General features: G+C 66.9%; 52 protein-coding genes, 4 tRNA genes and 1 riboswitch (1 of these 57 running past the window's edge). Of the genes, 17 read left to right on the top strand and 39 right to left on the bottom strand.

The features are described 5' to 3' along the window. The 3 genes from ACAM55_RS10070 to ACAM55_RS10060 all read right to left on the bottom strand — a co-directional run. Positions 1-1,830: the 5' portion of an efflux RND transporter permease subunit gene (locus ACAM55_RS10070; RefSeq protein WP_369655877.1), read on the bottom strand. Its footprint begins 1,446 nt before the window's first position; the window shows 1,830 of its 3,276 coding nt (coding positions 1-1,830); it begins with the start codon at positions 1,828-1,830; its stop codon lies off the left edge, out of view. Between the two features lie 39 nt (positions 1,831-1,869). Then, positions 1,870-3,120: an efflux RND transporter periplasmic adaptor subunit gene (locus tag ACAM55_RS10065; RefSeq protein ID WP_369655876.1), complete on the bottom strand. Its 1,251-nt coding sequence runs from the start codon at positions 3,118-3,120 to the stop codon at positions 1,870-1,872. A 150-nt stretch (positions 3,121-3,270) separates the two neighbouring features. Then, positions 3,271-4,152 carry an alpha/beta hydrolase gene (locus tag ACAM55_RS10060; protein WP_369655875.1) on the bottom strand — a complete coding sequence of 294 codons (882 nt, stop codon included), beginning with the start codon at positions 4,150-4,152 and terminating at the stop codon, positions 3,271-3,273. Between the two features lie 184 nt (positions 4,153-4,336). Between ACAM55_RS10060 and ACAM55_RS10055 the strand changes: the two genes are divergently transcribed. Then, the gene (locus ACAM55_RS10055) at positions 4,337-5,251 is read left to right on the top strand and encodes a LysR family transcriptional regulator (RefSeq protein WP_369655874.1); all 915 of its coding nucleotides are present in this window, start codon (positions 4,337-4,339) and stop codon (positions 5,249-5,251) included. A 21-nt stretch (positions 5,252-5,272) separates the two neighbouring features. Here ACAM55_RS10055 and ACAM55_RS10050 read toward each other — a convergent pair whose 3' ends face one another. The 12 genes from ACAM55_RS10050 to ACAM55_RS09995 all read right to left on the bottom strand — a co-directional run bounded on the left by ACAM55_RS10050 (position 5,273) and on the right by ACAM55_RS09995 (position 16,121). Beyond that, entirely contained in the window at positions 5,273-5,749 is a 477-nt protein-coding gene (locus ACAM55_RS10050; protein ID WP_369655873.1) for an OsmC family protein, read from the bottom strand. A 66-nt stretch (positions 5,750-5,815) separates the two neighbouring features. Further along, positions 5,816-6,544: an LrgB family protein gene (locus tag ACAM55_RS10045; RefSeq protein WP_369655872.1), complete on the bottom strand. Its 729-nt coding sequence runs from the start codon at positions 6,542-6,544 to the stop codon at positions 5,816-5,818. Continuing rightward, complete coding sequence (locus ACAM55_RS10040) at positions 6,541-6,894, bottom strand: CidA/LrgA family protein (RefSeq protein WP_369655871.1); 354 nt, start codon at positions 6,892-6,894, stop codon at positions 6,541-6,543. Before ACAM55_RS10040 ends, ACAM55_RS10045 begins: the two co-directional genes overlap by 4 nt. 28 nt (positions 6,895-6,922) lie before the next feature. Continuing rightward, a complete protein-coding gene (locus ACAM55_RS10035) occupies positions 6,923-7,951 on the bottom strand; it encodes an aminotransferase class I/II-fold pyridoxal phosphate-dependent enzyme (RefSeq protein WP_369655870.1) in 1,029 nt (342 codons plus the stop codon). After that, the gene (cbiB, locus tag ACAM55_RS10030) at positions 7,948-8,916 is read right to left on the bottom strand and encodes an adenosylcobinamide-phosphate synthase CbiB (protein ID WP_369655869.1); all 969 of its coding nucleotides are present in this window, start codon (positions 8,914-8,916) and stop codon (positions 7,948-7,950) included. Before cbiB ends, ACAM55_RS10035 begins: the two co-directional genes overlap by 4 nt. A 15-nt stretch (positions 8,917-8,931) precedes the next feature. Beyond that, positions 8,932-9,501 (bottom strand): cob(I)yrinic acid a,c-diamide adenosyltransferase, encoded by a 570-nt coding sequence (gene cobO, locus ACAM55_RS10025; RefSeq protein WP_369655868.1) that lies wholly within the window; start codon positions 9,499-9,501, stop codon positions 8,932-8,934. Positions 9,502-9,530: 29 nt separating this feature from the next. Continuing rightward, entirely contained in the window at positions 9,531-10,313 is a 783-nt protein-coding gene (locus ACAM55_RS10020; RefSeq protein WP_369655867.1) for an ABC transporter ATP-binding protein, read from the bottom strand. Continuing rightward, positions 10,310-11,320, bottom strand: a complete 1,011-nt coding sequence (locus ACAM55_RS10015) for a FecCD family ABC transporter permease (RefSeq protein ID WP_369655866.1) — start codon at positions 11,318-11,320, stop codon at positions 10,310-10,312. The genes ACAM55_RS10020 and ACAM55_RS10015 overlap by 4 nt, the downstream gene beginning before the upstream one ends. Before the next feature lie 14 nt (positions 11,321-11,334). Beyond that, a complete protein-coding gene (locus ACAM55_RS10010) occupies positions 11,335-12,204 on the bottom strand; it encodes an ABC transporter substrate-binding protein (protein ID WP_369655865.1) in 870 nt (289 codons plus the stop codon). After that, positions 12,201-12,782, bottom strand: coding sequence for a bifunctional adenosylcobinamide kinase/adenosylcobinamide-phosphate guanylyltransferase (locus ACAM55_RS10005; protein WP_369655864.1), 582 nt, complete (start codon positions 12,780-12,782; stop codon positions 12,201-12,203). Before ACAM55_RS10005 ends, ACAM55_RS10010 begins: the two co-directional genes overlap by 4 nt. After that, positions 12,769-14,187, bottom strand: a complete 1,419-nt coding sequence (locus ACAM55_RS10000; protein ID WP_369655863.1) for a cobyrinate a,c-diamide synthase — start codon at positions 14,185-14,187, stop codon at positions 12,769-12,771. Before ACAM55_RS10000 ends, ACAM55_RS10005 begins: the two co-directional genes overlap by 14 nt. Continuing rightward, positions 14,172-16,121: a TonB-dependent receptor gene (locus ACAM55_RS09995; RefSeq protein ID WP_369655862.1), complete on the bottom strand. Its 1,950-nt coding sequence runs from the start codon at positions 16,119-16,121 to the stop codon at positions 14,172-14,174. Before ACAM55_RS09995 ends, ACAM55_RS10000 begins: the two co-directional genes overlap by 16 nt. 92 nt (positions 16,122-16,213) lie before the next feature. Then, positions 16,214-16,462: riboswitch (cobalamin riboswitch) on the bottom strand. A 69-nt stretch (positions 16,463-16,531) separates the two neighbouring features. Between ACAM55_RS09995 and ACAM55_RS09990 the strand changes: the two genes are divergently transcribed. The 4 genes from ACAM55_RS09990 (at position 16,532) to ACAM55_RS09975 (ending at position 18,691) form a co-directional block, all read left to right on the top strand. Further along, on the top strand, positions 16,532-16,756 hold the full coding sequence (locus ACAM55_RS09990; protein ID WP_093023459.1) for a DUF904 domain-containing protein: 225 nt from the start codon (positions 16,532-16,534) through the stop codon (positions 16,754-16,756). Then, positions 16,753-17,091, top strand: a complete 339-nt coding sequence (locus ACAM55_RS09985) for a cell division protein ZapA (RefSeq protein WP_369655861.1) — start codon at positions 16,753-16,755, stop codon at positions 17,089-17,091. The genes ACAM55_RS09990 and ACAM55_RS09985 overlap by 4 nt, the downstream gene beginning before the upstream one ends. A 282-nt stretch (positions 17,092-17,373) precedes the next feature. Beyond that, positions 17,374-18,195 carry a sulfite exporter TauE/SafE family protein gene (locus ACAM55_RS09980; RefSeq protein ID WP_369655860.1) on the top strand — a complete coding sequence of 274 codons (822 nt, stop codon included), beginning with the start codon at positions 17,374-17,376 and terminating at the stop codon, positions 18,193-18,195. A gap of 70 nt (positions 18,196-18,265) precedes the next feature. Further along, positions 18,266-18,691, top strand: coding sequence for a universal stress protein (locus tag ACAM55_RS09975; RefSeq protein ID WP_369655859.1), 426 nt, complete (start codon positions 18,266-18,268; stop codon positions 18,689-18,691). Positions 18,692-18,716: 25 nt separating this feature from the next. Here ACAM55_RS09975 and ACAM55_RS09970 read toward each other — a convergent pair whose 3' ends face one another. After that, positions 18,717-19,679, bottom strand: a complete 963-nt coding sequence (locus ACAM55_RS09970; protein WP_369655858.1) for a helix-turn-helix domain-containing protein — start codon at positions 19,677-19,679, stop codon at positions 18,717-18,719. A 170-nt stretch (positions 19,680-19,849) separates the two neighbouring features. Between ACAM55_RS09970 and ACAM55_RS09965 the strand changes: the two genes are divergently transcribed. Beyond that, entirely contained in the window at positions 19,850-20,899 is a 1,050-nt protein-coding gene (locus ACAM55_RS09965) for a carbon-nitrogen hydrolase family protein (RefSeq protein WP_369655857.1), read from the top strand. A 17-nt stretch (positions 20,900-20,916) separates the two neighbouring features. Next, positions 20,917-21,972: a phenylacetaldoxime dehydratase family protein gene (locus ACAM55_RS09960; RefSeq protein WP_369655856.1), complete on the top strand. Its 1,056-nt coding sequence runs from the start codon at positions 20,917-20,919 to the stop codon at positions 21,970-21,972. A 54-nt stretch (positions 21,973-22,026) separates the two neighbouring features. Here the strand turns inward: ACAM55_RS09960 and ACAM55_RS09955 are convergent, their stop codons facing one another. The 7 genes from ACAM55_RS09955 to ACAM55_RS09925 all read right to left on the bottom strand — a co-directional run bounded on the left by ACAM55_RS09955 (position 22,027) and on the right by ACAM55_RS09925 (position 29,570). Continuing rightward, positions 22,027-23,562: a malonyl-CoA synthase gene (locus ACAM55_RS09955; protein WP_369655855.1), complete on the bottom strand. Its 1,536-nt coding sequence runs from the start codon at positions 23,560-23,562 to the stop codon at positions 22,027-22,029. An 11-nt stretch (positions 23,563-23,573) separates the two neighbouring features. Next, entirely contained in the window at positions 23,574-24,353 is a 780-nt protein-coding gene (locus ACAM55_RS09950; protein WP_369655854.1) for an enoyl-CoA hydratase/isomerase family protein, read from the bottom strand. Beyond that, positions 24,353-25,345 carry a Bug family tripartite tricarboxylate transporter substrate binding protein gene (locus ACAM55_RS09945; RefSeq protein ID WP_369655853.1) on the bottom strand — a complete coding sequence of 331 codons (993 nt, stop codon included), beginning with the start codon at positions 25,343-25,345 and terminating at the stop codon, positions 24,353-24,355. Before ACAM55_RS09945 ends, ACAM55_RS09950 begins: the two co-directional genes overlap by 1 nt. A 79-nt stretch (positions 25,346-25,424) precedes the next feature. Next, positions 25,425-26,897, bottom strand: coding sequence for a malonyl-CoA decarboxylase (locus ACAM55_RS09940; RefSeq protein WP_369655852.1), 1,473 nt, complete (start codon positions 26,895-26,897; stop codon positions 25,425-25,427). Positions 26,898-26,946: 49 nt separating this feature from the next. Next, positions 26,947-27,615, bottom strand: a complete 669-nt coding sequence (locus ACAM55_RS09935; protein ID WP_369655851.1) for a GntR family transcriptional regulator — start codon at positions 27,613-27,615, stop codon at positions 26,947-26,949. Between the two features lie 125 nt (positions 27,616-27,740). Continuing rightward, positions 27,741-28,562, bottom strand: a complete 822-nt coding sequence (lgt, locus tag ACAM55_RS09930) for a prolipoprotein diacylglyceryl transferase (RefSeq protein WP_369655850.1) — start codon at positions 28,560-28,562, stop codon at positions 27,741-27,743. Positions 28,563-28,631: 69 nt separating this feature from the next. Next, positions 28,632-29,570 carry a LysR family transcriptional regulator gene (locus tag ACAM55_RS09925; protein WP_369655849.1) on the bottom strand — a complete coding sequence of 313 codons (939 nt, stop codon included), beginning with the start codon at positions 29,568-29,570 and terminating at the stop codon, positions 28,632-28,634. Positions 29,571-29,673: 103 nt separating this feature from the next. Here ACAM55_RS09925 and ilvD point away from each other — a divergent pair, with 103 nt between their 5' ends. Continuing rightward, entirely contained in the window at positions 29,674-31,368 is a 1,695-nt protein-coding gene (gene ilvD, locus ACAM55_RS09920; protein WP_369655848.1) for a dihydroxy-acid dehydratase, read from the top strand. 7 nt (positions 31,369-31,375) lie between these two features. Here the strand turns inward: ilvD and ACAM55_RS09915 are convergent, their stop codons facing one another. Beyond that, a complete protein-coding gene (locus tag ACAM55_RS09915) occupies positions 31,376-32,197 on the bottom strand; it encodes a DUF3592 domain-containing protein (RefSeq protein ID WP_369655847.1) in 822 nt (273 codons plus the stop codon). Positions 32,198-32,234: 37 nt separating this feature from the next. After that, positions 32,235-32,489 (bottom strand): TIGR04438 family Trp-rich protein, encoded by a 255-nt coding sequence (locus ACAM55_RS09910; protein ID WP_369655846.1) that lies wholly within the window; start codon positions 32,487-32,489, stop codon positions 32,235-32,237. A gap of 106 nt (positions 32,490-32,595) precedes the next feature. Between ACAM55_RS09910 and ACAM55_RS09905 the strand changes: the two genes are divergently transcribed. Continuing rightward, on the top strand, positions 32,596-32,901 hold the full coding sequence (locus ACAM55_RS09905; protein ID WP_369655845.1) for a c-type cytochrome: 306 nt from the start codon (positions 32,596-32,598) through the stop codon (positions 32,899-32,901). Positions 32,902-32,937: 36 nt separating this feature from the next. On the opposite strand, the gene ACAM55_RS09900 is transcribed toward ACAM55_RS09905, so the two are convergent. Both ACAM55_RS09900 and acs read right to left on the bottom strand, forming a co-directional pair. Next, entirely contained in the window at positions 32,938-33,438 is a 501-nt protein-coding gene (locus tag ACAM55_RS09900) for a LapA family protein (RefSeq protein ID WP_369655844.1), read from the bottom strand. A 139-nt stretch (positions 33,439-33,577) separates the two neighbouring features. Then, complete coding sequence (acs, locus tag ACAM55_RS09895; protein ID WP_369655843.1) at positions 33,578-35,578, bottom strand: acetate--CoA ligase; 2,001 nt, start codon at positions 35,576-35,578, stop codon at positions 33,578-33,580. 157 nt (positions 35,579-35,735) lie between these two features. Here acs and ACAM55_RS09890 point away from each other — a divergent pair, with 157 nt between their 5' ends. Further along, positions 35,736-36,374 (top strand): YqhA family protein, encoded by a 639-nt coding sequence (locus ACAM55_RS09890; RefSeq protein WP_369655842.1) that lies wholly within the window; start codon positions 35,736-35,738, stop codon positions 36,372-36,374. A 21-nt stretch (positions 36,375-36,395) separates the two neighbouring features. Here ACAM55_RS09890 and ACAM55_RS09885 read toward each other — a convergent pair whose 3' ends face one another. After that, positions 36,396-37,313 (bottom strand): LysR family transcriptional regulator, encoded by a 918-nt coding sequence (locus tag ACAM55_RS09885; RefSeq protein WP_369655841.1) that lies wholly within the window; start codon positions 37,311-37,313, stop codon positions 36,396-36,398. Positions 37,314-37,414: 101 nt separating this feature from the next. Between ACAM55_RS09885 and ACAM55_RS09880 the strand changes: the two genes are divergently transcribed. Then, on the top strand, positions 37,415-38,032 hold the full coding sequence (locus ACAM55_RS09880) for an NAD(P)-dependent oxidoreductase (RefSeq protein ID WP_369655840.1): 618 nt from the start codon (positions 37,415-37,417) through the stop codon (positions 38,030-38,032). 46 nt (positions 38,033-38,078) lie between these two features. Here the strand turns inward: ACAM55_RS09880 and fumC are convergent, their stop codons facing one another. Further along, positions 38,079-39,476 carry a class II fumarate hydratase gene (gene fumC, locus ACAM55_RS09875; RefSeq protein ID WP_369655839.1) on the bottom strand — a complete coding sequence of 466 codons (1,398 nt, stop codon included), beginning with the start codon at positions 39,474-39,476 and terminating at the stop codon, positions 38,079-38,081. A 549-nt stretch (positions 39,477-40,025) separates the two neighbouring features. On the opposite strand from fumC, the gene proV reads away from it, so the two are divergent. The 6 genes from proV to ACAM55_RS09845 all read left to right on the top strand — a co-directional run bounded on the left by proV (position 40,026) and on the right by ACAM55_RS09845 (position 46,735). After that, complete coding sequence (gene proV / locus ACAM55_RS09870) at positions 40,026-41,285, top strand: glycine betaine/L-proline ABC transporter ATP-binding protein ProV (protein ID WP_369655838.1); 1,260 nt, start codon at positions 40,026-40,028, stop codon at positions 41,283-41,285. 21 nt (positions 41,286-41,306) lie between these two features. Then, entirely contained in the window at positions 41,307-42,479 is a 1,173-nt protein-coding gene (gene proW / locus ACAM55_RS09865; RefSeq protein WP_369655837.1) for a glycine betaine/L-proline ABC transporter permease ProW, read from the top strand. Between the two features lie 22 nt (positions 42,480-42,501). Then, positions 42,502-43,512, top strand: coding sequence for a glycine betaine/L-proline ABC transporter substrate-binding protein ProX (gene proX / locus ACAM55_RS09860; protein ID WP_369655836.1), 1,011 nt, complete (start codon positions 42,502-42,504; stop codon positions 43,510-43,512). A gap of 71 nt (positions 43,513-43,583) precedes the next feature. Beyond that, on the top strand, positions 43,584-45,137 hold the full coding sequence (locus tag ACAM55_RS09855) for a fumarate hydratase (protein ID WP_369655835.1): 1,554 nt from the start codon (positions 43,584-43,586) through the stop codon (positions 45,135-45,137). Next, positions 45,134-45,943: a glutamate racemase gene (gene murI / locus ACAM55_RS09850; RefSeq protein ID WP_369655834.1), complete on the top strand. Its 810-nt coding sequence runs from the start codon at positions 45,134-45,136 to the stop codon at positions 45,941-45,943. Before ACAM55_RS09855 ends, murI begins: the two co-directional genes overlap by 4 nt. A 12-nt stretch (positions 45,944-45,955) precedes the next feature. Beyond that, positions 45,956-46,735, top strand: coding sequence for a hypothetical protein (locus ACAM55_RS09845; protein ID WP_369655833.1), 780 nt, complete (start codon positions 45,956-45,958; stop codon positions 46,733-46,735). A gap of 21 nt (positions 46,736-46,756) precedes the next feature. On the opposite strand, the gene ACAM55_RS09840 is transcribed toward ACAM55_RS09845, so the two are convergent. The 10 genes from ACAM55_RS09840 to ACAM55_RS09795 all read right to left on the bottom strand — a co-directional run bounded on the left by ACAM55_RS09840 (position 46,757) and on the right by ACAM55_RS09795 (position 55,381). Beyond that, on the bottom strand, positions 46,757-48,058 hold the full coding sequence (locus ACAM55_RS09840; RefSeq protein WP_369656367.1) for an MFS transporter: 1,302 nt from the start codon (positions 48,056-48,058) through the stop codon (positions 46,757-46,759). A gap of 40 nt (positions 48,059-48,098) precedes the next feature. Then, positions 48,099-48,731 carry a DUF6806 family protein gene (locus ACAM55_RS09835; protein WP_055806239.1) on the bottom strand — a complete coding sequence of 211 codons (633 nt, stop codon included), beginning with the start codon at positions 48,729-48,731 and terminating at the stop codon, positions 48,099-48,101. A gap of 22 nt (positions 48,732-48,753) precedes the next feature. Then, a tRNA-Leu gene (locus ACAM55_RS09830) sits at positions 48,754-48,845 on the bottom strand. 103 nt (positions 48,846-48,948) lie between these two features. Next, a tRNA-Cys gene (locus ACAM55_RS09825) sits at positions 48,949-49,022 on the bottom strand. Between the two features lie 65 nt (positions 49,023-49,087). Beyond that, positions 49,088-49,163, bottom strand: a tRNA-Gly gene (locus ACAM55_RS09820). A gap of 54 nt (positions 49,164-49,217) precedes the next feature. After that, positions 49,218-51,656 carry an endopeptidase La gene (lon, locus tag ACAM55_RS09815; protein WP_369655832.1) on the bottom strand — a complete coding sequence of 813 codons (2,439 nt, stop codon included), beginning with the start codon at positions 51,654-51,656 and terminating at the stop codon, positions 49,218-49,220. A 119-nt stretch (positions 51,657-51,775) separates the two neighbouring features. Beyond that, positions 51,776-53,041, bottom strand: a complete 1,266-nt coding sequence (gene clpX, locus ACAM55_RS09810; RefSeq protein WP_369655831.1) for an ATP-dependent Clp protease ATP-binding subunit ClpX — start codon at positions 53,039-53,041, stop codon at positions 51,776-51,778. A 123-nt stretch (positions 53,042-53,164) separates the two neighbouring features. Further along, positions 53,165-53,773, bottom strand: a complete 609-nt coding sequence (gene clpP / locus ACAM55_RS09805; protein WP_369655830.1) for an ATP-dependent Clp endopeptidase proteolytic subunit ClpP — start codon at positions 53,771-53,773, stop codon at positions 53,165-53,167. 178 nt (positions 53,774-53,951) lie between these two features. Then, positions 53,952-55,268 (bottom strand): trigger factor, encoded by a 1,317-nt coding sequence (gene tig, locus ACAM55_RS09800; protein WP_369655829.1) that lies wholly within the window; start codon positions 55,266-55,268, stop codon positions 53,952-53,954. Positions 55,269-55,294: 26 nt separating this feature from the next. Further along, a tRNA-Leu gene (locus ACAM55_RS09795) sits at positions 55,295-55,381 on the bottom strand. Positions 55,382-55,400 lie beyond the last annotated feature (19 nt).

Raw genomic sequence — 55,400 nt, 5'->3', positions numbered from 1 at the left:
CGGGTTCTTCTTCATGATCTCGCCCATGCGCTGGATCACCTCGTCGGTGCGGTCGAGCGTGGCGCCGTCGGGCAGCTGGGCAAAACCGATCAGGTATTGCTTGTCCTGCGCCGGCACGAAGCCGCTGGGCACCGCCTTGAAGAGACCGAAGGTCACGCCGATCAGCGCGAGGTAGATCACCAGCATCAGCGTCTTGCGCGAGATCACGCTCTTGACGCCGCCGCTGTACGCTTCCGAACCACGGCTGAAGAGCTTGTTGAAGCCGCGGAACAGCCAGCCGAAGGCCTTGTCCATGCCGCGCGTCAGCGCGTCCTTGGGAGCATCGTGGCTGCGCAGAAGCAAGGCGGCGAGCGCGGGCGACAGCGTGAGCGAGTTGATGGCCGAGATCACCGTCGAGATCGCGATCGTCACCGCGAACTGGCGGTAGAACTGACCCGTGAGGCCGCTGATGAAGGCGAGCGGCACGAACACGGCCACCAGCACCAGCGCGATCGCGATGATGGGGCCCGACACTTCGCGCATCGCACGGTAAGTGGCTTCACGCGGCGTGAGCCCCGCCTCGATGTTGCGCTCGACGTTTTCCACCACCACGATGGCGTCGTCCACCACGATGCCGATGGCCAGCACCAGCCCGAACAGGCTCAGCGCATTGATCGAGAAACCGAGGACGTGCAGCACCGCGAAGGTGCCGATCACCGACACCGGTACGGCCAGCAGGGGAATGATCGACGCGCGCCAGGTCTGCAGGAACAGGATCACGACCAGCACCACCAGCATGATGGCTTCGAGCAGCGTGTGGATCACCGATTCGATCGATGCACGCACGAACTGCGTCGGGTCGTAGGCGATGCGGTATTCCAGCCCTTCCGGCATGTTCTTGTTGAGCTCGGCCATCGTCTTGCGCACGTTCGACGAGATGTCGAGCGCATTGGAGCCCGGCGCCTGGAACACGCCCATGCCCACGGCCGGGTCGTTGTTCAGGAGCGAACGCAGCGAGTAGTCGGCGGCGCCCATCTCGAGGCGGCCGATGTCGCGCAGGCGGGTCACGGCGCCGTCGGTGCCGCTCTTGACGATGATGTCGCCGAACTCTTCCTCGCTCTGCAGGCGCCCTTGCGCATTGATCGAGAGCTGCATGTCCACGCCCGAGAGGCCCGGCGATGCGCCGACCACGCCGGCCGCGGCCTGCACGTTCTGGCCGCGGATCGCAGCCACCACGTCGCTGGCCGAGAGGCCGCGCTGCGCAACCTTCTGCGGGTCGAGCCAGACGCGCATCGAGTAGTCGCCGCCGCCGAAGATCTGCACCTGGCCCACGCCTTCGATGCGCGCGAGCGGGTCCTTGACGTTCAGCACCGCGTAGTTGCGCAGGTAGTTGATGTCGTAGCGGTTGTTCGGCGAGACGAGGTGGACCACCATCGTCAGGTCGGGCGCGCTCTTGACGGTCGTGATGCCGAGGCGGCGCACTTCCTCCGGCAGGCGCGGCTCGGCTTGCGAGACGCGGTTCTGCACGAGCTGCTGTGCCTTGTCGGGATCGGTGCCGAGGCGGAAGGTCACCGTCAGCGTCAACACGCCGTCGGTGGTCGCCTGGCTGCCCATGTAGAGCATGCCTTCGACGCCGTTGATCTGCTCTTCGAGCGGCGTTGCAACGGTTTCGGCAATCACCTTCGGGTTGGCGCCCGGATACTGGGCTCGCACCACCACGGAGGGCGGCGCGACTTCCGGGTACTCCGAAATCGGCAGCCCCCGCAGCGCGATCAGGCCGGCTATCAGTATCAATAGCGACAGCACGCCGGCAAAGATCGGCCGGTCGATGAAGAATTTAGAGAGATTCATGTTGTTTCTCCGGCGAGCGCCAGGGCGCTCCCTCCGTGATCAGGACTTTGCGGCCTCGGCCACGCGTTCCGGTTGTTGTTGCTTCGTATCGGCCTTGGCGTCCATCGTCACGGTCTGCGGCACCACCAGCGCGCCGGGGCGGATGTGCTGCAGGCCGTTGACCACCACGCGATCGCCGGCCTTCAGGCCCTTGCTCACGACACGCAGCCCGTTGATCGACGCGCCGAGCGTCACTTCGCGATACATCGCCTTGTTGTCGTCGCCAACGACCAGCACGAACTTCTTGTTCTGGTCGGTGCCGATGGCGCGTTCGCTCACCAGCAGCGCGGAGTCGCTGCGTGCCTGGCCCATGCGGATGCGGGCGAACTGGCCGGGGATGAGCGCGCCGTCCTTGTTGTCGAAGGAGGCACGCACGCGCACCGTGCCGCTGCGGGCATCGACCTGGTTGTCGATCAGCTGCAGCTTGCCCAGGAAAGGCGTGCCGTCGACGCCGGCGGTGCCCATCTGCACGGGAATGCTCTCGATCTGGCCGCGGGCGCTGGAGCCGCTCGGCAAGTCCTTCAGGGCCCGCGTGATCACCTGCTCGTCGGCATCGAAGCTCGCGTAGATCGGGCTCACCGACACCAGCGTGGTCAGCACCGGCGCGCCGGGGCCGGCGGCCACCAGGTTGCCCACGGTCACCTCGAGCTTGCCGATGCGGCCCGACACCGGCGCACGCACCTGCGTGTAGCCCAGGTTCAGGCGCGCCGACTGCAGCGACGCTTGCGAGGCGCGCAGGTTGGCGTCGGCCTCGCGGCTGGCGTTCACGCGCTCGTCATATTCGCGTTGGGCGATGGCTTGCTGGTCCCACAGGCGCTTGGCACGCTCCTGCTCGCTGCGGCTGAACGCCTGGCGGGCCTGTGCCGATGCCACCTGCGCTTCGGCACGCTCCACTTCGGCGGCATACGGTGCGGGATCGATGGTGATCAGCAGGTCGCCCTGCTTCACCAGCGCGCCTTCGCGAAAGTGCACCGCCTGCACGGCGCCCGCCACGCGGGAACGCACGTCCACCCGCTGCACCGCCTCGAGCCGGCCCGAGAACTCGTCCCAGGCGTTGATCTCGCTCGACGCCACGGCCGCCACCGACACCGGCGTGCCCTGCTGCGCCGCGGCGGGCGCCGTGGCCTCGGCCTTGAAGCTGTGCATGCCCAGCACCCCGGCGGCCACGGCCAGCACTGCGGTGAGGCCGGTCACGGCGGGCCACAGGCCCTTGCGGGCGACGGAAGACAGTTTTTGATTGTTGTTCGACATGATGATTCGTCCTTCTCGATGACTTTTTGGGATGCAACAGGCCATCCCGGTGCTTGTGGCACCAGGAGGCGGAATTCGAAAACGACCGGGGTTACCGGTGGGCCGAGGGGCGGCGTCGCGTCGTCAGCCAGGCTGCCGCGACCGGCCCGCCTAGCTGGGCTTGGGTGCTACCGGAGGCGGCGTGGTGGCACTGAAAAACTCGCGGAAATGCTGCTGGATGCTGGCCTCGCAGGCTGCACAACCCGAGGGCTCGGGGTCGTACAGGGCTTTGGGCCAATTCGCGGCGCCGGGCAGCACGCTGCTCGTGACGTCGATGCCGGCCGCGCGCAGGCGTCCGGCAAAAGTCATGGCCTCGTCGCGCATCGCATCGTCCTGCCCCACCAGCACCAGGGCAGGCGCCAGGGACGACAGCCGGAGCGATCCGCTCGGCACCGCGTACGGGTGCATCGCATTCGACGGGCAGCTCAGGTATTTTTCCCAGCCCTTGGCCCAGCGGCATTCGGCCTCGTCGTTGGTGGCCTTGCGCAGCGAAGCCGTGCCCGCGCACGGATCGAGCATGGGCGACAGCAGGATCTGCCCGGCCAGCGGCGGATGCGCCCGGTCGCGGGCGATCAGCGCCACACCGGCCGCCAGGTTGCCGCCGGCTTCTTCACCGGCCAGGTACACCTGGGCGCCCTTGCCGCCGAGCTTCACGCGCTGCTTGTAGAGCCACTCGAGCGCGGCATAGCCCACTTCGATGGGCTCGGGGAACGGCGATTCGGGCGCCAGCGGATAAGCCACCGACACCACCACCGCGCCCGCGCCGGCCAAAAGCCGGGCCACGTTGCGCCCGTTGTCCAGGTTGCCGCAAATGAAGGTGCCGCCATGGAAATGCAGCACCAGCGGTACGGTTTCGCCCCGGGGACGTTGTCCGTATACCCGGGCACCCACGGGCTCGCGGCCGGGCAGCTCGATCGAAAGATCGGCTTCCACGCCTTCTGCCGCGGCGAGAGCAGCGGCTTCGGCAGAGCGGGACGATGGGCGGGGTGACATGGAAGCAACCTCAGGAGGATTGGCGATAGTCGAAATATAAGGCGGCCAGTGTGGCGTTAAACGGGCAACATGCCCCTACTCTGTTTCCAAACCGCTAACAATCCGGGAAACGCTGTGGGATTGTCACCTTGTGTGAGAATCCGCGTCCTCCCGGCAATGGCCGGGTTCCCAGGAACAGTCATCAATGGATCAAATCCAGGCAATGCGGATCTTTGTCCGCGTGGTGGAAGCAGGCACGTTCACCCGGGCGGCGGACTCGCTCGCCCTGCCCAAGGGTACGGTCACCAAGCAGATCCAGGCGCTGGAATCTCGCCTGCGGGTGAAGCTGCTCAACCGCACCACGCGGCGCGTGACCGTGACGCCGGATGGTGCGGCCTACTACGAGCGCGCGGCGCGCCTGCTGAACGACTTCGACGACATCGAAGCGAGCATGACCAACGCACAGGCCAACCCCACGGGCCGGCTGCGCATCGACGTCGGCACCTCGGTGGCGCGGCTCATCATCCTGCCCGCCCTGGCCACCTTCTGCGACCGCTACCCCGAGATCCAGGTCGACCTGGGCGTGAGCGACCGCACGGTCGACCTCATCACCGACAACGTCGACTGCGTGATCCGGGCCGGCGAACTCAGCGACCAGTCCCTGGTGGCCCGGCGCATCGGCACCCTGCACTTCGTGACCGTGGCGTCGCCGGCCTACGTCAAGCGCTACGGCATTCCGCAGCATCCCAACGACATCGAAAAGCGCCACCACGTGGTGAGCTATTTTTCGGGCAGCACGCGGCGCATCTACCCCCACGAGTTCAAGAAGGGCGACGAGTCCATCGAGCTCAACGGGCCCTACCGCGTGTCGGTCAACGAGAGCAACGCCCACATGGCGGCCGTGCTCGGCGGCTTCGGCATTTCGCAGTGCATCACCTTCATGGCCGAGCCGCTGCTGGAAAGCGGCGAACTGATCGAGGTGCTGCCCGAGTGGCGCCGCGACCCGCTGCCGATTCACGTGGTGTACCCGCCCAACCGCCATCTGAGCGCGAAGGTGCGGGCGTTCGTGGACTGGGCGGCCGAGCTGTTTGCGAAGAACCCGCGGCTGCAGCGGCGATGAGTTCGTTCGCTGCCTGCCGCCTCAATCGGCCGCAGCGAACACCGGCTCGCAGCGCACCTCGGTCTTCACCGAGTTGGCAATGAAGCATTCTTCGTGCGCCCGGTGGTGCATGTGCTCGATCTGCTCGCGCGTGGGCAGGTTGTCGCCCGAGAACGTGACCTCCGGCCGGAGCGTGACCACCGTCATCGCGAGCCTGCCTTCGGCGTTCTTTTCCATGATGCCGGTCGCCGCGTCGAAGTAGCGGTCGACGTTGAACTTGCGCTTCATTGCCATGGTGAGGAACCACAGCATGTGGCAGCTCGACAGCGAAGCGACGAACGCTTCTTCGGGATCGACCGCCGCCGCATCGGAAAATGGCAGCGGCACCACGTGCGGCGACGAGGAGCCGGGCACTTCCGCGCCGCCATCGAAGCGCATCGAATGCCTTCGGCTGTAGGTGTTGCCGAGGAAGTCCTGGTCGCCTCGCTGCCAGAGGATTTGTGCGGTGTACGGGGCCATGCCTTTGCTCTCCAACGCCAGATGGTGGCCGCTATTTTGCGTCAGGAGGCCATCGGGTCGCGCCCCTCAAACGCCCATCAGCTTCACCAGCAACGGCACCAGCAGCGCCGTCGCAATGCCATTGAGGCCCAGCGCCAATGCGGAGAACGCGCCGGCCGTTTCGTTCACCTGGATGGCGCGCGCGGTGCCGATGCCATGCGCCGCCATGCCCACCGCGAAACCGCGCACCGCGGGCTCCTCGATGCGCAGCAGGTTCAAGAGGCCGGTTGCCATGATGGCGCCCGAGATGCCCGCGACGGCAGCCGCCACGGCGGCGAGCGACGGCAGCCCGCCGATCTTTTCGGCCACGCCCATCGCGATCGGCATGGTGGCCGACTTGGGTGCGAGCGACATCATCAGTTCGTGCGATCCGCCCAGCGCCCAGGCGATGCCAACGGCCGACACTATGGCCGCCACCGAGCCCACCAGCAGCGCCACGCCGATCGGCAGCCACAGGCGGCGCAGCCGCGCGAGCTGGCCATGAAGCGGCACCGCGAGCGCCACAGTGGCCGGCCCGATCAGGAAGTGCACGAACTTGGCGCCTTCGAAATACGTGTCGTAAGGCGTGCGCGTGACGAGCAGCACGCTCACGATCGCAATCACCGACACCAGCACCGGATTGACCGCGGGGTTGGCGCCGCTGCGCCTGTGCAGCCACAGCGCGCCGAGGTAGGCCAGCAGCGTGAGCGACAGCCACAGCAGTGGCGACTGCGCGAGAAAGACCCAGATGTCGGACAGCTTTGCGGGTGAAGTCATTCCGCGTCCTTGCCCGTGATGCGGATCATCCAGCGCAAGGTGAGCGCGGTCACGGTCATGGTGAAGGCCGCTCCCACGATGCCGGCCGCGAGGAACGGAAGCCATTCGCGCCCCACCCGCTCGAAATGCAGCATGACGCCGGTCACGGCGGGAATGAACAGCAGCATGAGGTTGCGCAGCAGATGGCCCGAGGTCGCGCTCAACGCGTCGGGCACGCCGCCGCGAACGAGCAGCACGATGAAGAGCAGCAGCATGCCGATCAGCGGACCCGGGATCGGCAGGCCGAGCCACTGCACGAGCAGCTCGCCGGCCAGTTGGCAAAGAAAGAGCGTGGTGATGGCGTAGAGCATGCGGATGTCCTGCGGATCGGGTTGATCTTCAATGTTCGGCCGAGGCAGCAACGGCGCGCGTCCAGGCTTCTTTCAGCGCCTGCTGGCTCTGCGGCGGCAGCACGCCCAGCCGCACGTACCCCGGCAGGCCGAAGGAAGCGCAGTCGCGCAGTTTGACGCCTTCGGCGCGCAAAGCGGCGGCCAGTCGAGGGTATGGCGCATCGGTGCGCGCGCAGAAGAAGTTGGCGTCGCCCGGCAGGCATTGCCACCCCAGCGATTCGCAGAGGGTGCGCTGCTGCGCTTTCCAGGCCTGCAAGGTGTGCAGGCTCTGCGCGAGCCAGGCCTGGGCTTCGGTGCCGATCCAGGTTTCGAGCAGCGCCACGCCGTGGGCGCCAACCGGCCACGACGGGGCCAGGCGCTGGAGGCGCTGCAACAATGGTACGGCCGCAGCGTCATCGGGTGCGATGGCGTAGGCCGCGCGAACGCCGGTGAGGCCCATCGCCTTGTTGGGTGTCCACAGCTGCCACACGCGGTTTCGCTCGGTTGCATCGAGCGATGCCGTGCCTTCGAGGCGCAGCGGTTCATAGGCCAGGTCGAGCACGCAGAGGCCGCCGGCCCTGGTGTGCAGTGTGAGATCGGGCTGAGCCTGGCCGAGCGGGCTCGACGGTTCGCAGCACCATCGCAGCGCCGCCTCGCCGGGCGGCGCCGGAAAGCGCGGCACCCGCAGGCCCCAAGCCAAGGCCGCGCGCTCGTAGTCGCCATAGCTGTGCGCGGGCAGCCACGCTTCGCGGCCACCGCCCTGCGCGAAGGCGGCGCTGATGCGGTGGATGAATTCGCTGGCGCTGGCCGCGATCACGATGCGCTCCGTTGCCACGCCATGGAAGCGCGCCAGTGCGCCGCGCAACCGCACATAGGCAGGGTCCGGATAGTGGGCCGCATCGGCCGCGCGCAGCGCGGCCAGGACGGCGGGGCACGACCCCGTGGCATTGCCGTTGGTCGAAAAATCGTGCCACGGCGTGCCGCCCTCATCAGGGCCGCCATGCACCGCACCATCGAGCGTTTCGTCTTCCTGGGTCATGCCCGTCTCGTGATCGCGAAGATGGCCAATGATGCACACACCGCCAACGCCAGCGCCGCCCTGCCGCCCCATCGCGCAGCACGCCGCATATCGGCCGCTTCGGCCTGCCGGCCTTCGGCATTCAAGGCGTAGACGCCCGGCTTGGCGAGCCGCACACCGAGCAGCAGCGCCATGGCCGCCATCGGCCAGCCGCTGTTGGGCGACGGCGTGCGGCGCGCCTCGCGTGCCACGCCCGCGGGCCATTGCCACGCCGCGAGCGCGAGCAGCCATACCGTGAGCCGCGCCGGCAGCCACGAGAGCACGTCGTCGGCGCGCGCCGCCCATTTTCCGAACCAGGTCCAGTCGCGGCCATTGCGTTCGCCGTGATAGCCCCACATGGCGTCGGCCGTGTTGGCGAAGCGATAGACCGCCGCGCCCGGCAAGCCCAGCAGCACGAACCAGAACAATGGCGCCACGAGCGAATCGTTGAGGTTCTCGGCCAGCGATTCGATGGCGCTTTCGCGAACTTCGCGTTCGCTGAGCACGGAGACATCGCGGCTCACCAGCCGTGCGAGCTGCGCGCGGCCCGCTTCGAGCGAAACCGCCAGTGCCGCCTCGACCGCCAGCACCTCGCCGCGCAGCATGCGCCACGCGAAGAGCGGCTTCAGCGCGAGCGCCAGCACCAGGGCCGCCGCCCATCCGGGCAGCCATTGCGCGGCGCCTTTCTGCAATGCCAGCGCCAGCGCGCCGGCCAGCATCGCGCCCGCGCTCCATGCCAGCGCGCCGGCGATGAAGAGCCTCGGATCGCGCGGCTTCGCATCGGCCGCACGCGGGGCCATGCGGTCACCGATCGAGCCGAGGTAGTGCCCCATCCACACCACGGGATGCCAGCGCACGGCAGGCTCACCCAGCCAGCGGTCGACGGCCAAGGCAAGCCACAGGGCCGCGACGGCTGCCGAGGCAGGGGCGAAAAAAGCGGCGGACATGCCTCCGGCAGCGGCTCAGTCCTCGATGCCGCGCTGCGCCGGAATGCCGGCCTTGAATGCGTGCTTGACCATGGCCATCTCGGTCACGGTGTCGGCCAGTTCGACAATCTCCGGCGGGCAGCGGCGGCCGGTGAGCACCACGTGCACATGCTTGGGCCGCTCGCGCAGCGTTTCGAGCACGCCTTCGAGCGGCAGCCAGCCGTAGATCAGCGGATAGGTGATCTCGTCGAGCACCACCAGGAAGAACTCGCCGGAAAGAATGGCCGCCCGGGCCTTTTCCCAGCCGTCGCGCGCCAGCTGGGCCGAGTGCTCGAGGTCCTGGCTCTTCCAGCTGAAGCCGTCGCCCAAGCCCTCGATCGGGATGCCGATCTGCTCGAACATGCGGTGCTCGCCGAAGCGCGCCGAGGGCACTTTCATGAACTGGTAGATCTTCACCGCCTTGCCGCGGCCGTGCGCGCGCAGCGCCAGGCCGAAGGCCGCGGTGCTCTTGCCCTTGCCGTCGCCGGTGTTGACGATGACGATGCCGCGGCGTTCGCCTTCGGCCTTGTCGTACGGCTTCTCGCTGGGGGGAGTTTCGATTTGCATGATGTATGTAGGCCTTGTGTTGATGCTCGTCAGTTCGGCAGCGCGATCCACTGATCGGCCACGCGGTGCACGCGGATGCGATGGTCGAACACCTGCTCGAGCGCGGCGTGGGTGGCCGGATCGCTGCTGCCGCCATGGTGCACCACGCGGCCGTGGTTCATCACCACCAGTTCGTCGGCGGCCAGCGCCATTGGGAGTTCATGCAGCACGCTGACCACGGTGCGACCCTCGGCCACCAGGGCGCGCGTGGTCTGCATCCAGTCCGCCTGGTGCGGGGGGTCGAGGTTGGCAAGCGGCTCGTCCATCAAGAGCAGTTCGGCCTCCACGGCAAGCGCGCGGGCGAGCAGCACGCGCTGGCGCTCGCCGCCCGAGAGCTGGCCGAGCGGCCGTTCGCGCCACTCCCAGGCCTGGGTGCTGCGCAGCGCGCGCTCCACCGCTTCGCGGTCGGCCTTGCTCGGCGCGGCGAGCCAGCGCTGGTGCGGCAGGCGGCCGAGCATGGCAATGTCGTAGACCATCAGGTCGTCGGCACTGCCCTCGCCCGCCGCGCCGCTCTGGCCCAGCCATGAAAGGCGCTGTGCGCGCACGCGGCCCGGCACCTTGTCCGCCGCTTCGCCGAAAAGAAAGACGTCGCCGCGGTGCGCGAGCAGGCCCGCAAGCGCCTTGAGCAAGGTCGACTTGCCCGCGCCGTTCGGACCGACCACGCTGGTCCAGCGCGCGGCGCCGAGCTTCAGGTGGATGCCGTGCAGCACCTCGGCGGTGCCGAGCGTGGCGCTCACGCCGCGGGCTTCGAGTGCCGGGATATGACCGCTCATGCCACACCGCCCCGCGCGCTGCGCCTGTGCATCAGCCACAGCAGGTAGCTGCCGCCGAGCACGGCCGTGAGCACGCCCACAGGCAGTTCCTGCGGCGCAATGAGCCAGCGCGCCAACAGGTCGGCAGCCATCAGCAGCAAGCCGCCCATCCCAGCCGACAGCACGATCAATCCCGCGTGCGTGGTCTTGACCACGGAGCGCACGAGGTGCGGCGCGGCGAGCCCCACGAAAGCGATCAGGCCGGTCTGCGCCACGGCCGCGCCGGTGGCCAATGCGAGCACCACCACCAACGCGGCGCGCATCGCACCCAGCGGGAGGCCCAGGCTGCGGACCGTCGCTTCTCCGAGTGCAAGTCCGTCGAGCACCGGCGCGAGCGCCCAGGCCAGCAAAAGGCACACCGCGCCGACTGCGCCCATCACTGCGCATGCGCTCCAGCCGACCAGGCCGGTGCTGCCCAGGATGAAGCCCTGCAAGGCCTGCAGGATGTCGGCCGAGGCGATGGTGATCAGGTCCTTGGCGGCGCCGAGCACCACGCCGACGATCACGCCGGCGAGCAGCAGCCGCAATGTCTGCTGCACTCCCCGCGCCAGCATCAGCGTGAGCATCACGGCGCACACCGCCCCCACGAAGGCCGCGCCTGTGAGTCCCAGCCGCATCGCCCATTGCATGCTGGCGGCCGAGCCGCCGAACAGCAGGAGCGCCACGGCCACGCCCAGCGAGGCGCCCGAGGCGCTGCCGAGCAGATAGGGATCGGCCAGCGGATTGCGGAACAGGCCCTGGGCCACCGAACCCGCGAGGCCGAGCAATGCGCCTGCCAGCCACGCGCCGAGCGTGCGCGGCAGCCGGATGTCCCAGACGATCTGTAGCGCCACCGCATCGTGCCGCGCCGCCAGCAGGCTTTGGAAGCCGGTGCTGCCGATGCCCAGGCCGAACACGGCCAATGCGCCGCCCACGCCCAGCAGGGCCATGCCGAAGAGCCAGACGCGGCGCCGATGATGTGTGTGCATGAGATCCGCGCGGCTCAACCGGCCTTCTCCGCGATGCAACGGGCCATGAGCCTTGCGGCCTCGTCCATGCGCGGGCCGGGGCGCACGAGCACGTCGGCCTCTGCGGCATCGAAGCGGCAGATGCGCCCTTCGCGCACCGCGCGTATTCCGCTCCAGCCCGGGCGCTGCTCCATGCCCGCCGCGCTGCGGACGCTGACCATGATGAGATCGGGATTGGCGCGCACCACGTATTCGGGATTGAGCTTGGGAAAGGGTCCGAGCGAAGCCGGCACGATGTTCTTCATGCCCAGCCGCGTGAGCGTCTCGCCGATGAACGAGGACTCGCCGGCCGCATACGGCGCGCTGTTGACCTCGAAGTAGACGCGCTGGCCCTTCGCGCCGGCCGGCAGCGCCTGTGCCGCGGCCGACACGCTGGCATCGATCGCGCGCCAGATGTTCGCCGCCTCGTGGGTGCCGAGCACCTGGTCGAGCTTGTCGAGCACGCGCCGCACGTCGGCATGGCTCTTGGGTTCGAGCACCAGCACCTTGAGGCCCAGTGCCTCGAGCCGCTGCGTCACGCGCGACGACTTGGCAAGCAGCACCGCATCGGGCCGCAGCGCGACGATGGCTTCGACGTTGGGATCGAGGCCGCCGCCCAGTCGAGGCAAGGCAAGCACTTCGTTCGGCGAGTTGGAATAGTTGTCGACGCCCACCAGCCGGGAACACGCACCCAGCGCGCAGACCCCTTCGGTCAATGACGGCAGCAGCGTGACGATGCGCTGCGGCGGCTGCGGCAAGCTGACCGTCACGCCGCGCTCGTCGACCACATCGAGGGCGTGCGCAGCCAGCCCGAAAACGCCCAGGCCGATGGCAAGCGAGAAAGAGCGAATCCAGTTTCTTGTCATGCGGCAGGCGCCTTCAAGGTCAGCGGCAATCCGGCCACCATCAGCGTGACCCGGGCGCACGCGGCCGCCACGTCCTGGTTCAGCCGGCCCAGCGCGTCGACGAAGGCCCGCGTTTCGCCGCCAAGCGGAATCACGCCCAGGCCGATCTCGTTGCCGACCAGGACCACCGGTCCGCGTGCTTCGCGCAGTGCGACCAGCAGCATGGCGACATGCGTCGCCGGCGTGCGCGTGATCGGCCTTGCCGATTCGGAGCGCAGCGGCATCAGCAAATTGGTGAGCCAGAGCGTGAGGCAGTCGATCACCACCAGCGTGTCGGCCGCGCTCTGGGTGACGATTTCGCGCGCCAGTTCGATGGGCTCTTCCACGGTGCGCATGTCGGGCACGCGCTGCGCGCGGTCGGCCTGGTGGCGTACGATGCGCGCACGCATTTCGTCGTCGTGGGCCTGGCCCGTGGCAATGAGCACGGCGCGCCGCGTTGCGGGCGCTTCGGCCAGCCAGTCGACGGCGCGCTGTTCGGCACGCCGCGACTTGCCGCTCTTCTGGCCGCCAAGGATGAGTTCGTGCTCAAGCATGGGCATGCGCGTTTTCCTCCGGGGTTTCGCGGTCGAGCTCGATCGGCGCAGCACTGAACAGCCTGGCGGTGGCTTCGGGACTGGAAGCAAACCACGCGTGGAAATAGCTCGCACGCACCGGGCCGTGCACGTAGAAGGCCTCGCCGCCGCGTGCGCCCGCGGCGGCATCGGGCCGGCCAGTGAGCGCCGCCGGCATGAGCGGTGTCTCGCAGCTCGAATAGTGGAAGGTGTGTCCGCGCAGCAGGTCGGCGCCCAACCTGAGTTGCTGGGGACCCAGTGCAGCCAGCCGTTTTTGCATCGTCACGCGGCCCGGCAGCAGGCCCCAGAGCAGGTGCGATGCGCCGTCGGCTGTTTGCAGCTCCTCGAACAGCGCCATCATGCCGCCGCATTCGGCCCATACCGGCTTGTCCGCCGCGACGTGCGCGGCAAGCGCGTCACGCAGCGCGGCGCGGGCCGACAGCGCCTTGGCATGCAGCTCGGGATAGCCGCCGGGCAGCCAGACCGCATCGCATGCGGGCAGCGCATCTCCGGCGAGCGGCGAGAAAAAAACGACCCGCGCACCCAATGCCGCGAGCACGCCGAGGTTGGCGGGATAGATGAAGGCAAAAGCCGCATCGCGCGCGACGGCGATGGTGCGGCCGTCGAGCATGGGAGCGATGCGTGGCTCCGGCCCGGCCGCGGGCGCCTCGAAGCGGACCTGCGGCAATTCCTGAAGTGCGCGCCGGCCGAGGGGCGTTGTGGCGATCGCGTCGGCGGCCGCATCGAGCCGCGCCATCGCGTCGCCGAGTTCATGCGCGGCGACCAGGCCCAGGTGCCGCTCGGGCAGCGCGAAATCGGCTCCGCGCGGCAAGGCGCCGAGCCATTGCGCGGGTTCGCGCAGGGCTTCTTCGAGCATGCCGGCATGCCGCTCGCTTGCCACGCGGTTGGCCAGCACGCCGGCCCATGGCAGCGCGGGCCGAAAGTTCTGCAGTCCATAAGCCAGCGCACCGAAGGTACCGGCCATGGCTTGGGCATCGATCACCGCGAGTACGGGCAGACCGAAGCGCTCGGCCAGGTCCGCTGCGCTGGGGTTGCCGTCGAACAGGCCCATCACGCCTTCGACGATCAGCAAATCGGCCTCGCCGGCCGCCGCATGCAGCCGCCGCCGGCAATCCGCCTCGCCGGTCATCCACAGGTCGAGCGAATGCACCGGCGCACCACTCGCAAGCGCCAACCAGTGCGGGTCGAGAAAGTCGGGCCCGCACTTGAAGACCCGCACGCGTCGGCCCTGGCGCGTGTGCAGCCGCGCCAGGGCGGCCGCCACGGTGGTCTTGCCCTGCCCCGAAGCCGGCGCCGCCACCAGCACGGCGGCGCAGGTGTGCCCTGCGGCCTGTTCGTCGTCCGCGTCGGGTTGGCTTATTGCGGTGTCCACTTCAGGCCGATGTAAGCGTTGCGGCCGCCGGTGGCGTAGCCGCGTGCAAGCGTGTAGTCCTTGTCGCCCACATTGTCGACGCGGGCCACCAGGCCGATGTCGCGCGTGATCTGCGTGCTGGCCACCAGGTTCAGCACGGTGTAGCCGCCCAGGGTGCGGGTATTGGCCCCGTCGTCGTAGCGCTTGCTCGACGATTGCACCTCCGCGCCCAGCGTCCAGCCGGCGATGCGCCAGTCGGCGCCCAGCGTGCCGTGGCGGCGGGCGCGGCGCGCCAGCAGGAGGTCGGTGTCCAGGTCGCGCGGATCCTGGAAATCGGCCGATGCGCGCAAGGTCACGTCGCCGATGCGGTGGCCGCCCGACAGCGTCACGCCCTGGTAGCGGGCGCGCGCAGTACTTGCATAGCAGCCGAAGCCGGAGCGGCAGTTGGTGGCCGAGCCGTCGAACACGATCAGGTTGTTGACGCGGTTCTGGTAGACCACGATGCCCGCATGCGTGCCGCCGTCGGTGTACCGCAGGCCCAGCTCGACGTTGCGGCCCGACTCGGGCTTGAGGCTAGGCGTGCCGTATTCGCTGAAGCGCTGGTACAGCGTCGGCGCGCGGAAAGACGTTCCGGCCGACACGGTGGCGCGCAGCCTGGGCGTGATCGAGAAGCCGTAGGCCGCGCTGCCGGTGGTCTTGCCGCCGAATTCGCTGTCGTCGTCGCGGCGCACGTGCAGCTGGAGCGAATGCGCGCCCTGCACGAAGCCGTAGCCGAGCGAGACCGCATCCTGCGAGCGCTTGCTCGCGAGCAGGCCGCTGAAGAGGGTCGGCGCATTTTCCAGCGCGTCTTCGCGGCGTTCGAGCGTGGCCGTCACCAGGTGCGGGCCAAAGCGGAATTCGTTCTGGAACAGGTAGCCGCGAAGGTTCGTCTCGGTGCGATAGAACGAGGGCTGCGTCTTGTAGACCGATTGCGAATCGGTGACCTGTACGCGCGTGCTGTAGACGTCGTTCCACTTGGCCGACCACGAAAGCCCGGCCGTGCGCAGCGTGTTGTTGCCGATGTCGTTCTTGAACTGGATCGGCGGCCGGGTCCTGGAGCTGACAAGCGCGTCGTAGCCCGCTTCCATGTCGCTGTAGAGCAGCGTGGCGTCGAGTCGTTGGTCGGGGGTGAGCTGGTAGCCCAGACGCAGGTTGCCGGCATTGCTGCGATAGCCGTCGCGGTCGGGGCTGGTGTAACCGTCCCTCGAGGGCGTGCGCTTGTCCAGAGGCTGCACGTTGAAGCCCCTGCTCTCTTCATGCGCGACACCCAGCGAATAGTCCAGAGCGCCGGACTTGCCGCTCACGCCAGCCTCGGCCTTGCGCAGGCCATGGCTGCCGAAGCCGATGCCCGCATAGGGGGACACGCCTTCTTCGCCGCGCTTGGTGAAGAGCTGGATCACGCCGCCCACGGCGTCGGAGCCGTACACCGCGGCAGCCGGGCCGCGCAGCACTTCGATGCGATCGATCTGCGAGAGCGGGATGCTCTCCCACCCGGCGCCACCGGTCGATTGCGAATCGACGCGCACGCCATCGACGTACACGGCCGTGAAGCGCGTCTCTGCGCCGCGGATGAAGAGGCTGGTGGTATTGCCCACGCCGCCGTTGCGCGTGATCTCGATGCCCGGCAGTCGCGCCAGCACATCGGCCACGCCGACCGCGCCGCTGCGCTCGATGGTCTGCCGGTCGATGACCGACACGTCGCCCACCAGGTCCGACAGCGGCTGCGGCGTGCGGTTGGCCGTGACCACCGTTTCGCCGAGCACAGGGGCGGCTGCGACTTGCTGCGCATGCACAGCCAGGGGCAGTTGAAGCAGCGCCATGCCGCCGAAAGCGGACGCCAGCGCCAGCGGCAGGCAGGCAAGGCGGCGACGGCGCGCGGGAACACGGCCGAGGGAAAGGGAACCACAGGAAGTCATGAATGGAGCGAACGAACGTCTATGCCCGTCGCCGGCCTCCCCGCCAGCGCTTGGGCGCAATGGCTGCCTCGTGCATCGAAATCGATCGTGCATGCGGCAGCCGCCTCGTTGGCCGGTATCCGGGCTGGCAGTGCGACCTCACCGCCTTCCCAGGTGCCTGTTTCAGGGCACCCAGTGGCTGGATGGATGAGGTTGACGCTTGCGGCGTCGACTGCTTGACCGTTGCGGGGGCAGCGCAGGCGGCTTCGGCCCTGTTCCGTTCCCGGGGGCGTTCACTCCTGCTTCCCGTTGAACCGCGGCGTGTGAACCACGCCGCAGGCACCAACGAGCAGGATTTTAGGGCCTGCGACGGCGCAGTAAGCCAAAAGTTGCGCCGTCCGTTGTTCGGCGGGAAACTACAATCGCCAACCATGCCCGCCTCCAGCCCCATCGACCAGATCGCCGAGCGTGTGGAACGCCTGCTCGTGCGTCATGAAGAGGTGCAGCGCACCAATGCGCTGCTGCAGGAGCAGGTCGAAGCGCTCACGCGCGAGCGCGACGCACTCAAGTCGCGGCTTGCCGCGGCCCGCACGCGCCTCGATGCGCTGCTCGAGCGGCTGCCGGCCGAACCACCTTCCGAAGATTCCCCCGCATGAAGCAGATCGAAGTTCAGATCATGGGCCAGAGCTATCTGCTCGGCTGTCCCGATGGCGGCGAGGCGCAGCTGCGCGAAGCCGTCGATCGCGTGGACGCGGCCATGTGCAAGATCCGCGATGCAGGCAAGGTAAAGGCACGCGACCGCATCGCAGTGCTGGCCTCGTTGAACCTGGCTTTCGACCTGGCCGCACAGCAGACCGCCGCCGCGGCTGCAGCGGCATCCGCACCTGCTGCTGCGGCTCCCGCGGGTGAGGCCGGCGAAGCCGATGCCAAGGCCGCGCAACTCATCCAGAAACTCGATCAAGCCCTCGCGGGCGATGATCATTTACTCTGAGCTGCGGCGTCCGGTCCGCCGGGGGCGTAAAATGCGAAGTGTCTGCGGTGCGCGTCGGGCTTAATATTTCCTTGTTCCAATGCTCTCCGGAGCCGGGCTTGGTACATCGCTTGACGGGCGTGATCATCTCGCGTTAGATGAACCCGAAGTCTTGCTGCCCTCGCCCACCTGAACCCTGGTTCAGGATGCGGGTTCGGCGCCCACTTGCAGACACCTTTTTCTGTTCGAACGGCCCCTGCATGCGCTGCACGGGGCCGTTGCTTTTTTTCAAGGCCCCGCTGCGTGACTTCCCTGCTCGACCCCCTCCTGATCGCCGAATTGGCCGCGCTCGGCCTGGGCACCGGTTTTCTGGCGGGCCTGCTCGGCATCGGCGGCGGGATGCTCATGGTGCCGTTCATCACGATCATCATGGGCCATCGCGGAGTTGCTTCCGATCTTGCGGTGAAGATGGCGATCGCCACCTCGATGGCCACGATCATCTTCACCTCGGTGTCCAGCGTGCGCGCGCACCACAAGCGCGGCGCGGTGCGCTGGGACATCGTGCGGCGCCTTGCGCCCGGCATCGTCATCGGCAGCCTGCTGGGCAGCCTTGGCGTGTTCGCGCTGCTCAAGGGCACCGTACTGGCCATCGTCTTCGCCCTGTTCGTTGGCTTCTCGGCCACGCAGATGTTCCTCGACCGCAAGCCCAAGCCCACGCGCCAGATGCCGGGCACCGCGGGGCAGCTGTCGGCGGGCGGCGCCATCGGCTTCATCTCGGGCCTGGTCGGCGCGGGCGGCGGCTTCGTCAGCGTGCCGTTCATGACCTGGTGCAACATTTCCATCCACAACGCCGTGGCCACCAGCGCGGCGCTCGGCTTTCCGATCGCGGTGGCCAACGTGCTGGGCTACGTGGTCAGCGGGCAGTCGGTGCAGGGCCTGCCGGGCGGCTCGTTCGGGTACATCTGGCTGCCCGCGCTCGCGGTCATTGCAGTGTGCAGCGTGCTCACCGCGCCGCTGGGCGCAAAGGCGGCGCACAACCTGCCGGTGAAGAAACTCAAGCGCGTGTTCGCGAGCATCCTGTACCTGCTGGCGGCCTACATGCTCTGGAAGGGCCTGCAAGGCTAGGGCCTGAAAGCCCCTCGGTTCCCGGGTGACACCCGTTGCGACGCTGGCGCCCCGGCCGTATAACGGTCGCATGAAAATCCTCATCGCCGTCGATGGCAGCGCCTATACGCAAAAGGCGCTCAGCTACCTTCTCGCCAACCGCGCCATGTTCGTGGATGGCCACGAGCTGACCATCGTGCATGTCTGCACCGGCATCTCGGGGCACGTGGCCCGCCACCTCAGCAAAGAGGTGATCGCCGACTACTACGCCGAGGAAAACGCCAAGGTGATCGAGCCCGTGAAGGCACGGTTCGCGGAGAACGGCGTAGCCAACTACGCGGTCGACAAGCGCCACGGCCACGCGGCCGAAGAGATTCTCAAGTCGGCCGCGGCGGCACACGCCGAACTCATCGTGCTGGGCACCCATGGCCACGGCATCTTCGGCCGTGCGTTGATGGGCTCGGTGGCCACCAAGGTGATCTCCGAGACCGACACCACGGTCCTGCTCGTGCAGTAGGCCAGCGCCGGGCCGCCCCTTCTTTCTATTGAACGCGCTGCTGCCGCCACTCGCGCGGCGAGCAGCCGAAGCGTTCTCGGAATGCGCGGCTGAAGTGCGCTGCGTCATTGAAGCCGCGGCCGTAGGCAATGTCGGCCACCGGCCGCCCGGCCAGGCGCGGCTCGAGCAGGTCGCGGCTGCAGGCTTCGAGCCGCCGCTCCCAGATGTATTGCGAAGGCGTGAGCGGCTCGCTCTTGAAGATGCGGTGGATGTGGCTTGCCGACACGCCCAACTCCGCCGCGAGGCTTCCCACCGAAAGTGATGGATCGGCCAGTTGCTCGTCGATGCGGCGCTTCACGCGCGCAAGGTGGTACGCCGTGAGACTGCTCAGCCCCGGCGAGCGCGCAGCGGGCAGCGTCTGCAGACCCGCAACCAGAATGCTTTGCACGCCGTTGGCCACCGCGAGCGCAGAGGCTGGTTGCAGCGTGTCGATGTCTTCGCGCAGCGTGCGGATCATGCCAAGCAGCAGGTGCCCCGCACCCTCGCGGCCCGAGACGGTGGTGGCCGTCAACGCTTCGGTGTCGTGCAGCTCGCTGCGCAGGCGTTCTCCGGGGAGCTTGAGCACGATCTGCTCGAAGGTGTCGTCGAACAGCAGCTCATACGGCCGGGTGCTGTCGTACAGCGCAAAGTCGCCCGCCGCCAGCACGGCATCGCGCCCGTCCTGCCGCACCACGCCATGCCCGCGCGCCTGGATGCTGACCAGGAAGTAATCGTCGCCCGAGCGCGAGATGTGCCCCGGCGTGCGCATGACCTTCTGCGGCCCTGACTTGACCACCGACACGTCCAGGCTCGGCAGGGTGTGGTGGCGGATGCTGCCTTCGAAGTTGCCCGCGCCGCGTTCGCGCACCGGGTCGCACCCGAGCTGCACGTAGACGTTGCAGATCATGTCGGTCCAGTAGGGGAGCCGCTGGTCGCGCGGGACCGCGTCGGTGCTGAGCAACTGGTTCATCGGGGTTCCTTGGGGGAGTCGGCATGCAACGCTGGAACAAGAACGCCGCAAGTTCGGATCAAGGCGTTTCGCGGCGGCGAATCTACGCTTGAAGCAACCCGCATGCCACCGCGCAAACCCGGTGCAAGGTGTGCGAAGTTGTTTCATCACCCCGTTTCTGGAGACCCGCCATGCCCGCCACCGTTCATCCCAAGCTCCGCGTCGCCGCCGTGCAGGCCGCGCCCGTATTCCTCGATCTCGACGGCACCATCGACAAGACCATCGACCTCATGGCCCAGGCAGCCGGCCAGGGCGTGAAGCTCATCGCCTTTCCCGAAACCTGGGTGCCCGGCTATCCCTGGTGGATCTGGCTCGACTCGCCGGCCTGGGGCATGCAGTTCGTGCAGCGCTACCACGACAACGCGCTGGTCGTCGGCTCCGGCGAGTTCGACCGCATCAGGGAAGCCGCGCGCAAGCAGAAGATCTGGGTTTCGCTGGGCTACAGCGAAAAGGCCGCCGGCAGCCTCTACATTGCGCAGGCGCTGTTCGACGACCAGGGCAACACGGTGCAGACGCGCCGCAAGCTCAAGCCCACGCACGTGGAGCGCACCGTGTTCGGGGAAGGCGACGGCTGCGACCTGGCCGTGGTCGAGACACCCATCGGCAACATCGGATCGCTCTCTTGCTGGGAGCATCTTCAGCCGCTCAGCAAGTATGCGATGTATGCACAGAACGAGCAGATCCACTGCGGCGCCTGGCCCAGCTTTTCGCTCTACCGCGGCGCGGCCTACGCGCTCGGCCCCGAGCTCAACAACGCCGCGAGCCAGGTGTACGCGGCCGAGGGTCAGTGCTTCGTCGTGGCACCGTGCGCCACGGTGTCGCAGGCCATGAGCGACCTGATGTGCACCGATGCGGGCAAGCAGCAGATGCTGCGCGTCGGCGGCGGCTTTGCGCGCATCTACGCACCCGACGGCTCGCCGCTCGGCACGCCGCTGGCCGAAGACCAGGAAGGTCTGGTGATCGCCGACATCGACCTGGGAATGATCGCGCTCGCCAAGGCGGCGGCCGACCCAAGCGGCCACTATTCGCGCCCCGACGTCACGCAACTGCTGCTGAACAAGACGCGCCGCGAGCCCGTGGTGCTGCAGCGCGCGCCCGAAGTCGAAGGCGGTGCCTTCGAAGCCATCGTCGCCACACCCGAGGCGGCAGCGGCGCCGCGCCAGCAGCCGCTGGCCGCCTGAAGCACTGGAGCCACACCATGGAATCCGCCATTGCCGAGCACCTGAAGTGTCCCCGCACGCGCCACCGCCGCGTGGAGGACGACTATGCGCCGCCCTATCCCGTCTGGTCGGCACGCGCGCCGGCCGCGGTCAGGCAGGTCGTGATGGGCTATTTCGGCGTGCAGTCGCGCGGGGCCGAAACGCGGGGCCGCGCGTGCGCGGCGCTGATGAAGATCGCAGCCGGCTTCGCCCTGCCCGACGGCCCCGGCCACCACGACTTCGCGCACCATGTCGACGCCGACGGCTACGACAACATGATCGCCATCGCCTACTGGGACGACCCTGCCGCGCACGCTCGCTGGTGCAGGGCGCCCGGCATCGATGCCTGGTGGCGCTCCGACGAGCGGCTGGCGGATGGCCTCGGCTATTTCCGCGAAATCGTTTCGCCGCGTGCCGAGCACTTCGAGACCATGTTCAACACGCCGGACCGCCTCGAAGGCGTCGGCGTGGTGATGGGCGGCGTGAGCGGCGAGCTGCAGGAGCATGGCTACTGGGGTTCGATGCGCGACCGCATCCCGTTGTCGCAGACCGATGCCATGGCGCCTTCGGGCTCGCGCGCCATCATCGCCGGCGCTCCCGCACCGGGGCAGCGCGTGCGCGTGGCGGGCCACGAGAACATCGCGATGATCCGCTCCGGCCAGGAGTGGGCCGACACCACGGGCCAGGAACGCTCGCTCTATCTCGGCGAAATGGAACCCGTGCTGCGCGAGGGCATGGACTTCCTGCGCGACCAGGGCCTGGGCATCGGCTGCTACAGCAACCGCTACATGCATCACCTCGACGCCAACGGTACGCCGCTGGAGAAATCATTCGGCCTGAGCTTCTGGCGCTCGCTCGCCGACATGGAACGCTGGGCCGAATCGCATCCCACGCACGTGGCGATCTTCGGCAGCTTCATGCGCTACGTGCAGGCGCTGAACTTCCAGCTTCAGCTGCGGGTGTACCACGAGGTGTCGGTGCTGAAGGCCGACGAGCAGAGCTACGAATACATCAACTGCCATGCGCGCAGCGGGCTCGTGAACGGGCTGGCGTAGCCTTGTGCGCCTTCGGGTGCGCGCCACCACCCGCCGACGCCGCCAAGGCAGGGCCTAGGCGAACAGCCTCTTGTGCTGATCCCGCAGCAGCGCCTTCTGCACCTTGCCCATGGCGTTGCGCGGCAGTTCGCCGACGACAAAGCAGCGCTTCGGAATCTTGAAGTTCGCGAGCTTCGACTTGAGCTCCGCAACAATGGCATCGGCGTCGAGCGCCCCGCCCGCCTTGGGAATGACGATGGCGACGCCGACTTCGCCGAAGTCGGGGTGCGGCACGCCGACCACGGCGCTCTCGGCCACGCCGGGCAGCTCGTTGATATAGCCCTCGATCTCGGCCGGGTAGACGTTGTAGCCCCCGCTGATGATCAGGTCCTTGCTGCGCCCGACGATGGTGATGTAGCCGCTGCCGTCGATCTTGCCGACGTCGCCGGTCTTGAAGAAACCGTCGGCGGTGAATTCTTCTTTCGTTTTCTCGGGCATGCGCCAGTAACCCACGAACACGTTCGGGCCACTCACCTGGATGTTGCCGATCTCGTCGGTGGTGCAGTCACGGCCGCTGTCGTCGCGCACGCGCAGCCGCACGCCCGGCAGTGCGAAGCCCACGGTGCCGCCGCGGCGCTCGCCCTGCGCGGGGTTGTAGGGGTTGGAAGTGAGCATCACCGTCTCGCTCATGCCGTAGCGCTCGAGAATGGTGTGGCCGGTGCGCTCGCGCCACTCGTCGAAGGTTTCGATGAGCAGCGGCGCGGAACCCGCGACGAAGAGGCGCATGTTGCGCACCGCTTCGCGCGTGAGGCCCGGTTCGGCCAGCAGCCGCACGTAGAGCGTCGGCACGCCCATGAACACAGTGGCTTCCGGCAGCTTCTCGACCACGCGCTTCGGATCGAATTTCGAGAACCAGATCATCTTGCTGCCGTTGAGCAGTGCACCGTGCAACGCGACGAAGAGGCCATGCACATGAAAGATCGGCAGCGCGTGGATCAGCACGTCGCCTTGGGTCCAGCCCCAGTAATCCTTGAGCACCTCGGCGTTCGACAGCAGGTTGCCATGCGTGAGCATCGCGCCCTTGCTGCGGCCGGTGGTGCCGCTGGTGTAGAGGATGGCGGCCAGGTCGTCGGCTTTCCTCTTTGCAATCACGTGCTGGTCGCTGCATTGCGCGGCCGCTTCCAGCAGCGTGCCGGTGCGGTCGTCGTCGAGCGTGAACACGTGCCGCGTGCCCGCCGCATTGGCGATGGGCCTGACCCACGAGGCATTGCGGCTGGTGCACACCACCACGGCCGGTTCGGCGTTGCCGATGAAGTATTCGATCTCGGCGCTTTGATAGGCGGTATTGAGGGGCAGGAACACATAGCCCGCGCGCAGCGTGGCGAGATAGAGAATCATCGCCTCGACCGACTTCTCGACCTGCACCGCAACGCGGGCGCCCTCTTCCAGGCCCAGCGCGCCGAGCAGGTTGGCCATCATGGCGCTGGCACGGTCGAGATCGCGCCACGAATAGAACAGGGCGTTGTCGGTTTCCACCGCAATGCTGTCGAGGTCGGCGGGAAAGGACGCACGCAGGGCGGCGAACAGGTTGGGGTTGGCTTTCGTCTTCATCGGGCAGGTCTTCAGAAATTCGGTGTGCGCTTGGCAAGAAAGGCGTCGATGCCTTCGCGGTGCTCGGCGGAGTCGGCGTAGTCGTAGGCGGTTGCGAGCAGGTTCTCTGTCGAATGCGCGCCGGCTTTCAGCATGGCGAAGGTACGCTTGTGCAGGCGCGCGGCCTGCGGCGCCAGGGCCGCGATGCGCGCGGCATGGGCCCGCGCAGCGGCAGCCACCTCATTGTCGGGCAGCACATGCAGCAGAAAACCCGCGTCGTACAGGCGCTGTGCGCCATGCACGCCGGCGGCCAGCAGCATGTCGCGCGCCAGCACGTCGCCAATCGCGCCATGGACCAGCGCCGCCTCTCGCGGCGCCATCGGAAAGCCGAGCTTCGCGATGGGCGCGCCGAATTTCGCAGAGGCTCCTGCAAGGCGGATGTCGCAGCAGCTCGCGATCTCGATGCCGGCGCCCATGCATGCGCCTTCGATCTGCGCGACCACGGGCAGCGGGCAATCGAGCATGGCCTGGAGTGCGCCCCAGACTTCGTTCTCGTGAAATTCGCGCAGGCTGGCTTCGTCGAAACGGAACGACGGGTACTCGGAGATGTCGCCGCCGGCGCAGAAGGCGCCGCCCTCGCCGCGAACCACGACGCAGCGCAGCTCGGTATCAACCGCCTGGCGGATCCCGTCGAACACCGCACGCAGCTCGCGCCACATGCCACGCGTCATGGCATTGAGGCGCCCCGCATTCGACAGGGTGACGAACGCAACGGCGCCCTCGCGGCGCAGTGAAACGTGGCGCTCGTCCATCACTCGAGCTTGGCGCCCGAGGCCTTCACCACCTTGGCCCAGCGCTTGATCTCGGAGTTGACGAAGCCGCCGTACGAAGCCATGGTGAGGTTCGGGATCTCGGAGCCGTTCTGGGCCCAGATGGCCTTGAGCTCGTCGCTCGCCAGCGCCTTCTTCATGTCGTCGACGATGCGCGCCTGCAGGTCGGCCGGCGTGCCCTTGGGGGCCCACAGGCCGTACCAGGTGGTGACGGTGTAGTCGGGCAGCCCCACTTCGGCGGCGCAGGGCACGTCGGGGAACGCCGGGTTGCGCTTGCTGCCCGCGACCATCAGCGCCTTGATGCGCCCGCCCTTGATGTGCTGGGCGGAAGAACCGAGACCGTCGAACATCAGATCGACGTTGCCGGCGATCAGGTCGGACAGCGCCGGGCCCGCGCCGCGGTACGGAATGTGCGTGATGAAAGTGTTGGTCTGCAGCTTGAACAGCTCGCCCGCCAGGTGGTGCGAAGTGCCCGCACCGGCCGAGCCGTAGTTGAGCTTGCCGGGGTTGCGCTTGGCGGCGGCAACGAATTCCTGCAAGGTGTTGGCCGTGACGCGGCGCGGGTTGACCACCACCACCTGCGGCACGTTGGCCAGCAGCATCAACGGCACGAAGTCCTTCTCGAGGTCGTAGTCGAGCTTGGGGTAGATCGACGGTGCGATGGCGTGGTGCACCGCGCCCATGAAGAGCGTGTAGCCGTCGGGCTGGGCCTTGGATGCGATGCTGGCCCCCACCGTGCCGCCGGCGCCGCCGCGGTTGTCGATGACCAGCGTCTGGCCGGCGACCTTGGCAAACTGGGCCGAGAGCGGGCGCGCGAAGGCGTCGGTGCCGCCGCCGGCCGGAAACGGCACGATCATGTTCACCGGCCGGGTCGGCCAGTTACCCCCCTGCGCACGCGCGCCGCCACCGCACAGAACGGCGGCACCGGCTGCGGCCAGGCGCAGCACGTCGCGTCGTTGAAAACTCTGAGTCATCTGTCATCTCCTGTCGTTGTGGATTTGCCGCGCCATGCGGCCGCCGGCACCTCGGGCGCCGGACTTTTTCTTTCAGAACTCAGCCCTTCTTGAAAAACAGGCTTTCGACATCTCCCGATACCGCGACCTTCCCCTCGGCCAGCCACGCGCGATGCTTGTCGAGCCGCTTCAGATCGTAGAGGTAATTCACCATGAGTCCGTAAGACTGCTTCTGCCCCTTGGCGGAGGGATCGCCGGCCCAGTTGAGCCGCTCCACGCGCGCGCCGTTGCCCAGGTGAAAGCGCGCCACCGGGTCGGCCGGCGTGCCATCGATCAGCGTATGGCCCAGGTATTCGGCGGCGGCCTGCAGCAGCCATTGGCGCAGCGGCGACTTGGCGTCGAGGGTGGCGGCGCCGTCCACCGCTGCCAGCAGGCGGTCGGCGGTGGGCGGCAGCGAGCCGACGAGGCGGCCAAGCTCGGCCTCGCGTTTTTCGTCGAGGCGCGGCAGCAGCTCCGCGGCGTTTTTCGCAAGCCAGGAACGAAAGCCGGGAATCGGCGACAGCGTGGCAAAGACCTTGAGCCGCGGCAGCTCGTCCTGCAGCGTCTCGACCACGCGCTTGATGAGCGAATCGCCGAAGCTCACGCCGCGCAGGCCGTTCTGGGTGTTGCTGATCGAATAGAAGATGGCCGTCGTGGCCTTGACCGGCAGGATCGGCACGGCGGACTCGTCGAGCAGCGGCGTGATGCCTTCGCTGATGCGGTCGACCAGCGCCACCTCGACGAAGATCAGCGGCTCGTTGGGCAGCCTCGGATGGAAGAATCCGTAGCAGCGGCGGTCGCTGTCGTCGAGCCGGTTCTTCACGTCGGTCCAGCTCTTGATGTCGTGCACGGCCTCGTAGCGGATCAGCTTCTCGATCAGCGAGGCCGGCGAATTCCAGTCGATCCGGCGGAGCTCGAGGAACGCAACGTCGAACCAGGTGGAAAACAAGTGTTCCAGTTCGGCGTCAAGCGCAATCAGCCTTCTGTCGGACTTCAGGAAAGGCAACAGTTCGGCGCGCAGGTCGACCAGGAAGCGCATGCCTTCGGGCTCGACCGCGAAGCGCTGCAGCAGGCGCATGCGGGGCGAGACCAGCGCGCGCCGCAGCCGCAGCTCGGCCTGGCCTTCGTCGGGCGTTCCGACAGCGGCCTGGTGCTGGTCGCGCGCGGACTTGAGCTTTTGCGGATCGGCGGCGAAATGCTCGCTCATCAGCGCCCAATAATCGCGCCGCTCCTCAGGCGTGGCGCTGGCATACGCAGTTGCAATGGCATGCGCGCGGCGGCCACCCTCGACCTCGCTCACGCGCGGATCGATCACGGCCTGCAAGGCGGCGAGCACGCGGCGCAGTGCGCGCGGCGACAAGGCTTCGTCGGCCTTGCGCAGGGTGGCCTGCATGCGCTCGGCGGTCGAGCGCAGGCTCGGCTTGGCGGCGGTCTTGGGCGCGCCTCGGCTGGCGCCCTCGGGTGCCACCGGCACCTTGTCGCCGGACTTCTCGCCAGAACGCAATCGCGCCTGGAACCATTCGGTCGCACTCATCCACAAACTCCAATGCTGAGAGGTGCGGGGAGGTCTTTCTTCATGTCGTTCATGACATCACCCTGGATTTCTGTTGCCGCGCCACCTCGCGCAGTGCTTCGCGCTGCCGCGTCAAGTGCGTGCGCATGGCGGCATCCGCGCCGTCGCTGTCGCGCGCCTTGAGCGCGGCGAACACCGCCAGGTGCTCCGACAGGCTCTGCTCAAGCCGGCCCGGCGCATGCAGTTGCTGGAGCCGCGCGAGCTTGAGGATCTTGCGCAGGTCGCCGATCACCTGCGCCAGCCATCTGTTGTCGGCCAGCTGGATGATCGCCTCGTGAATGAGGTGGTTGGTGGCGTAGTAGTCGTTGATGCGCTTGGACCTGGCATGGCGCACCAGTCGTTCATGCAGCGCATCGAGCTCGTGCAGCTCGGAATCGCTGGCGTTGCGCGCGGCCTCGTAGGCGCAACGGCCTTCGAGCAGCGCAATGACCGGAAATATCTCGTCGAGATCGCGCTCCGTCACCTCGCGCACGAAGCAGCCGCGCCGCGGTTCATGCCGCAGCAGGCCTTCGGCCGTGAGCACCTTGAGCGCCTCGCGCAAGGGGGTGCGGGAGATCGACAGCCTTTCGCAGAGCGCGGCCTCGTCCAGAAAGCTGCCCGGCGCCAGTGCGCCCGCGAAGATCTGCTCGCGCAGCGTGGCGGCCACTTCGTCGTGCAGGGAGTTGGGGACCAGGCGCATGAAGCTGTGAGGATGGGGGCGGTACGTAATTTCCTGTAATTACACGTAATTGTGAGCGCGCAATGAACGCCCCGCAAGCGCTGCACAAGGCTCCGCAGACCGGGCTTACCCTGAGCGAGGGATGCTCAGGCCGGTGCCGGCTGGCGGCGCTGCGCCGCCCAGATCCACAGGCCGATGCCGAAGATCACCATCGGCACGCTGAGCCACTGCCCCTGGCTCAGGTTGAGCGCGCGAAGGCCGAGAAAATCATCCGGCTCGCGGAAATACTCGGCAATGAAGCGCAGCGCGCCATAGCCGATCATGAACACCGCGGCCACCTGCCCTTGCTTGCGCTCCTTGCGAGCGTAGAGCCACATGATGACGAACAGGAGAAGCCCCTCGAGCAGGAACTGGTAGATCTGCGAGGGATGGCGCGGCAGCATCGAGCCGCTCTGCGGAAACACCATGCCCCACAGCAGATCGGGGCTGCTGAAGCGGCCCCAGAGCTCACCGTTGATGAAGTTGCCCACGCGGCCTGCCGCCAGGCCCGTCGGCACGCAGGGCGAGACGAAATCCATCACCTGCCAGAACGGCCGGGCACGCGAACGCGCGAACCAGAGCATCGCCCCGATCACGCCCAGCAGGCCGCCGTGAAAGCTCATGCCGCCCTGCCACACGTAAAGAATCTGGAGCGGATTCGCCAGATAGAACTCGGGCTTGTAGAACAGGCAGTAGCCGAGCCGGCCACCCACGATGACGCCCATCACGCCGAGAAAGAGAATGTCCTCGATGTCCTTGCGCTGCCACGCGCCCGCGCCGACCAGCGAGCGATACGGCTCGTGTCGCAGGCGGCGGGTGCCGAGAAAATAAAACAGCGCGAACGCGGCCAGGTAGGTCAGCCCATACCAGTGAATGGCAACGGGCCCGAGCTGCAGGGCGATGGGATTGATCTGCGGATACATGAGCATGGCGCAGATTGTGCCCCGGGCATGTGGCGCCCTTTCGAACCGCGCGCATGCGGCGTCCGCCAGGCCGGTTCAACCGCCCTGCTGCGTGCGCTCGCGTACGAACTCCACGAATCGCGCCAGCGCCGGATGCGTTGCGTGCGCGGGCCACACGAGGCTGGTTTCGCAGGCGGGCAGCGCCACGCGGCCGCGGCCTGCACCCTTGAACTCCTGAGCCTGCCGATAGAGCACGCCCGCGCGCCGAAACTGCATCACGCTGTGCGGCACCCAGGCCATGCCGATGCCACCCGAGACCAGATTGACGATGGTCTGCATCTGGATCGCCTCTTGCGCCACCTGCGGCGCGCGGCCGGCCGAGTGATAGAGGCCAAAGATGGCGTCGTGCAGCGACGGCACGATGCGGCGTGGAAAGATCACCAGCGGCTCGGCCAGCACCTCGGCCAGCGGCACGGGGGCTGCGCCCGCCAGCCGATGCTGCGCGGGCATGGCCAGCACCAGCGATTCCTGTTCCACCGGCAGCCGCGCAAGGCCGGGAGGCGCTGCGCCGGGCGAATGAAGCATGAGCCCGGCGTCGATGTCGCCGCGCGCAAAGGCTTCGAGCTGCACGTCGCCCGTGGCTTCGACCAGTTCTAGCGCCACCTCGGGGCACAGCACGCGGAACTCGCGCACCCAGGCCGGCAGTTTCTCGAAGCCGATGGTGGAAACGAAGGCGATGCGCACACGCCCCACCTGCCCGGCCGCCGCCGCACGCGCGCGCTCGGGAAGGGCCTGGGCCCGCGCCAACAGCTCGCGCACGTCGGGCAGCAGCGCCTCGCCGGCGGGCGTGAGCGCCACGCGCCTGCGCGTGCGGTCGAACAGCAGCACGCCCAATGTCTTTTCGAGCTGGGCAATGGCCTGCGTGACGGGCGGCTGCGTCATGTGCAGGCGTTCGGCGGCGCGGCCGAAATGCAGTTCCTCGGCCACGGCCACGAACTGGCGCCAGGCGCGCAGGTCGATCAAGCTTTCCTTCATATGCCGAGCATATCAATCCGCGCACAAAAATGGATTGGAATGAATCAATGAGAAGTCCGATACTTGGGCTTCCCCTCGATCTCCCCACGACACAAGAGACACCATGGACACCAAGCCAATCCAGATCAACCGCCGCAGTGCCAACATCGTCGAAGGCAAGAGCCGCGCGCCCAACCGCTCGATGTTCTACGCCATGGGCTACGAGGAAAGCGACTTCAAGAAGCCGATGGTCGGCGTCGCCAACGGCCACAGCACCATCACGCCCTGCAACTCGGGCCTGCAGAAGCTGGCCGACGCGGCCATCGCGGGCATCGAGGAAGCCGGCGGCAACGCGCAGGTGTTCGGCACACCCACCATCTCCGACGGCATGGCCATGGGCACCGAAGGCATGAAGTACTCGCTGGTGAGCCGCGAAGTCATTTCGGACTGCATCGAGACCTGCGTGGGCGGCCAGTGGATGGACGGCGTGCTGGTGGTCGGCGGCTGCGACAAGAACATGCCGGGCGGCCTCATGGGCATGCTGCGCGCCAATGTGCCGGCCATCTACGTCTACGGCGGCACCATCCTGCCGGGCCGCTACAAGGGGCAAGACCTCAACATCGTGAGCGTGTTCGAAGCCGTGGGCCAGAACGCCGCCGGCAACCTGAGCGACGAAGACCTGCACGAGATCGAGAAGCGCGCCATTCCCGGCACGGGCTCGTGCGGCGGCATGTACACGGCCAACACCATGTCCAGCGCGTTCGAAGCCCTGGGCATCTCGCTGCCCTACTCGTCGACCATGGCCAACCCGCACGACGAAAAAGCCAACTCGGCCAAGGAATCGGCCAAGGTGCTGATCGAGGCGATCAAGAAAGACCTGAAGCCGCGCGACATCGTGACCAAGAAGGCCATCGAGAACGCGGTGGCAGTGATCATGGCGACGGGCGGCTCCACCAACGCTGTGCTGCACTTCCTGGCCATTGCGCACGCGGCCGGGGTGGAATGGTCCATCGACGACTTCGAGCGCATGCGCAAGAAGGTGCCGGTGCTGTGCGACCTGAAACCCTCGGGCAAGTACCTCGCGGTCGACCTACACCAGGCCGGCGGCATTCCGCAAGTGATGAAGGTGCTGCTGAATGCGGGCCTGCTGCACGGCGACTGCATCACCATCACCGGCCAGACGATTGCCGAAGTGCTGAAGGACGTGCCCGACGTGCCGCGTGCCGACCAGGACGTGATCCGTCCGATCGACAAGCCCATGTACGACGAAGGCCACCTGGCCATCCTCAAGGGCAACCTGTCGCCCGAAGGCGCGGTCGCTAAGATCACCGGCCTGAAGAACCCCGTCATCACGGGCCCGGCGCGCGTGTTCGACGACGAGCAGTCGGCGCTCAAGGCCATCCTGGACGGCAAGATCAAGGCCGGCGACGTGATGGTACTGCGCTACCTGGGCCCCAAGGGCGGTCCGGGCATGCCGGAAATGCTGGCCCCCACGGGCGCGCTGATCGGCGCTGGCCTGGGCGAAAGCGTGGGCCTGATCACCGACGGCCGCTTCTCGGGCGGAACCTGGGGCATGGTGGTGGGCCACGTCGCGCCCGAGGCGGCGGCCGGCGGCACCATTGCGTTCGTGAACGAAGGCGACTCGATCACCATCGACGCGCACAAGCTGGTGCTCGAGCTCAACGTGCCCGAAGCCGAGCTCGCCAAGCGTCGCGAAGGCTGGAAGCCGCCGGCGCCGCGCTACACCCGCGGCGTGCAGGCCAAGTTCGCTTTCAACGCCTCGAGCGCAAGCTCGGGCGCGGTGCTCGACAAGTTCTGAGGTCCGCTCAGGCCATCATCCACGCGCCGTAGCCGAAGGCCAGGAAGCCTAGGCCCACGATCGCGAGGATGCTGCGGAATTCGAACTCCATCGACGGCGGCAGGCTCTGCACGATGAAGTGCAGCAATGCGCCGGCGCCGATGGTCATGAATCCCGCGCCGAGCGCCCTCCCCAGCCGCTCGTCCGGATAGAGAAAGCAGACGGCAAAGCCGGCCACGAAGACCAGGTTGGCCAGCACAGTGCCACGCGTGCGCCAGCGCTGCTGCGCGGGCGTGGCCATGCGCTCAACCGGCGCGCTGCCGCGGGGCCGGCCTTCCTTGATCGCCATGCCGGTGAAGAACAGGCCGAACATCGTCGGGAACAGCCCGAAGAGGCCGAATCCCCAGACAGCGCCCCACATGTTCTGGAAGTCCGCCACCAGGGCTCGCGCCGGGTCGGCCACGCTGTAGCGCACCTCGACCGGGTCGCCCCATTCCTTGTCGGACAGTCCGCCGCCGAGCCCCTTGACGCGGCGCTTCTGGCCGTCAGGCGCGATGTATTCGACGACGGGGGCGCGCGAAACCGTGGTGCGGCCGTTGCCGTCCTTGCTGCGCTCGTCGACGAACTCGACCAGGCTGCCCTGCACGCTCGCGGTGCCTGCGATCGACTGGTAGCGCTGCCAGCCGATCGTTGCGGCGGCATAGAAGCCCGCGCAACCGATCAGCAGCGCCCCGATCCCCACGCCCCAGAACAAGCCCTTGAGCCATCCCGCCAAGCCGCCGATGGCCGGCCCAACCAGCAGCGAGAGCCCGAAGACCAGCATCGCTTGCCGGGTTGCTTCTTCGTCCATGGCGGGTGGATAGGGCCGCCCGGTGTGTGCGTGCCGCTCAGCGCTTCGGGCGCTGGCCCTTGCTGCCCGGCAGGCCCATGTTGCTGCGCTGGCGGTCGATGCGCGCCTGCTTGCGCCGTTCTTCGCGCTCGATGACCTTGCGCTTGGTGTAGCCCGACGAATCGGCCCATGCCCACCATGCCACGGCCATGGCAAAAGGCGAGAGCACGACCCACCAGCTCCAGCCGGCAACCATGCCCACTTCCAGGTATTTCAGGCCCACGCCAAGCAGGCCCAGCAGCAGAAAAAGCATCGCGAATCCCTCGGGTTTTGTTCGAAACGCTTCCGGACGCCGGTGCACGGCGCTACCTACAATCGCGTTAGATCGAATGTAACCCAGCCATTACGAAAACATTCCCATGAAAAGACTCCTGTCATTCGCGGTTCTGGGCTTGGGCCTGGCGGCGCCAGCCTTTGCGGACCTGGCCCTGGCCACGTCGAAGAACTGCATGAGCTGCCATGCGGTCGACCGCAAGGTGCTCGGCCCTTCTTTCAAGGACGTGGCAGCCAAGTACAAGGGCAACGCCACCGCCGCGGACATGCTCGCGGCAAAGATCATCAAGGGTGGTTCGGGCGTATGGGGTCCGGTGCCGATGCCGGCCAATACCCAGGTGAGCGAAGCCGACGCCAAGAAGCTCGCGGCCTGGGTGCTGATGACGCGCTGATCCCAGGCATCCGCGCCCGGACCGGCATCATCGTCATCAGACCCGCGGATCGATGTCCGTGGGCAGCGGGCGGCGCTCGATGCGGTCTTCGAGCTGGCCGATGTGCGCGGCCACGGTGTTGTCGGACTGCTCCGAACGCTGGCGCACCACGCTCTCGACCTGTCCCAGCCGCGTCAGCAGCGCGGCATGCCGCTCGGCGTTCTGCGCCATGTGCTTGTTCTCCTGCGCTTCCAGGAAATTGCGCAGCTCGGTGAAGCGCGAGGCCTCGGCCTTGTCGGCAAGGTCGCGCTGCACTTGCATTTCCTTGTTGTGGCGCTTGGCATCGAGCAGCACGGCGCTGTGCAGGTACAGCACATAGACCAGGAAGAACACGCCGAGAGCGATCGTCAGCGCCAGCATCATCAAGCCGAGCGGTGCGGAAATCGTCATGAAGCCCAGCGAGACCGGCACGGGCGCCGACAGCGTTCCCCAGTTGAGCGCGGCAAGGGCCGCGATCAACAGCAGAATGACGAACAGGAAAGCAGATCTCACGCCCATGGGGGGCCTCCTTCGGAAAGTCGAACACAGCGGAACCCGCCATGCGCGCCAGGCGCACAGCGGCTGCGCTGGTTTTACCTCAGGCCGAGAGCCGCAATAGCCCCTGCTTTCCAGTTACGGCCATGTCCTACAGAGCCAATCAATTGGTCTGTGACAACTGCTCCAGGATGGCCGGATTTTCCAGCGTGGAAGTGTCCTGCGTGATCGCCTCGCCCTTGGCGATGCTGCGCAGGAGCCGGCGCATGATCTTGCCGCTGCGCGTCTTGGGCAGGTTGTCCCCGAAGCGGATGTCCTTGGGCTTGGCGATCGGCCCGATCTCCTTGGCCACCCAGTTGCGCAGCTCGTTGGCGATCTGCCTGGCCTCCTCCCCCGTCGGGCGCGCGCGCTTGAGCACCACGAAGGCGCACACCGCCTCGCCCGTCACGTCGTCGGGCCGGCCCACCACGGCCGCCTCGGCCACCAGGTCGGTCTTGGACACCAGCGCCGATTCGATCTCCATCGTGCCCAGGCGGTGGCCCGACACGTTCAGCACGTCGTCGATGCGCCCCGTGATGCGGAAGTAGCCGCGGTCTTCGCTGCGCACCGCGCCGTCCCCGGCCAGGTAGATGGTGCCGCCCATCTCCTCGGGGAAGTAGCTCTTCCTGAAGCGCTCGGGGTCGTTCCAGATGGTGCGGATCATCGAGGGCCAGGGCCGCTTGATGACCAGCATGCCGCCCGCGCCGTGGGGCAGGTCCTTGCCGGTCTCGTCCACGATGGCGGCCATGATGCCCGGCAGCGGCAAGGTGCACGAGCCGGGCACCAGCGGCGTGGCCCCGGGCAGCGGCGTGATCACGTGGCCGCCGGTTTCGGTCTGCCAGAAGGTGTCGACGATCGGACATTTCTCGTGGCCGATGTTCCGGTGGTACCACATCCACGCCTCGGGGTTGATGGGCTCGCCCACCGAACCGAGGATGCGCAGGCTGGACAGGTCCCAGTTCTTGGGGTGCACCTTCTCGTCGCCCTCGGCCGCCTTGATGAGCGAGCGGATGGCCGTGGGGGCGGTGTAGAACACCGACACCTTGTGCTTCTCGATCATCTGCCAGAAGCGCCCGGCATGCGGGAAGGTGGGGATGCCTTCGAACACCACCTGGGTGGCGCCGGCGGCGAGCGGGCCGTAGGCCACGTAGGTGTGGCCGGTGATCCAGCCGATGTCGGCGGTGCACCAGAACACGTCTTCGGGCCGGATGTCGAAGGTCCAGTCCATGGTGAGCCGGGCCCACAGCAGGTAGCCGCCGGTGGCGTGCTGCACGCCCTTGGGCTTGCCGGTGGAGCCGGAGGTGTAGAGGATGAAGAGCGGGTGCTCGGCGTTCACCGGCACGGGAGCGCATTCGGTGCTCTGCCCTGCCAGTGCTTCGGCGAAGCTCTTGTCGCGGCCTTCGATGCGGCTCCAGGCGGTGGCGGTGCGCTCATACACGAACACGGTCCGGATCGACTCGCAGCCGCCCAGCGCTATGCCGTCGTCCACGATGGCCTTGAGCGGCAGTTCCTTGCCGCCGCGCAGCTGGTAGTTGGCGGTGATGACGGCCACGGCGCCGGCGTCGATGATGCGCTCTTGCAGCGCCTTGGCCGAGAAGCCGCCGAACACGACGCTGTGGGTGGCGCCGATGCGCGCGCACGCCTGCATGGCGACGACGCCTTCCACGGTCATGGGCATGTAGATGATGACGCGGTCGCCCTTGTGGATGCCGGCGGCCTTGAGCGCGTTGGCGAACTGGCTCACGCGGGCGAGCAGTTCCTTGTAGGTGACCTGGGTGACGGTGCCGTCGTCGGCCTCGAAGACGATGGCGGTCTTGTGCTCGACGGGGGTGCCGATGTGCTTGTCGAGGCAATTCGCGCTGGCGTTGAGCTCGCCGTCGCCGAACCATTCGTAGAACGGCGCCTTGGATTCGTCCAGGGTCCGGGTGAAGGGCTTGGTCCATTGCAGGTTGTCCTTCGCCAGGCGGCTCCAGAAGCCCTCGAAGTCCTGCTCGGCTTCCCGGCACAGGGCCTCGTAGGCGGCCATGCCGGAGATGCGCGCGCCAGAGCTGGCGCGGGCGTCGGGCGGGAACACGCGGTTCTCGACGAGGACGGATTCGATATTCTTGGATACGCTGCTGCTCATTTTCTTGTCTCCTGGGTAGGTGCGGCCGTAATGTCGGCGGGCCCACTTACGGGTCACTGACGGGTCCGATCCGGGTCCGATATTAGTTCGCAGGGTTATCACGAGTCGGACACGGGGGCACCTCTAGAATCGCCGGTCGCTCCCAACCACCCCTCCAATGTCCGCTCCCGAATCTTTCGACCTCCCCCGCACGCCCGTTCCCGCCACCGGCTCGCCGCTCCGGCCGCTGCCCAAGCTGATCTTTGCGAGCCGCTGGCTGCAGCTGCCGCTGTACCTGGGCCTGATCGTGGCGCAGGCGGTATATGTGGTGCACTTCCTGGTCGAGCTGCTGCACCTGGTCGAGGCCGCCTTCGGCAGCAAGGAAGCGCTGCAGTCGCTGATCACGAGCATCGGCTACAAGACCACCGTGCCGGTCAGCACGCTCAACGAGACGGTGATCATGCTGGTGGTGCTGGCGCTGATCGACGTGGTGATGATCTCGAACCTGCTGATCATGGTGATCGTGGGCGGCTACGAGACCTTCGTGAGCCGCATGGACCTCGAAGGCCATCGCGACCAGCCCGAATGGCTGAGCCATGTGAACGCCTCGGTGCTCAAGGTCAAGCTGGCCACCGCGATCATCGGCATCAGCTCGATCCACCTGCTGAAGACCTTCATCAACGCAGACAACTACACCGACCGCGTGCTGATTGCGCAGACGGTGATCCACATCACCTTCCTGCTGTCGGCCATCGCCATCGCCTACACCGACAAGCTGATGACTGCGAACGCATCCAAGGTCGGCGTTCCCCACTGAAGGAACAGGCCCGCGCGCGTCCTACCCGGCGCGCGGCGCGTCCCATTCGGGCACATCGGTGAATCGCTCGGCCAGAAAGTCGAGCATCGTGCGCAGCGCGGCCGGCATGTGCTTGCGCGAGGCATACACCGCGTACATGCCCACCACCTGCGGTTCGCAATCAGGGAAGAGCGGCACCAGTTCGCCGGCTTTCACAAGGCCGGCCGTCAGGTAGGTCGGCAGCATCGCAACGCCCGCCCCCGCCCGCGCCAACTGCATCAGGCTCGCGGCATCGTTGGTCGACAGGTTGCCGCCCACGGCCACGGACACCGGCTCCCCATTGTCCTTGCGCGTGAAATTCCACAGGCTGCGCCCGAAGTAGGAATGCGTGAGGCAATTGCGTTGGGCCAGTTCCTCCACGCGCGAGGGCTTGCCGTGTTCCTTCAGGTAGCCGGGTGACGCGCAAACCACCGACCGGCAGTCGGTGAGCCGCCGCGCGATCAGGTTGGGATCGATCTCCACTGCCACTCGAATGGCGAGATCGATGCGCTCGTCCACCAGGTTCACCGCGCGGTCCAGCAGCACCAGGTCGACCGCCACCCCGGGATACAACCGCACGTAATCGGCCACGGCGCCGGCCAGTTGCGCCTGCGCGAAGGACGTGCTGGCCGTGATGCGCAATTGGCCCCGCGGCGCCTCGGCCGGGTGCCGCACGGCGGCCTGCATGTCGCCCGCGAGTTCGAGCACCTGGCGGCAGCGTGGCAGCAGTTCTTCGCCCGCCGCAGTGAGGCTCAGCCGTCGCGTCGTGCGGTGCAGCAGGCGTGCGCCGGTCCATTGCTCGAGTTCGGCCACGTAGCGCGTGACCACCGGCCGAGAAAGATCGAGCTTGTCGGCCGCGGCCGAAAGGCTGCCCGAGTCGACCACCGTGACGAACACGCGCATTGCATTCAATCGGTCCATTCGAACGATTTTAGGAATAAACAAGCGCGAAATTCGAGGTATTTCTTTCGAAAGCAGAAACCTAAGATGCGTTTCATCGCATCAACTTTTCAGGAGCATTCATGAGCCACATCGCCATCATTGGCGCCACCGGACGCGCCGGTGGCCGCCTTCTCGAAGAGGCCCTCCGCCGCGGCCACACCGTGACGGCCATTGCACGCAAGGCCAGCGAAAAGCTGTCGGGCCGCGCCGATGTGAAGGCCATCGACGTCGACGTGCTCGACGCGCCCGCGCTCGAAAAGGCATTGGCTGGCCATGACGCCGTGTTCAGCGCCGCGCACTTCTCCACCGTGCCGCCCGAGGCCATCATCGAGCCGGCCAAGCGCGCGGGCGTGAAGCGCCTGCTGGTGGTCGGCGGCGCCGGCAGCCTTTTCGCGGCGCCCGGCCTGAAGGTGATCGACACGCCGAATTTCCCCGAGGCATACAAGGCCGAGGCTTCAGCGGGCGCTGCGTTCCTGGAGGTGCTGCAGGGCGAGAAGGAACTCGACTGGACCTTCCTCTCGCCTTCCGCCGAGTTCGTCGAAGGCGAACGCACGGGCAAGTTCCGCCTCGGAAAGGACGACCTGCTCGTGAGCGCCGAAGGCCGCAGCTGGATCAGCTTCGAGGACTATGCGATCGCGTTCATCGACGAGCTCGAAAAGGCCGCGCACTCGCGCCAGCGCTACACCATCGGCTACTGAAAACAAAAAAGGACCCTCGGGTCCTTTTTTCATGGGGCGGCCCGAATCAACGGCCCGTCATGTTCTCCGGCACCACCCACTGGTCGAACTGCTCGGCCGTCAGGTGCCCCGAAGCGATCGCGGCTTCGCGCAGGCTCGTGCCTTCCTTGTGCGCCTTCTTCGCGATGTAGGCCGACTTGTCGTAGCCGATGTGCGTGTTGAGCGCGGTCACCAGCATCAGCGAGCGCTGCACCAGCTCGGTGATGCGCTCGCGGTTCGGCTCGATGCCCACGGCGCAGTGGTCGTTGAAGCTCACCATGCCGTCGGCCAGCAGGCGCACGCTCTGCAGGAAGTTGTGCGCCACCATCGGACGGAACACGTTCAGTTCGAAGTTGCCCGAGGCGCCGCCGATGTTGATGGCCACGTCGTTGCCGAACACCTGCGCGGCCAGCATCGTGACGGCTTCGCTCTGGGTCGGGTTGACCTTGCCCGGCATGATCGACGAGCCCGGTTCGTTCTCGGGAATGCTGAGTTCGCCGATGCCGCTGCGCGGGCCGCTCGCGAGCCAGCGCACGTCGTTGGCGATCTTGGTCATGCTGGCCGCGAGCGTCTTGAGCGCGCCGTGGGCATGCACCAGCGCATCGACGCTGGCCATGGCTTCGAACTTGTTGGGCGCGGTCACGAAAGGCAGGCCCGTGAGCTTGGCCAACTCGGCCGCCACCTGCTCCGCGTAGCCCTTGGGCGCATTGAGCCCGGTGCCGACGGCCGTGCCACCCAGCGCCAGCTCGCACAGGTGCGGCAGCGCCGCGCGCACATGCGCCTCGCCGTGCGCCAGCTGCGCCACGTAGCCCGAGAACTCCTGGCCCAGCGTGAGGGGCGTGGCGTCCTGCAGGTGGGTGCGGCCGATCTTCACGATGTCGGAAAAGTCCTCCGACTTTTTCTCAAGCGTGCCGCGCAGCTTGGCAATGGCGGGCAGCAGCTTGTGCGTGATGGCTTCGACGGCCGCCACGTGCATGGCGGTGGGGAACACGTCGTTGCTCGACTGGCTGCGGTTCACATCGTCGTTCGGGTGCACGAGGCGCCCTTCCCCGCGCTCGCCGCCGAGCAGTTCGCTGGCGCGGTTGGCCAGCACCTCGTTGACGTTCATGTTGGTCTGCGTGCCCGAGCCGGTCTGCCAGACCACCAGCGGGAACTCGCCCGGGTGCTTGCCCGCGATGACTTCGTCGGCCGCGGCCACGATCGCCTTTGTCTTCTTCTCGTCCTGCAGGCCCAGCGCATGGTTGACCACCGCCGAGGCGCGCTTGACCTGCGCCAGCGCCTTGATGATCTCGCGCGGCTGCTGCTCGCCGGAGATGTCGAAGTTCTGCAGCGAGCGCTGCGTTTGCGCACCCCACAGCTTGTCGGCCGGCACGTCGATCGGTCCAAAGGTATCGCGCTCGGCACGGGTCTTGGGGGAAGTCGTCATGATGAAAAAAGCTCCGCAGTCTTGGATGGTTGCGCCCGCTCACCGGGCGCGGTGCCGAGTATGGCCTTGATAAGAATGGCTCGCATTTGCCTAGGCTTTTTTCGCCCCGGACACCCGGCCCACGATACGCCGCGGGCTTGACTCACGTAATGTCAAAAAGTTATAATTACGGTCTTCAGACGACCAACAAGTCATGTTGGTTGCGCTTGCGCTACTCGCGGATCACCGAATCCCGTCGCGGTGCAAGGCTCTTCCCGCCGGGCCCTGCCCGGCAAACCGGCCGGATCTTTCCGGCCCCATTGCCACGTCACGCTCATCCAGGCGGCGCCCCTCGACCAGGCCCGCCGCCCTGCGAATGAAGCATCCGGCGGGCACTGGCTTCGTCGCCATGTCGTCTTCAGTGCCTGTCGGCAGCCTTCGAGGCTCGCCGGGCCATTGCACGCGCTTTCTTCACGCGCTCTGTTCGGGCAGCCCCATCGGCTGATGGCGTGGCCGTTGCCGTCCTCCGGGGCGGCGCTGTGTCCAACCATCACACAAGGAGCCCGGCGTATGGCCAAAGGAATTCTCATCGACCATGTTTTCAAGGTGTTCGGCGACTCGCCCGAACAGGCGCTCGAATTGGTCCGGCAAGGTTTTTCGAAGAAGGAAATCCTCGCGCAGACGGGCCAGTCGATCGGGGTGTTCGATGCCACCTTCGAAATCCAGGCCGGCGAGGTCTTCGTCATCATGGGTCTCTCGGGGTCGGGAAAATCGACGCTGGTGCGCCTCTTGAACCGGCTGATCGAGCCGACCGCGGGCCGCATCGTGATCGACGGCGCGGACATCAACGAGCACTCGGATGCGAAGCTGCGCGCGCTGCGCCGCAAGGACATCAGCATGGTGTTCCAGTCGTTCGCGCTGATGCCGCACATGACGGTACGCGAGAACACCGCCTTCGGCCTCGAGCTGTCGGGCACCAGCAGGAAGGAACGCCTCGCGCAGGCCGACAAGGCGCTCGCGCAGGTGGGTCTTGCGGGCTGGGGCGACAGCTATCCCGACGAGCTCTCGGGCGGCATGCAGCAGCGCGTGGGCCTGGCGCGCGCGCTGGCTTCCGATCCGTCGATCCTGCTGATGGACGAGGCCTTCTCGGCCCTCGACCCGATCATCCGCACCGAGATGCAGTCCGAGCTGTTGCGGCTGCAGAAGGAGCAGCGCCGCACCATCGTCTTCATCTCGCACGACCTCGACGAGGCCATGCGCATCGGCGACCGCATCGCGATCATGAAGGACGGCCAGGTGATCCAGGTCGGCACGCCCGACGAGATCTTGCGCAGCCCCGCCGACGAGTATGTGCGCAGCTTCGTGCGCGGCGTGGACGCGGCGGCTGTGTTCAAGGCGGCGGACATCGCGCGCAAATCGCTCACGGTGGTCTGCGAGCACCCCGAGCGCGGTGCGCATGCGGCACTCAAGGTCCTGGAAGACCAGGACCGCGACTTCGCCTACGTGACGAGCCCGACCAAGCGCTACCTGGGTACCGTGTCGGCCGACACGCTGCGCTCGGCGCTCGACGGGCATTCGGGCCCGCTGGGGCTGCGCCACGCGTTCCTGAACGACCTGGGCGTGATCGAGGCCGACGCGCCCGTGGCCGGCCTGATCGGCCAGGTGGGCCAGGCGCCGTGTGCCGTGCCCGTGGTGGCCGGCGACGGCCGCTTCTGCGGTGCGATCAGCAAGACGACGCTGCTGAAGTTTCTCGACCGCGACACGCCGCCGATCGACCCGGCACACCAGCCCCAACCTGTTTCTGCTGCGGCCGCCGTGGCCGTTGTCTGACCGACCTCGAAGGACCCATTGATGAACGACACCGCACTGCCCTCCGAACTCGCGCCCCTGAACGACGCCTCCACCGCCACGGCCCCGCAGGCAGCGGCGCCGGCCGATCCCTGGGCCGCCCTGTCCGCCGCCCCCGACGCCTCCGCGACCAGCGCCTGGCTCGACGCCCCCATCGACACGGCTCGCCAGCTGGCCGGATCGCCCGACGCCGCCACCGGCGGCCTCCAATTGCACCGCCTCTGGGACGGCTCCCTGCCCGTCGAATCCTGGATCAACCAGGGCCTCGGCTGGGTGGTCGAGCACTTCCGCCCCTTCTTCCAGACCGTGCGCCTGCCCATCGACAGCACGCTGAACTGGGTGCAGGGCCTGCTGACCGGCCTGCCGACGCTGGCCATGATCGCCCTCATCGGCCTGTTCGCCTGGCAGTTCGCGGGCCGCGCGCTCGCCATCGGCACCACGGCGGCGCTGCTGCTCGTGGCCATGCTGGGCATCTGGCCCGAAGCCATGGTGACGCTGTCGCTGGTGCTGACCTCGCTCGTTTTCTGCATGGTGATCGGCCTGCCGCTCGGCGTGCTGCTGGCCAGCAGCGACCGCGCCCAGCGCCTCACGCGCCCGGTGCTCGACGCGATGCAGACCACGCCCGCCTTCGTCTACCTGGTGCCGGTGGTGATGCTGTTCGGCATCGGCAACGTGCCGGGCGTGATCGTGACCATCATCTTTGCGCTGGCGCCGCTGGTGCGCCTGACCAACCTGGGCCTGCGCCAGGTGCGGCCCGACCTGATCGAGGCCGCGCGCGCCTACGGCGCCTCGCCCTGGCAGATGCTGGTGAAGGTGCAACTGCCGCTGGCCATGCCGTCGATCATGGCGGGCATCAACCAGGCGCTGATGCTGTCGCTCTCTATGGTGGTGATCGCCTCGATGATCGCGGTCGGCGGCCTGGGCCAGATGGTGCTGCGCGGCATCGGCCGGCTCGACATGGGCCTGGCGACCGTCGGCGGCCTGGGCATCGTGCTGCTGGCGATCTCGCTCGACCGCCTCACGCAGGCCATGGGCCAGTCGCGCCGCAGCGCCGGGCGCCGCTGGTGGCACACCGGGCCGGCCGGCTTTGCGCTGCATCTGCTGCAGCGCCTCGTGAGCACGCCGCCGCACCATGCGAGCGAGCCTGTACCTGCCCTGTCCACGCAAGCGCGCTGAGCTCCCACGAAGGAATCCAAGCATGAAGAAAACCCGTCTCCACCACATCGCCCGCGGCCTCCTGGCGCTCGGCTTCGTCGCTTTCGGCATGGCTGCGCAGGCCGCCAACGACCTGCCCGGCCAAGGCGTCACCGTGCAGCCGCTCAAGAGCTCGCTCGCCGAAGAGGCGTTCCAGACGCTGCTCGTGATGCGCGCGCTCGAAAAGCTCGGCTACACCGCCCTGCCGATGAAAGACCTCGAACCCGCCACCGAGCACCTGGCCATCGCCAACGGCGACGCCACTTTCATGGCCAACCACTGGAGCCTGCTGCACGCCGACTTCTACAAGAACAGCGGCGGCGACGCCAAGCTGTGGCGCAAGGGCGTGTACTCGGACGGCGCGGTGCAGGGCTACCTCATCGACCGCAAGACGGCCGAGCAGCACAACATCACCAACATCGCGCAGCTGAAGGACCCGGCCATCGCGAAGCTGTTCGACGCCGACGACGACGGCAAGGCCGACCTGACGGGCTGCAACCCCGGCTGGGGCTGCGAACTGGCGATCGAGAACCACCTGACGGCCTACCAGCTGCGCGACACCGTCACGCACAAGCAGGGCAGCTACGCCGCGCTGATGGCCGACACCATCGCCCGCTTCAAGCAGGACAAGCCGGTGCTGTACTACACCTGGACGCCCTACTGGGTCAGCGCCGTGCTGCGGCCGGGCGCGGACGTGGTGTGGCTTCAAGTGCCGTTCTCGTCCTCCCAGGGCGGGAACGCGGACACGCAGCTTCCGAATGGCAAGAACTACGGCTTCCAGGCCAACCAGGAGCAGATCGTCGCCAACAGGGCCTTCGTCGAGAAGAATCCCGCGGCCGGCAAGCTGTTCGAGGTGATGAAACTGCCGATCGGCGACATCAACGCCCAGAACCTGCGCATGAGCCAGGGCGCCAACACGCAGCAAGACCTGGAGCGCCACACCGACGGCTGGATCCGGGTGCACCGGCCGCTGTTCGACGGCTGGATCGAGGAAGCCCGGGCCGCCGCAAGGTAGCGCGACGGGGCCGGGCGCGGCGGCTGAGATAATCGGGGGGCGTTTCCACACTCCAAAAAGCACCCCCCACCATGACGACCACGATCCAGCAGGCCGACCTGATCGAATCGATCAGCGCCGCACTGCAGTACATCAGCTACTACCATCCCGCCGACTACATCGCCCACCTGGCCCGCGCCTACGAGCGCGAGCAGAGCCCCGCCGCCAAGGACGCCATTGCGCAGATCCTGACCAACAGCAAGATGAGCGCCACGGGCCACCGCCCGATCTGCCAGGACACCGGCATCGTCAACGTGTTCCTCAAGGTGGGCATGGACGTGCGCTGGGGCGGTTTCACCGGTTCGCTGGACGACGCCATCAACGAAGGCGTGCGTCGCGGCTACAACCACCCCGACAACACGCTGCGCGCCTCGGTCGTGGCCGACCCGCAGTTCGACCGCAAGAACACCAAGGACAACACGCCCGCGGTGATCTTCACCGAGATCGTTCCGGGCAACACCGTCGAAGTGACCGTGGCGGCCAAGGGCGGCGGCAGCGAGAACAAGAGCAAGCTCGTGATGCTGAACCCCGGCGACAGCGTGGTCGACTGGGTGCTCAAGACCGTGCCGACCATGGGCGCGGGCTGGTGCCCGCCGGGCATGCTGGGCATCGGCATCGGCGGCACCGCCGAGAAGGCCGCGCTGATGGCCAAGGAAAGCCTGATGGACGACCTCGACATGCACGCGCTGCAGGCCAAGAAGGCCTCGGGCGCCGAACTGAGCAAGGTCGAGGCGCTGCGCATCGAGCTGTACGAGAAGGTCAATGCGCTGGGCATCGGCGCGCAGGGCCTGGGCGGCCTGGCCACCGTGCTCGACATCAAGATCAAGATGTACCCCACCCACGCGGCCAGCAAGCCGGTGGCGATGATCCCCAATTGCGCGGCCACCCGCCATGCGCATTTCGTGATGGACGGCAGCGGCGCGGTCTACCTCGACCCGCCGTCGCTCGACCTGTGGCCCGACGTGAACTGGGCGCCCGACGAAAAGAAGAGCAAGCGCGTCGACCTGGACAAGCTCACGCCCGCCGAAGTGGCGAGCTGGAAGCCCGGCGACACCCTGCTGCTCAACGGCAAGATGCTGACCGGCCGCGACGCCGCGCACAAGCGCATCCAGGGCATGCTGGCCAAGGGCGAAAAGCTGCCGGTGGACTTCACCAACCGCGTCATCTACTACGTCGGCCCGGTCGACCCGGTGGGCGATGAGGCCGTGGGCCCCGCCGGCCCGACCACGGCCACGCGCATGGACGGCTTCACCGAGATGATGCTGGCAGAAACCGGCCTGATCGCGATGATCGGCAAGGCCGAGCGCGGCCCGGTCGCCATCGAGGCCATCAAGAAGCACAAGAGCGCCTACCTCATGGCCGTGGGCGGCGCCGCCTACCTCGTGAGCAAGGCCATCAAGACCGCCAAGGTGGTGGGCTTCGAGGACCTGGGCATGGAAGCCATCTACGAATTCGACGTGGTCGACATGCCCGTGACGGTGGCGGTCGATGCCGGCGGCACCAGCGCGCATATCACCGGCCCGGCCGAGTGGCAAAAGCGCATTGCGAGCGGCGAGTTCAAGACCATCATGATGGAAGAAGCTTGAGCCTTATTGGTGTCTTCGACAGCGGCGTCGGCGGGCTCAGCGTGCTCGCCGCGCTGCGCGCCGAGCTGCCGCACGAGCGCTTCGTCTATTTCGCAGACACCGCTTTCGCGCCGTATGGCGAGCGCGGCGATGCCTATGTGATCGAACGCTCGCGCAAGGTGGCCGATCAGCTGGTCGGCGAGCACGGCATCAAGGCATTGGTGGTGGCCTGCAACACGGCCACCACGGCGGCGATCCACCTGCTGCGTGCCGAGCATCCGGCATTGCCGATCGTGGGCCTGGAGCCAGCGCTCAAGCCCGCCGTGGCGACGAGCCGCACCGGCCACATCTCGGTGATGGCGACGCGCGGAACGCTGGCCAGCGCCAAGTACGCGGCGCTGCGCGACTCTTTCGCAGGGTCTGCGAATGTTCGCGCAGTGCCATGCGATGGCCTCGTGAAGGCCATCGAAGGCTTCGACGCCGCGGCCATCACGGCGCTCTGCGCCCGCTACATGGCCGAGGCCGGCCCTTTTGGCGACTCACCCGGTGAAGTCGACACCGTCGTGCTCGGCTGCACGCACTACCCGCTCGTGAAGAGCGAACTGCAGCGCCATGCGCCAACCGTGCTGCGCTTCATCGACACCGGCGCGCCAGTCGCGCTGCAGACCCGGCGCGTGCTGGCGTCGCTCGGCCGCCTGGCGGACAGCGGCGAAGGCGGCCTGCTGCTGCAAGGCAGCGGCGATCTGGCCGCGCTCGAAGCCGCAGCCGCGCACTGGCTGCAACGGCGGCCGCAAGCCGCGACGGCAGCTGCCGCAACCGCCACCTGAACCCCGACCCGCATGCGTCCCTTTTTGCGTCACGGCTTGCTCCTGCTGTGCCTTTCGGCCACGGGCCTCGGCCATGCCGCCTGCGAGAGCGGCCTGGCCGAACGCATGCACGCCAAGCTGCATCCGAACCGCACGCTCGACGAGCGCCTGGCCGCCTGCAAGCCATGGCCGGCCTTCCCGGGGCGCAGCATCGTGGTGCTGCCCGTGCCGCGCGAGACCAGCAGCACGGGCGCCAAGGTCTTCGATCTCGAGCTGCTGCTGATCCAGCGGCCCGACAACGGCAACACCGAACGCGACACGGTGATCGGTCGCATCTTCCAGCCCGAGGCGCTCGACGAAGACAGCGCGACCGCGATCCAGGACATCCGGATCGACACCGCGCGCTATGTGCTGTCGGCCGACACGCGCGCCTTCGGGCTGCGCGTGCGCTACCGGGGGACGGCACCGGGCAGTTCGGTCGCGAGCGAAACCATCCGCCTCTACGTGCACCACGGCAGCAAGCTTCGGCAGGTGCTGCAGGAGGTCGAGCTCGATCACGACAGCGGCGGATGGGACAGCACCTGCACCGGCCGCTTCGAGAAACTGCGCACCATGCTTTCGGTCGGCAAGTCGGCGAGCAACGGCTACGCCGACCTTCAACTCGCGCGCACGCTGGTCCAGAGCCACGCGCAGGTGCAGGAAGACCAGGGCTGCGCCGAGAAGTCCCTGCCCGCGCGGTTCAACACCGTGACGCTGCGCTACGACGGCGAGCGCTACCGGGTGCCCAAATCCCTGCAGCAGCAGATACCCTGAGCCACAGGCCCTATCGGCTGCCTACCTACTGTGCAAAGCGGCTTCGCGGCCGCGCGCCATGTCGATGGGCAGCAACAGCAGCAGCCCAGCCACGAAGAGTGCCGCGGTCGAGAGAATGGCGATGCGCTGGTTGCCCCCCGCGGCCCACGTGATGGCGCCGAACATCAGCGGACCGATGATGCTTGCCAGGCGCGTGGCGAAGGTCCAGAGCCCGAAGAATTCGGCCAGCTGCCGCGGCGGCGCAAGGTAGCCGGTCATGGCGCGGCCGGCCGACTGGCTCGAGCCCATGGCAAGCCCCGCAATGGCGGCGGCCCACCAGAAGGTGCCCTTGGTGGTCGCCAGGGCGGCAATCACGCAGACCGCGATCCACGCCACCAGCGTGCCGGCCAGCGAGACCTTGTGGCCGATGCGGTCCTGCACATAGCCGAAAGCAAAGGCGCCGACCGCGGCGGCGATATTGAGCACGAAGATCAGCACCATGGTCTCGCTCGCCACGAAGCCGATGACCTGTTCGGCATAGATGGCCGCAAGCGTGATGGCCACCGCCACGCCGCCCTGGTAGCACACGGTGCAGACCAGCAGCCACATGAAGTCGCGATAGGCGCGCGCCTCGCGGAACGTGGCGCGCAACTGCTGCCAGGCGCTCGGCGCACCGCGGGTCGTTCGGGGCCGTGCGCGCTCGGGCAGCAGCGCAAAAGTGGCGCAAGCCGCCGTGCCGTAGATGGCGGCCGTGATCAGCATCGTGACCGGCACGAAGTGCGATGCCGGCAGCCCTTTCGCCTGCGAGGACAGCACGTAGGCCAGGCACGATCCGAGCGCGAGCATGCCGCCGATATAGCCGAAGGCCCAACCCCATCCGCTGACCTTGCCCATGCCCTCAGCCGTTGCGAGCTCGGGCAGGAAGGCGCCGGTCAGCGACTCGCCGTACGAATAGAAGGTGTTGGAGACGATCACCAGCCCCATGGCCACCGCAACGCCCGCGGCGCCCGAGAACCTGGGCGTCAGCGCAAGCGCGGCCGTGGCAAGCACGCAGCCCGCCGTTGCGATGACGAGCACGCGCTTCTTGGCCGCGCGGCGGTCGGCCCAGGCCCCGATGGCGGGCATGGAGAGCATCACGATGGCATAGGAGACGCTGAGCGCCGCGGTCCAGGCAAAGGCGGCCCAGGGCGCCCCCTTGGCGATGCCGCCCACGAAGTAAGCGGCGAACACGGCCGTGATGACGACCGTGGTGTAGCCCGAATTGGCAAAGTCGTACATCGCCCAGCCGAACACCTCGCGCTTGCGCACGCCGGCGTTCAGGGCGGAAGACGGAAACAGCGCCATGCGGCGGTGAATCGCGGCGCCGGGGAAGCTGCGGCCTGCGTCAGTGCAGGTGGCGCGGACGGCGGCCGCCGCCATGCCCACCGCCGCTGCCACTGCCGCCGGTGCCGCGCGGGCGCTTGCCGATCTCGAGCGAATTCACGAGGGCATCGAAGCGGTCGCTGAAGAGGCGGTCGATCTCGGACACCACGCCGCCAAGCTCGGCACCATCGAAGTGGCGTTCCATCAGGTTGACGACATCTTCCACCAGCAGGTCGCGCTGCACCTGCATGATCGCGGCCGGATTGGGGCCCACGAACAGCATCAGGAAATCGTCGCGCGATTCTTCGTCGGGGTCGCCCTCTTCCTCGTCGAAGTCGGTGTCGTAGAAGGTGACCTCGATGGCGGCACCGCGTTCCGACAGTTCATTCAGCGCCATGCACATCTCGTCGAGCGCCTGGCGAAAGTCGTCGTCGCCTGGCACCGTCCAGCACATCTGGAGCATGTGGTCCTTCTGCTCGAAACGGATGCCGGGCTCTTCTTCGTAGGTGCTCGTGGCGCCGTCGGCCAGCGACTTGGCGCCCGAATAGGCCCACAGCGGCTTGAGTGCTTCCTGGATCTGGTCGAAGGTGACGTCAGACCGCAGCGGCACGTCGCCGTGCACATGAATTTCAAATGGAGCGTTGTAACGAGGCATGGAGTGCTCCCTTGTCTAAATATGGTGCCCGGAACGGGGATCGAACCCGTATGCCCCGATTAAGGAAGCGGCGGATTTTAAGTCCGATGTGTCTACCAATTTCACCATCCGGGCCTCGGGTTTGAACATCGACGATAACCCAAACGAAACGAGCCCCGGCAACGCAGGTTGGCGGGGCTATTTTCGATGGAGGTTGGATCGAACTGATCAGGAGAGGTGGAGGCGCGACCCGGAGTCGAACCGGGCTAGACGGATTTGCAATCCGTTGCATAACCGCTTTGCTATCGCGCCACGCTGCTGAAAACGAAATCGAACTCGCGAAAAAAAGGGAAGCAGTGCTTCCCTTTTTCAAAAACTGGAGCGGGAAAAGAGTCTCGAACTCTCGACCTCAACCTTGGCAAGGTTGCGCTCTACCAACTGAGCTATTCCCGCGTTTCGAGCCTCGAATTATAGAACACTTTTTCGGGGCTCGGCAAGTTCTGCCGATCAATGTTTGACGGAGCCCTCGGAGGCCTGCGTTCCGCGCTGCTTGGCCAGCTCGGCCACGGCGGCGGCGGAGGCCGCAACTTCCTCGTCGGACAACGGCTCGGGCATCTTCTCGAGTGCGATTTCCAGGACCTTGTCGATCCACTTCACGGGCACGATCTCGAGGCCGTTCTTCACGTTCTCGGGAATGTCCTGCAGGTCCTTCGCGTTCTCTTCGGGAATCAGCACGGTCTTGATGCCGCCGCGCAACGCTGCGAGCAGCTTTTCCTTCAGGCCGCCGATGGCCGTGACCTCGCCACGCAGCGTGATCTCGCCGGTCATGGCAACGTCGGCACGCACGGGGATGCCGGTGAGCGCCGACACGAAGGCGGTCGTCATCGCGGCGCCCGCGCTCGGGCCGTCCTTGGGCGTTGCGCCGTCGGGCACGTGGATGTGGATGTCGCGCTTCTCGAACACCTCGTCCTTGATGCCCAGGCGGCGCGAGCGGCTGCGCACCACGGTGCGCGCGGCCTCGACCGATTCCTTCATCACGTCGCCGAGCGAGCCGGTGCGGCTGATCACGCCCTTGCCGGGCATGGTGACGGCCTCGATGGTGAGCAGATCGCCGCCCACTTCGGTCCACGCCAGACCGACCACCTGGCCGACCTGGTTCTGCTTCTCGGCCAAGCCGAAGCTGTACTTGCGAACACCGAGAAAGTCGTTGAGGTTGGCGCCGTCGACCACAACCTTCGGCGTCATCTGCTTGAGCAGCAAGCCCTTCACCACCTTGCGGCAGATCTTGGAGAGCTCGCGCTCCAGCGAGCGCACGCCGGCTTCACGGGTGTAGTAGCGCACGATGTCGCGCACCGCTTCTTCAGTGACCAGCAACTCGTCTTCCTTGACGCCGTTGTTCTTCAATTGCTTCGGCAACAGGTACTTGAGCGCAATGTGCGTCTTCTCGTCCTCTGTGTAGCCCGAGAGGCGAATGACTTCCATCCGGTCGAGCAGCGCCGGCGGAATGTTCATCGAGTTCGAGGTGGCCACGAACATCACGTCGGAGAGGTCGAAGTCGACCTCGACGTAGTGGTCGCCAAAGGTATGGTTCTGCTCCGGGTCGAGCACCTCGAGCAACGCGCTCGACGGGTCGCCGCGGAAGTCCGTCCCCAGCTTGTCGATCTCGTCGAGCAGGAACAGCGGATTGCGCGTGCCGATCTTGTTCAGCCCCTGCAGCACCTTGCCCGGCAGAGCGCCGATGTAGGTGCGGCGATGGCCGCGGATCTCCGCCTCGTCGCGCATGCCGCCGAGCGCCATGCGGGTGTACTTGCGGCCGGTCGCCTTGGCGATCGACTGCCCGAGCGAGGTCTTGCCCACGCCGGGCGGGCCCACGAGGCACAGGATGGGCGCCTTGACCTTGTCGACGCGCTGCTGCACCGCGAGATATTCGAGGATGCGGTCCTTGACCTTCTCCAGGCCGTAGTGGTCGGCATTGAGCACCGCCTCGGCGTTCGCCAGGTCGTGCTTGATCTTGGTCTTCTTGCTCCAGGGCAGACCCACCAGCACGTCGATGTAGTTGCGCACCACGGTGGCTTCGGCCGACATCGGAGACATCAGCTTGAGCTTCTTGAGCTCGCCCTCGGCCTTCTTGAGCGCTTCCTTGGGCATCTTGGCGAGCTTGATCTTCTTCTCGATCTCCTCGATGTCCGCGCCCTCTTCGCCTTCGCCGAGCTCCTTCTGGATCGCCTTGACCTGCTCGTTGAGATAGAAGTCGCGCTGGTTCTTTTCCATCTGGCGCTTCACGCGGCCACGGATCTTCTTGTCGACGTTGAGGATGTCGACTTCGCGTTCGAGCTGGCCGAACAGGTTCTCGAGCCGCGACTTGACGTCGGCCAGGTCGAGCACGGCCTGCTTGTTGTCGAGCTTCAGCGGCAGATGGGCCGCGATGGTGTCGGCCAGGCGGCCCGGATCGTCGATGCTCGAGATCGAGGTGAGGATCTCGGGCGGGATCTTCTTGTTGAGCTTGACGTACTGGTCGAACTGCTGCATCACGGCACGGCGCAGCGCCTCGACCTCGGTGCCCTTCTCGCCGCCTTCGGGCGCCTCGACCGGCGTCACGTTGGCCGTGAAATGGGTTTCACCGTCGTCGATGCGGTTCACGCGGGCGCGCTGCTGGCCCTCGACCAGCACCTTCACGGTGCCGTCGGGCAGCTTCAGCATCTGCAGGATGGTGGAGACGCAGCCCACTTCGAACATGTCCTCGACCGAGGGCTCGTCCTTGGCGGCAGCTTTCTGCGCCACCAGCATGATGCGGCGCTCGGCCTCCATGGCCAGCTCGAGCGCCTTGATGCTCTTGGGGCGCCCCACGAACAGCGGGATCACCATGTGGGGGAACACGACGACGTCGCGCAGCGGCAGCAGCGGCAGATCGATCGCGTCGGCAGGCAGGGGGGTATGACCGGACATGAATATCCTTTGATTGATCAGGCAAAGATGGATGGGCCTGCGGGCATTTCAAGCCCGTGCACCCGTTCTTTGTCGAAGGCGCCGGAAGCCTCGGTGAGAAGAGCCGGCGCCGCGTTCACTCAGGCCTTCTTGGCCGCTTCGCGGTACACGAGCAGCGGCGGCTTGTTTTCATCGATTGTGGATTCTTCGACCACAACCTTGTCGACGTTGGTGGCATTCGGCAGTTCGAACATGGTGTCGATCAGCGACTGCTCGAGGATGGAGCGCAATCCGCGCGCACCCGTCTTGCGCGCAAGCGCCTTGCGCGCAATGGCCTTGAGCGCCGCGGGACGGATCTCGAGGTCGACGCCTTCCATCTGCAGCAGCTTGGTGAACTGCTTGACCACGGCATTCTTGGGCTCGGTCAGGATCTGCACCAGCGCATCTTCGCTGAGCTCGGCCAGCGAAGCCACCACGGGCATGCGGCCCACGAGTTCGGGAATCAGGCCGAACTTGATCAGGTCTTCGGGCTCGACTTCGCGGAACACCTCGGTGATGCTGCGCTGCGCCTTGCTCTTGACCGAGGCGCCGAAGCCGATGCCCGAGGCCTCGGTGCGGTTTTCGATCACTTTTTCGAGGCCGGCAAAGGCGCCGCCGCAGATGAACAGGATGTTGGTCGTGTCGATCTGCAGGAAGTCCTGGTTCGGGTGCTTGCGCCCGCCCTGGGGCGGCACGCTGGCCATGGTGCCTTCGATGAGCTTCAGGAGCGCCTGCTGCACGCCCTCGCCCGACACGTCGCGGGTGATGGAGGGGTTGTCCGACTTGCGCGAGATCTTGTCGATTTCATCGATGTAGACGATGCCGCGCTGGGCCCGCTCGACCTCGTAGTTGCAGCTTTGCAGCAGCTTCTGGATGATGTTCTCGACATCCTCGCCCACGTAGCCGGCTTCGGTCAGCGTGGTGGCGTCGGCCATGACGAAGGGCACGTCGAGCATGCGCGCGAGGGTTTGCGCAAGCAGCGTCTTGCCCGAGCCCGTGGGCCCGATCAGGAGAATGTTGCTCTTGCTGAGCTCGACGTCGTCGCCCTTGGCCTTTTCCTTGTGGCGCAGGCGCTTGTAGTGGTTGTAGACGGCCACCGACAGCATGCGCTTGGCCGGCTCCTGGCCGATCACGTAGTTGTCGAGGTTGGTCTTGATCTCCAGCGGCGTGGGCAGGTCGTTGCGCGCCTCGCGCGCCTCTTCACCGGCCGGGAGCTCGTCGCGGATGATTTCGTTGCAAAGGTCGATGCACTCGTCGCAAATGAAGACCGAAGGGCCCGCGATCAGCTTCTTGACCTCATGCTGGCTCTTGCCGCAGAACGAGCAATAAAGCGTTTTTTCGCTGGAAGAGCCTTTTTTTTCGGCCATGGACAGGTGCCTCGTAACGGGGTAGGGACAATGATAACGAAACAAAAACGGCGTTTCCCTTGTGGAAAACGCCGCTTTTGCCTTTTTGGCGCCACCGGCGCCGTGTGGCGCAGGTTCGACCGGTCAACCGCGCTTGGCAATGACCTGGTCGACCAGGCCGTAGTCCTTGGCTTCGTCCGCGGTCAGGAAATAGTCGCGTTCGGTGTCCGACTTGACTTTTTCGAGCGGCTGGCCCGTGCGTTCGGCCAGGATGCGGTTCATCTGGTCCTTGGTGCGCAGGATGTCACGGGCATGGATCTCGATGTCCGTGGCCTGGCCGCGGGCGCCGCCGAGCACCTGGTGGATCATGATCTTCGAATTGGGCAGCGAGAAACGCTTGCCCTTTTCGCCGGCCGCCAACAGGAAAGCGCCCATGCTGGCCGCAAAACCGATGCACATCGTCGACACGTCCGGCTTGATGAACTGCATGGTGTCGTAGATGGCCATGCCGGCGCTCACGCTGCCGCCCGGGGAGTTGATGTAGAACGAAATGTCCTTGTCCGGATTCTCGCTCTCCAGGAACAGCAGCTGTGCCACCACGAGATTGGCGGTCTGGTCGTTGACCTCGCCCACCAGGAAGATGATGCGTTCCTTGAGGAGACGCGAATAGATGTCGTAGGACCGCTCGCCGCGGCCCGACTGCTCGATGACCATCGGGATCATGCCGAGGCCTTTGATTTCCTGTGCGCTCATTGATTTGCTCTCCGGGAAGGGTTCGTTCGCTGTTCGTATTTGACTGTACGCCTGAGTGAAATGGGGCTCGTGCCGCAAAGCACAAGCCCCATTGGCGTCGCGGGCGGCGGCACGGGCCGGAGTACCTCCGTGCTTCGCACTGCGGTGCGAGCCTGCTTGGGGCGGCCCGGCGCGGCGCTCAGCCCTGCTGCTGCGCCATCAGCTCGTCGAATGTCACCGACTTTTCGTTGACCTTCGCCTTGGCGAGCACGAATTCGGTCACGTTGTTCTCGATCACCACGGCCTCGACTTCGGCCAGGCGGTTGTTGTCGCTGAAATACCAGCGCACCACGTCGGCCGGCTTTTCGTAGCTGGCGGCCAGCTCGTCGATGTGGGCCTTGATCTGTTCGGGCTTGGCCTGCAGGTTGTTGGCACGCACCAGTTCGGCCACCACCAGGCCCAGGCGCACGCGGCGCTCGGCTTGCGGACGGAACACTTCGTCGGGAATCGGTGCCTTGTCGGCGTCCTTGATGCCGCGCTGCTTGAGCTCGGCGCGGGCGCCTTCGACCATGCGGTTCACTTCGGACTGCACGCTGGCGTTCGGCAGGTCGAGCTCGGCGTTGGCCACCAGGGTGTCCATCACGGCGTTCTTGTTGCGGGCCAGCAGGCGGAACTTCACTTCGCGCTCGAGGTTCTTCTTGATGTCGGCGCGCAGGCCTTCGACCGTGGCTTCGGCAATGCCGAGCGACTTGGCGAGCTGTTCATTGACTTCGGGCAGGTGCGAGGCCTCGATCTTCTTCACGGTGACCATGAAGTCGGCTTGCTTGCCCGCCACGTCCTTGCCGTGGTAGTCGGCCGGGAACGACAGCGGGAAGGTGCGGCTGTCGCCGGCCTTCATGCCGCGCACGGCGTCTTCGAATTCCTTCAGCATCTGGCCTTCGCCGACGACGAACTGGAAGTCTTCGGCCTTGCCGCCCTGGAAGGGCTCGCCGTCGATCTTGCCTTCGAAGTCGACCGTCACGCGGTCGTCGTCCTGGGCCACGGCGTCTTGCGCGCGCTGGGCGAAGGTGCGGCGCTGGCGGCGCAGGATGTCGAGCGTCTTGTCGATCGCGTCGTCGCCCACTTCGGCCGAGAGCTTCTCGACTTCGGCGCCCGACAGGTCGTTGATCTTGACTTCGGGGAACACCTCGAACACCGCGTCGAAGGCCAGTTGGCCTTCGGGCGACTCTTCCTTCTCGGTGATGCGGGGCTGGCCGGCCACGCGCAGCTTGGCTTCGTTGGCGGCTTGCGAGAAGGCTTCACCGACCTTGTCGTTCATGACTTCGTAGTGCACCGAGTAGCCATAGCGCTGGGCCACGACGTTCATCGGCACCTTGCCCGGACGGAAGCCGTCCATCTTGACGGTGCGCGCGAGCTTCTTGAGGCGCGAATCGACTTCGGACTGGATGGTGCCGACCGGCAGGGTCAGCGTGATCTTGCGTTCGAGCTTCTCGAGAGTTTCAACGGTCACGGTCATGGTGTCTTCCTTGTGAGGGGTGTGGCTGGTGCGCGGGGCCGGACTCGAACCGGCACGTTCTTGCGAACGTCAGGACCTAAACCTGGTGCGTCTACCAATTTCGCCACCCGCGCTATTGCCATTTTTCAGGTG

Origin of the sequence: Variovorax sp. V213, assembly GCF_041154455.1 — a bacterium.
Classification (GTDB): Bacteria; Pseudomonadota; Gammaproteobacteria; order Burkholderiales; family Burkholderiaceae_C; genus Variovorax.
This window is presented reverse-complemented; position numbering and strand designations above follow the sequence as displayed.

Coding starts and splice junctions, on each gene's coding strand:
- ACAM55_RS10065 (WP_369655876.1), bottom strand. CDS start 3,120: ATGTCGAACAACAATCAAAAACTGTCTTCCGTCGCCCGCAAGGGCCTG.
- ACAM55_RS10060 (WP_369655875.1), bottom strand. CDS start 4,152: ATGTCACCCCGCCCATCGTCCCGCTCTGCCGAAGCCGCTGCTCTCGCC.
- ACAM55_RS10055 (WP_369655874.1), top strand. CDS start 4,337: ATGGATCAAATCCAGGCAATGCGGATCTTTGTCCGCGTGGTGGAAGCA.
- ACAM55_RS10050 (WP_369655873.1), bottom strand. CDS start 5,749: ATGGCCCCGTACACCGCACAAATCCTCTGGCAGCGAGGCGACCAGGAC.
- ACAM55_RS10045 (WP_369655872.1), bottom strand. CDS start 6,544: ATGACTTCACCCGCAAAGCTGTCCGACATCTGGGTCTTTCTCGCGCAG.
- ACAM55_RS10040 (WP_369655871.1), bottom strand. CDS start 6,894: ATGCTCTACGCCATCACCACGCTCTTTCTTTGCCAACTGGCCGGCGAG.
- ACAM55_RS10035 (WP_369655870.1), bottom strand. CDS start 7,951: ATGACCCAGGAAGACGAAACGCTCGATGGTGCGGTGCATGGCGGCCCT.
- cbiB (WP_369655869.1), bottom strand. CDS start 8,916: ATGTCCGCCGCTTTTTTCGCCCCTGCCTCGGCAGCCGTCGCGGCCCTG.
- cobO (WP_369655868.1), bottom strand. CDS start 9,501: ATGCAAATCGAAACTCCCCCCAGCGAGAAGCCGTACGACAAGGCCGAA.
- ACAM55_RS10020 (WP_369655867.1), bottom strand. CDS start 10,313: ATGAGCGGTCATATCCCGGCACTCGAAGCCCGCGGCGTGAGCGCCACG.
- ACAM55_RS10015 (WP_369655866.1), bottom strand. CDS start 11,320: ATGCACACACATCATCGGCGCCGCGTCTGGCTCTTCGGCATGGCCCTG.
- ACAM55_RS10010 (WP_369655865.1), bottom strand. CDS start 12,204: ATGACAAGAAACTGGATTCGCTCTTTCTCGCTTGCCATCGGCCTGGGC.
- ACAM55_RS10005 (WP_369655864.1), bottom strand. CDS start 12,782: ATGCCCATGCTTGAGCACGAACTCATCCTTGGCGGCCAGAAGAGCGGC.
- ACAM55_RS09995 (WP_369655862.1), bottom strand. CDS start 16,121: ATGACTTCCTGTGGTTCCCTTTCCCTCGGCCGTGTTCCCGCGCGCCGT.
- ACAM55_RS09990 (WP_093023459.1), top strand. CDS start 16,532: ATGCCCGCCTCCAGCCCCATCGACCAGATCGCCGAGCGTGTGGAACGC.
- ACAM55_RS09985 (WP_369655861.1), top strand. CDS start 16,753: ATGAAGCAGATCGAAGTTCAGATCATGGGCCAGAGCTATCTGCTCGGC.
- ACAM55_RS09975 (WP_369655859.1), top strand. CDS start 18,266: ATGAAAATCCTCATCGCCGTCGATGGCAGCGCCTATACGCAAAAGGCG.
- ACAM55_RS09970 (WP_369655858.1), bottom strand. CDS start 19,679: ATGAACCAGTTGCTCAGCACCGACGCGGTCCCGCGCGACCAGCGGCTC.
- ACAM55_RS09965 (WP_369655857.1), top strand. CDS start 19,850: ATGCCCGCCACCGTTCATCCCAAGCTCCGCGTCGCCGCCGTGCAGGCC.
- ACAM55_RS09960 (WP_369655856.1), top strand. CDS start 20,917: ATGGAATCCGCCATTGCCGAGCACCTGAAGTGTCCCCGCACGCGCCAC.
- ACAM55_RS09955 (WP_369655855.1), bottom strand. CDS start 23,562: ATGAAGACGAAAGCCAACCCCAACCTGTTCGCCGCCCTGCGTGCGTCC.
- ACAM55_RS09950 (WP_369655854.1), bottom strand. CDS start 24,353: ATGGACGAGCGCCACGTTTCACTGCGCCGCGAGGGCGCCGTTGCGTTC.
- ACAM55_RS09945 (WP_369655853.1), bottom strand. CDS start 25,345: ATGACTCAGAGTTTTCAACGACGCGACGTGCTGCGCCTGGCCGCAGCC.
- ACAM55_RS09940 (WP_369655852.1), bottom strand. CDS start 26,897: ATGAGTGCGACCGAATGGTTCCAGGCGCGATTGCGTTCTGGCGAGAAG.
- ACAM55_RS09935 (WP_369655851.1), bottom strand. CDS start 27,615: ATGCGCCTGGTCCCCAACTCCCTGCACGACGAAGTGGCCGCCACGCTG.
- lgt (WP_369655850.1), bottom strand. CDS start 28,562: ATGCTCATGTATCCGCAGATCAATCCCATCGCCCTGCAGCTCGGGCCC.
- ACAM55_RS09925 (WP_369655849.1), bottom strand. CDS start 29,570: ATGAAGGAAAGCTTGATCGACCTGCGCGCCTGGCGCCAGTTCGTGGCC.
- ilvD (WP_369655848.1), top strand. CDS start 29,674: ATGGACACCAAGCCAATCCAGATCAACCGCCGCAGTGCCAACATCGTC.
- ACAM55_RS09915 (WP_369655847.1), bottom strand. CDS start 32,197: ATGGACGAAGAAGCAACCCGGCAAGCGATGCTGGTCTTCGGGCTCTCG.
- ACAM55_RS09910 (WP_369655846.1), bottom strand. CDS start 32,489: ATGCTTTTTCTGCTGCTGGGCCTGCTTGGCGTGGGCCTGAAATACCTG.
- ACAM55_RS09905 (WP_369655845.1), top strand. CDS start 32,596: ATGAAAAGACTCCTGTCATTCGCGGTTCTGGGCTTGGGCCTGGCGGCG.
- ACAM55_RS09900 (WP_369655844.1), bottom strand. CDS start 33,438: ATGGGCGTGAGATCTGCTTTCCTGTTCGTCATTCTGCTGTTGATCGCG.
- acs (WP_369655843.1), bottom strand. CDS start 35,578: ATGAGCAGCAGCGTATCCAAGAATATCGAATCCGTCCTCGTCGAGAAC.
- ACAM55_RS09890 (WP_369655842.1), top strand. CDS start 35,736: ATGTCCGCTCCCGAATCTTTCGACCTCCCCCGCACGCCCGTTCCCGCC.
- ACAM55_RS09885 (WP_369655841.1), bottom strand. CDS start 37,313: ATGGACCGATTGAATGCAATGCGCGTGTTCGTCACGGTGGTCGACTCG.
- ACAM55_RS09880 (WP_369655840.1), top strand. CDS start 37,415: ATGAGCCACATCGCCATCATTGGCGCCACCGGACGCGCCGGTGGCCGC.
- fumC (WP_369655839.1), bottom strand. CDS start 39,476: ATGACGACTTCCCCCAAGACCCGTGCCGAGCGCGATACCTTTGGACCG.
- proV (WP_369655838.1), top strand. CDS start 40,026: ATGGCCAAAGGAATTCTCATCGACCATGTTTTCAAGGTGTTCGGCGAC.
- proW (WP_369655837.1), top strand. CDS start 41,307: ATGAACGACACCGCACTGCCCTCCGAACTCGCGCCCCTGAACGACGCC.
- proX (WP_369655836.1), top strand. CDS start 42,502: ATGAAGAAAACCCGTCTCCACCACATCGCCCGCGGCCTCCTGGCGCTC.
- ACAM55_RS09855 (WP_369655835.1), top strand. CDS start 43,584: ATGACGACCACGATCCAGCAGGCCGACCTGATCGAATCGATCAGCGCC.
- ACAM55_RS09845 (WP_369655833.1), top strand. CDS start 45,956: ATGCGTCCCTTTTTGCGTCACGGCTTGCTCCTGCTGTGCCTTTCGGCC.
- ACAM55_RS09840 (WP_369656367.1), bottom strand. CDS start 48,058: ATGGCGCTGTTTCCGTCTTCCGCCCTGAACGCCGGCGTGCGCAAGCGC.
- ACAM55_RS09835 (WP_055806239.1), bottom strand. CDS start 48,731: ATGCCTCGTTACAACGCTCCATTTGAAATTCATGTGCACGGCGACGTG.
- lon (WP_369655832.1), bottom strand. CDS start 51,656: ATGTCCGGTCATACCCCCCTGCCTGCCGACGCGATCGATCTGCCGCTG.
- clpX (WP_369655831.1), bottom strand. CDS start 53,041: ATGGCCGAAAAAAAAGGCTCTTCCAGCGAAAAAACGCTTTATTGCTCG.
- clpP (WP_369655830.1), bottom strand. CDS start 53,773: ATGAGCGCACAGGAAATCAAAGGCCTCGGCATGATCCCGATGGTCATC.
- tig (WP_369655829.1), bottom strand. CDS start 55,268: ATGACCGTGACCGTTGAAACTCTCGAGAAGCTCGAACGCAAGATCACG.